Source organism: Caldovatus sediminis (assembly GCF_014644455.1).
Lineage (GTDB): Bacteria > Pseudomonadota > Alphaproteobacteria > Acetobacterales > Acetobacteraceae > Caldovatus > Caldovatus sediminis.
The window spans coordinates 392,218-447,015 of the sequence record NZ_BMKS01000002.1; the positions used below are offsets into that span (position 1 = coordinate 392,218).

A 54,798-nucleotide genomic window follows, 5' to 3' on the forward strand; every position below is an offset into this window, starting at 1 on the left:
GTCGCCTCGTCGAGGATCAGCAGGCGCGGGTTGGTCATCAGCGCGCGGCCGATGGCGAGCATCTGCTGCTCCCCGCCCGAGAGCCGCGCGCCGAGGTTGCGCCGGCGCTCCGCCAGGCGCGGGAAGAGCGCGAAGACGCGCGAGAGGGTCCAGCGCCCGGGGCGGCAGGTGGCGATCAGGTTCTCCTCGACGGTGAGGGTCGGGAAGACCTGGCGCCCCTCCGGCACGAGGCCGATGCCGAGGCGGGCGATGCGGTGCGGCGGCAGGCCGGCGAGGGCGACGCCGTCGAAGACGATCTCGCCCGACCAGGGCCTCAGCAGGCCCATCACGGCGCGGACGGTGGTGGTCTTGCCCATGCCGTTGCGGCCGAGGAGCGTCACCACCTCGCCCGCGGCGATGTCGAAGGTGACGTCGAACAGCGCCTGGCTCTGCCCGTAGCCGGCGGCGAGGCGCGCGACGCGCAGCATCACGCCTCGTCCTCGCCGAGATAGGCGGCGCGGACCTCCGGGTTGGCGCGGATCTCCGGCGGCGCGCCGGTGGCGACGACGCGGCCGTAGACCAGCACCGAGATGCGGTCGGCGAGCGCGAAGACCGCGCGCATGTCGTGCTCGACGAGCAGGATGGCGTAGTCGGCGCGCAGCCGGTCGAGCAGGGCGATCAGCCGCTCCGTCTCCTCGGGGCCGGCGCCGGCCAGCGGCTCGTCGAGCAGGAGCAGGCGCGGGCGGGTGGCGAGGGCGATGGCGAGCTCGAGCTGGCGCTTCTCCCCGTGCGCCAGCGCCCCGGCCGGCACCGCGGCGCGGCCGGCGAGGCCGACCGCCTCCAGCGCCTCCCGCGCCGCCGCGTTCAGCCGGGCTTCCCCGGCGGCGGGGCGGAGGAAGCGGAAGGAGGAGCCGTCGCGCGCCTGCGCCGCGAGGGCGACGTTCTCCAGCGCCGAAAAGCCGGGGAGGACGCAGGTGACTTGGAAGGTGCGCGCGAGCCCCGCGCGCACGCGGCGCGGCATGGACAGGCGCGTGATGTCGAGCCCGTCGAACAGGACGCGGCCGGCGTCGGGCGCCAGCGCGCCGCTCACCTCGTTGATCAGCGTCGTCTTGCCAGCGCCGTTCGGGCCGATGACGGCGTGGATCTCGCCGGGGAGGACGTCGAGCCAGACGTCGTCGGTTACGGTGAGGCCGCCGAAGCGCTTGCTCAGCCCCTCGATGCGCAGCAGTGGCGCGCGCGCGGTCATCGCCGCCGCGGCGCGAGCAGGCCGGCAAGGCCGCCGCGGAAGAACAGGACGGAAAGCACCAGCAGCGGACCGAAGATCATGCGCCAGTGCTCGGTCAGGTGCGACAGCCACTCCTCCAGCAGCACGTAGGCCAGCGCGCCGAGGATCGCGCCGTGCAGGCTGCCGAGACCGCCGAGGATCACCATGAACAGCAGCTCGCCCGAGCGCTGCCAGGAGAGGTAGCTCGGCGCCACGAACTCCGCGGCGTTGGCGAGCAGCACGCCCGACAGGCCGCCGATCGCGCCGGCGATGACGCAGGCGAGCAGCCGGTAGGGATAGGGGTCGAAGCCGACCGCGCGGACCCTGAGCGCGTTCTCGCGCGCCGCGCGCAGCACGCGGCCGAAGCGCGCGGCCAGCGCGGCGCGGCAGAACAGGTAGGCGAGGCCGAGCAGGCCGAGGCAGGCGTAGTGGAAGGCCAGGCGGTCCTCGAGGATGCGGGTGCCGGCGAGCCCGGTGCGCGCGTACAGCGTGTAGCCGTCGTCCCCGCCATAGGCGGCGAGGGAGGAGGCGGTGAAGAACGCCATCTGCCCGAAGGCGAGGGTGATCATGATGAAGTGCACGCCCGAGGTGCGCAGGCTGACCGCCCCCGTGGCGAGCGCGAACAGCGCCGCCGCGGCGACGGCAACGGGCACGACCGCCGTCGCGTCGGTGAGGCCGTTCGCATCCAGCACCACCACCGCGTAGGCGCCGACGCCGAGCGTGGCGGCGTGGCCGAGGCTGACGAGGCCGGCGCCGCCGACGAGGAGCGCCAGGCTCACCGCCGCCATGCCGAGGATCATGGCGCGCGCCAGCAGGGTCAGCATGTAGCCCTCGCCGAAGCCGGCGAAGGGTGCGGCGGCGAGGGCCGCGAACAACACCAGCGGCACGGCGGCCTCGCGCATGCGCCCGACGGGACTCAGCCGGTACGGACGGGAAACAGGCCGGCGGGGCGGAAGGCGAGCACCGCGGCCATCAGGACGTAGACCAGCATCGAGGCGATCGCCGCCCCCGCCTGCCGCGCCGACGAGGGGGCGAGGAAGAGGCGCATCAGGTCCGGCACCACGGCGCGGCCGAGCGCGTCCATCAGCCCGACGAGCAGGGCGGCGACGAAGGCGCCCCGGATCGAGCCGATGCCGCCGATGACGATCACCACGAAGGCGAGGATCAGCGGCGCGTCCCCCATCCCCGGCTCGACCGAGAGGATGGGCGCCGCCATGACGCCGGCGAAGCCCGCCAGCATCGCGCCGAAGCCGAAGACCAGCATGAACAGCCGGCGGATGTCCACGCCGAGGGCGGAGACCATCTCCGGGTTCGTGGCGCCCGCGCGCACCAGCATGCCGGCGCGGGTGCGGTCCACCAGGAACCAGAGCAGCAGCGCGGCCGCGAGGCCGGCGGCGAGGATGGCGAGGCGGTAGATCGGGTACTGGAGGCCCGGCATCACCTCCACGCCGCCCTCGAGCAGCGGCGGGATGGGCATGTGCAGCGGCGCGGCGCCCCACACCAGCTTCACGCCCTGGTTGACGAACAGGATCACGCCGAAGGTCGCCAGCACCTGCGCCAGGTGGTCGCGGTCGTAGAGGTGCCGGAAGACCAGGAACTCGAGCAGCAGCCCCGCCGCGAGCGCGGCCGGCAGGGCGAGCAGCAGGCCGAGCCAGAAGCTGCCCGTCGCCGCCGCGAGCGAGGCGCCGAAATAGGCGCCCAGCATGTACTGCACGCCGTGGGCGAGGTTGATGAAGTCCATCACCCCGAACACCAGCGTCAGCCCGGCGGCGATCAGGAACAGCAGGATGCCGAATTGCAGCCCGTTGAGGGTCTGCACCAGCAGCAGGGACCAGGACATCAGGCCGGGCGCATGCGGCACTCGCCGACATGGGGGTCGGCGTTGTTCTCCAGCACCTTGCGCACGGCCTCGGTCTGGAACTTGCCGTCCGGCCGGCGGGCGACGCGGCAGAGCCAGAAGTCCTGCACCGGATAGTGGTTCGGACCGAAGCGGAAGTTGCCGCGCACCGAGCGGAAGTCGGCGGCCTCCAGCGCGCGGCGCAGCGCCGCCTTGTCGGCGAGGTTGCCGTCCACCTTGCGGATCGCCGAATCGAGCAGCATGGCGCCGTCGTAGGACTGCGCCGCGTAGGTGGCGGGGACGTAGCCGTACTGCGCCTCGAAGTCGCGCACGAAGCGGCGGTTCTGCTCGTTGTCGAGGTTGGGGGCCCAGACCGCGGCGTGCAGGAAGCCGAGCGCCGCCTCGCCCTGCGCCGGCAGCGTCGCCTCGTCCACCGTGAAGGTGGAGAGGAAGGGGATGTTGGCGAGGCCCGCCTGGCGGTACTGGCGCACCAGGTTCACGCCGAGGCCGCCGGGCATGAAGGTGAACAGCGCGTCCGGCCGCACCGCGGCGATCCTCGCGAGCTCCGCGGAGAAGTCGAGCTGCGTGAGGGGGACATAGACCTCGTCCACCACCTCGCCCTGGAAGCGGCTCTTGAAGCCGGCGACGGCGTCGCGCCCGGCCTGGTAGTTGGGGACGAGGATGAAGACGCGCTTGTAGCCCTCGTCCCTGGCCACCTGGCCCATCGTGGCGTGGACCTGGTCGTTGTTGTAGGAGGTGGCGAAGAACAGCGGGTGGCAGCCGCGCCCGGCGAAGGGCGAGGGGCCGGCGTTGGTGGAGATCAGGAAGGTGTTCGACTCCGTCACCGGCCGGAACACCGCCTGGAGGATGTTGGAGAACACCACGCCGACCACGAAGTCCACCTTGTCGCGCTCGATCGCGGCGCGGATCTTCGTGACGGCGACGTCGGGCTTCAGCTCGTCGTCGATCACGACGACCTCGGCGGGGCGGCCGCCGAGCTTGCCGTCCAGGTGGCGCAGGCCCTGCTGGAAGCCGTCCCGGAGCTGGGTGCCGAGGGCCGCCTGCGGGCCGGTCAGCACCGCCACGAACCCGATCCTCACCGCCTGCGCCTGGGCGCGCGCGACACGGGGCGCGGCGAGGCCGAAGGCGGCCGCCGTCGCGAGCAGTTGGCGCCTGTCGAGCCGTGGCGTCGTCATTGGCTGTCCGGCCTCCCTGCCGAAGCGTGATCGCGGTCATTCTAGGCTTGGCGGGTCAGCCGGCAAGCGGCGCCGCCATTGCCGCGGCGCGCGCGACCAGCGCGCTCTCCGGGTCGGAGAGCGGCGCCAGCACGGTGAAGTGGTTCGCGCCCGGCAGCGCCTCCCAGCTCCCGCCCCAGGCGGCGGCGAAGTCGCGGGTCTGGCGGAGGAACTCCGCGCTCTCCGCCCCGCCGACCACGGCGTGCAGCGCGCCGCCGCGCGGCGCGGGGAGCCAGCGCGGCGAGAGGGCGCGCGCCTCGGCGGCATCGAGGCGGAGCGCCCGCGCGATCGTGGTCGGCAGCAGCGGCTCCAGCTCGAACACGCCCGAGATCGGCAGCCCGACCGGCACGAGGTCCGCCGGCAGGGCGGGGTCGAGCGCGCGCCAGTCGGTCGCCATCAGCAGGGCGGCGAGGTGGCCGCCTGCGGAATGCCCGGCCGCCAGCAGGCGCCGCTTGTGCCGCCGGTGCAGGAACGCCGCCGCGGCGCGCATCTGCTCCACGATGCGCCGGACCGTGACCGCGGGGCAGAGATCGTGGGACGGCACCGCCACCGCCACGCCGCGGGCGTTGAGGCCGCGCGCGCAGTGGCTGGCCCAGCTCCGGTCCAGCGCCTGCCAGTAGCCGCCATGGAGGAACAGCGCGATCGGCGCGTCGCGCGCGGCGGCGCCGTCCGGCCAGAACAGATCCAGCCGCTCGCGCTCGCCCGGCCCGTAGGCCAGGTCGAGCTCGGCGGCATCGCGGCGGGCGGCGCGGTAGGCGGCGGCCTCCCGCGCCCAGCCCTCCAGGATCGCCGGATGCTCGGGGACGCGCGCGCGGTTGTTGTATTCGGCCTCGAGGTCCATGGCGGGCGTCATACACGTGACCTCGGGGGCGGGCGCAAGGCGGGACCGGGGCGGGGCGCCGCTCAGCGGTACCAGTTGGGCCGGCGCTTCTCGCGGAAGGCGGCCAGCCCCTCGCGCCCCTCGGCCGAGGCGCGCTGCATCCAGCTCTCGTGCGCCAGCATCGCCATCTCCCGCGGGTCGAGGGTGAGGCCGTTGGCGGCGAGGAAGGAGTGCTTGGTCATCGCGATCGCCCCCGGCCCGGACAGCATCGTCTGGTCGAGGATCTCGGCGAGCCGCGCCTCGATCCGGTCGGCCGGGTGCACCTCGTGGACGAGGCCGATGCGCTGCGCCTCGGCGGCGTCGAAGCGCTCGCCGGTCAGCGCGTAGCGGCGCGTGTGGCGCAGGCCCATCGCGTTCACCATGTGCGTGCTGATCGGCGTCGGCGCGACGCCGACGCGCACCTCGGTGATGCCGAAGATCGCGTCCGTCGTGGCGAGGGCGACGTCCACGCAGCAGACGATGCCGCAGCCGCCGCCGAAGCAGGCGCCGTGGATCAGCGCGAAGGTCGGGCGCGGGAACTCGTTGAGCTTCTGCATCGCCCTCGTGGTGGCCATGGAGGCCTCGAAGGCCCGCTCTGGCGGGTAGGTGGCCGCCCGCGCCAGCCAGTCGAGGTCGGCGCCGGCCTGGAAGTGCCTGCCCGCGCCGCGGATCACGAGGGCGCGCAGCTTCGGTTCCGCCGCGAGCCGGTCGAGGCCCTCGATCAGGGCGGCGAGGAGGTCCTCGTCGTAGGCGTTGCCCTTGTGCGGGCGGTTGAGCGTGGCGGTGGCGATGCCGCGCGCGTCCACGGAGAGCAGGACGGGCGGGGCGGCGGGCGTCTCGGACATGGTTCGCGGTTCCTTCCGGGCGGCGGCTCGCGCATGCGGCGCGGCGCGGTGCGCCCATCCTCGCGCCGGCGCGCGCCGGCGTGAAGCGGGCGCGGAAGCGGTTGACACCGCCGGCCGCCCGCGCGGACCCTGCGCCGGAACGGCGGCGGGCCGCCCCGCCCGTCCGCCGGCGCAGAGGAGCGTCGCCCCATGCAGACACGCCCGACCATCAGCGGCACGCGCCACGCGGTCTCGGCCGGCCATTACCTCGGCGCCGCCGCCGGCTTCGCGGTGCTGGAGGCCGGCGGCAACGCGATCGACGCGGGCTGCGCGGCAGGCATCGCGCTCGGCGTCCTGCTGCCGGACCTGGTGAACGTCGCGGGCGTGGCGCCGATCATGATCCGCAAGGCGGACGGCACGGTGGAGACCATCGCCGGCCTCGGCCACTGGCCGAAGTCGCTGCCCGCCGACCTGTTCATGCGCGAGCACGGCGGCAGGATTCCCCCCGGCGTGCTGCGCACCGTGGTGCCGGCGGCGCCCGACGCCTGGATCACCGCGCTGGAGCGCCACGGCACCATGGGCTTCGGCGAGGTGGCGCAGTACGCGATCCGTTTCGCGCGCGACGGCTTCGCCGTCTTCCCCCTGCTCGCCGAGAACATCGAGAAGCACGAGGCGGAGTACGCGCGCTGGCCCTCCAACGCCGCGATCTTCCTGCCCGGCGGGAGGCGTCCGCGCGTCGGCGAGAAGTTCGTGCAGTCCGACCTCGCGCGCACCCTGCAGTACATGGCGGACGAGGAGCGCAAGGCGGCGGGGAAGGGGCGCCTCGCCGGCCTCGCCGCGGCGCGGGCGGCGTTCTACCAGGGCGACATCGCGCGCGAGATCGTCGCCTTCCAGCGGCGCGAGGGCGGCTACCTCTCGATGGAGGACATGGCGGGCTACCGCTCGCGCCTGGAGCCCGCGGTGCGGCGGCGCTGGCGCGGCCACGAGGTGCTGACCTGTGGCCCCTGGTGCCAGGGCCCGGCGCTGCTCGAGGCGCTGCTGGTGATGGAGCGCGCGGGCCTCGACGGGCTCGCGCACAACTCGGCCGACTACCTGCACCTGCTGACCGAGGCCATCAAGGCGGCGATGGCCGACCGCGAGTACCACTTCGGCGACCCGGCCTTCGTGGACGTGCCGCTCGACGCGCTGCTCTCGGAAGCGCACATCGGCGCGCGCGCGCGGGAGATCGACCCGCGGCGCGCGCATCCCGGCATGCCCGCCCCGCGGCTCGGCGCCGGGACCGCGCCCGTGCCCGCGACCCGCGCGGCGGCGCCGATGGCGGAGGCCGACACCAGCTATGTCTGCGCCGTGGACCGCTGGGGCAACGCGTTCAGCGCCACGCCCTCGGACGGGTCGTGGAGCTCGCCCGTGGTGCCGGGGCTCGGCATCATCCCCTCCAACCGCGGCTCGCAGAGCCGGCCGGACCCGGGGCATCCCTGCGGCGTCGCGCCCGGCAAGCGCCCGCGCCTGACGCCGAACCCGGCCATGGTCGTGACGCGCGAGGGCGGCGTGATGCCCTTCGGCACGCCGGGCGGCGACGTGCAGATCCAGGCCATGCTGCAGGTGATGCTCAACGTGCTGCATTTCGGCATGGAGGTGCAGGCCGCGATCGAGGCGCCGCGCGTGGCGAGCTACTCCTTCCCCTCCTCCTTCGCGCCCTTCGAGTACTTCCCGGCGCGCCTCGCCGCCGAGGCGCGGATCGGGGCGGAGACGCGGGGCGAGCTCGCCGCGCGGGGGCACGCGATGCAGGACTGGCCGGAGTGGACCTGGCTCGCCGGCAGCGTGGAGGTGATCCTGACCGATCCGCAGCAGGGCATGATCCACGCCGGCGCCGATCCGCGGCGCCCGGCCTACGCGATCGCCTCCTGAGCGTGCGGCGGCGCGCGGCGCTGCTGCTGCCGGGTCTGGCCGCGCCGCCGGCCTGGACGGCCGCGGCGCAGCCGCGGCCGGCGGTGGATCTGCTGCTGGTGCTGGCGCTGGACGCCTCGGGCAGCATGGACGCGGACGAGTTCCGCCTGCAGCGGGAGGGGTGCGCGGAGGCGCTGTCGCACCCGGCGATGCTCGCCGCCATCCGGTCGAAGCCGCTCGGTGCGATCGCCGTGTCCGTGGTGGAGTGGGGTTCGCCCGGCGGCGCGGAGACGGTGGTGGGCTGGATGCGCGTGACCGATGCCGTCACAGCGCAGGCGCTGGGGCGCGCTCTGGTCGAGGCGCCGCGATCGCGCCAGAGCTACAACGCGATCGGCGATGCGATCGACCACGCGGCAGCGCTGATCGCGGCGGCCCCGTTCCGTGCCGGGGAGCGGGTGATCGACCTCGCCGGCGACGGGCCGGACCTGCGCTCGCTGCGGCCGGCGGCGGCGGCGCGCGACGCGGCGGTGGCGGCGGGCATCGTGATCAACGCGCTGGCGATCGGGATCGCGCCCGTCACGCGCTTCGGCGTGCCGTTGCGCGAGCACTACGAGCGCGAGGTGATCGGCGGCCCCGGCGCCTTCGTTATCGTCGCGGAGGACCGCCGCGACTTCGCCCGCGCGATGCGGGCCAAGCTGATGCGGGAGATCGCCGGGGCCCGCGCGCCCCTCGGCCCGGGCTGACCGCCCGCCCGGGCCGGCCTCCGCGTCAGTCGGCGCGGATGTTGGCGGCGCGGATGACCTCGCCCCAGCGGCGGCGGTCCTCCGCGATGGTGCGGAGGAACTCCTCGGTCGAGCCGACGATGATCTCCATCGCGTTCTCGGTCATGCGCCGCTGGAACACCGGATCCTCGGCGACCTGGCGCAGCGCCGCGTTCCAACGGGCGACGATCGGGGGCGGGAGGTTGCCGGGGCCCGCGATGCCGAACCAGTTGCGGATCTCGAAGCCGGGCAGGGTGTCGGCGATGCGCGGGAGATCGGGGAACAGCGGGCTGACGCGCGGCGCGCCGAAGGCGAGGGGGCGGAGCCCGCCGCCGCGGATCTGGCCCAGGAACTCCGGCAGGTTCCCGAACATCATGTCGGTGCGGCCGGCGACGATGTCCACGATCGCCGGCGCGCCGCCGCGGTAGGGCACGTGCAGCAGGTCCACCCCCGCCATGCGCTTGAACAGCTCGGCCGCGAGGTGCTGGGAGGAGCCGTTGCCGGCGGAGGCGTAGGTGAGGCGCCCCGGATTCGCCCGCGCGTGCGCGATCAGCTCGGCGACGGTGCGGAATTCGGCGTTCGGGCGCACGACCAGGACGTTGTAGATGTTGGCGACGTTGGCGATGGGCGTGAGGTCGCGGTCCACGTCGAAGGGCATGCGCACGCCCGGCATCTCGGGCAGGATGGTGTGCATCGCCATGGTCGCGAGCGAGACGACGTGCCCGTCCGGCGGCGACTTCGCGACCGAGTCGGCGCCGATCATGCCGGAGGCGCCGGTGCGGTTCTCGACGATCACGCGCTGGCCGAAGATCGGCGTCAGGTGCTCGGCGAGCATGCGCGAGAGCAGGTCACATGTCCCGCCCGGGGCGAAGCCGCAGACGATGCGGACCTCGCGCGAGGGGAAGTCCTGCGCGCGCGCGGGCACGACGACCGCGAGCGCCAGGCAGAGGACGAGGATCAGGCGACGCATGCGTTCCTCCCTGGAACCGTTCAGACGTAGCCGGGGCCCTCGATCGGCGGGTGGGCGGCGAGGAAGGCCTCGTCCACCTCCACGCCGATGCCCGGCGCCTCCAGCGGCCGCACGCAGCCGTCGGCGCCGATGCGCCAGGGCTCGCTGCCGAGGCTGTCGCGGAACAGGTTGCCGCGCGACACGTCGGCCTCGAAGTAGCCGGCGTTCTCGATCGCGGCGAGGAGGTGGATCGAGGCCGCCTGGTTCACCCCCGTCATCGAGGAGTGCGGGTTGATCGGGATCTTGAAGGCGGAGGCCATCGCCGCGATGCGCAGCGCCTCCGTGACGCCGCCGCACTTCGAGAGGTCGGGCTGCCAGATGGTGATGACGCCGTCCTCGAGGACCCGCGTGAACTCGAAGCGCGTGTAGTGGTTCTCGCCGGCGGCAAGGGGGGTGCGGCCGTAGCGCCGCGCCTCCGCGTAGGCGCGGTGGTCGTGGGCGGGGAAGGGCTCCTCCAGCCAGCCGATGCCGATCTCGTCCATCGCCGGCATCACCTGCCGCACCTGGTCCACGCGGTAGCCGGTGTTGGCGTCGGTGAGGATGGCGAGCTCGTGGCCGAAGGCGTTGCGCACCGCCTCCATGCGCGCGATGTCGTCGCGCACCGTGTCGCCGATGCGGAGCTTCACCGCCCTGTAGCCCGCCGCGACCAGCGGCGCCGCCTCGTCGATGAGCTGCGCCGGCGGCTGGTAGCCGAGCGCGACGCCGCCGGCGTAGGCCGGCACGGGGCGCGCCGCGCCGCCGAGCAGCCGGCAGAGCGGCAGGCCCGCCGCCTTCCCCTTGATGTCCCAGAGCGCCATGTCGATGCCGCTCATCGCCATCGCGCAGGCGGCGCCCATGCCGTGGCTGCCGAGCTGGTACTTGTAGATCTTCGCCCAGATCCCGACGGTGTCGTGCGCGTCCATGCCGAGGACGAGCTGGCGCAGCGTCGTCTCGATCAGCCTGGCGACGGCGGTGTGGGCGCGGCCGTGGTGGCTCTCGCCCCAGCCGACGATCCCGTCCTCGGTGACGACCTTGACCATCACCGCGTCGCGCTTGACGGCGCGGCCGATGCCGAGCGTGACGCCGCCCTCCGGCGGCAGGGGGAAGGAGGTTGGGTAGGCCTTGACCTCGACGATCCTCATGGCGCGTGGTCCTCCCTCAGAGGTGCCCGAGGGCGCGGCGGCGGGCGCGCGACGCCTCCCAGCAGTCGGGGTTGACGAAGTTCCGCGGCCGGTCGCCGCGCAGGATGCGCACCACCTCCTCGCAGGCGACGGTGCTCATCGCCGCGACGCTCTCGCGCGTCAGGCCGGCGACGTGCGGGGTGAGCAGGACGTTGGGCAGGGCGCGCAGCGGGTGGTCGGGCGCGAGCGGCTGCTGCCAGAACACGTCGAGCGCCGCGCCGATCCGCCCCTCGCGCAGCGCCGCGAGCAGCGCCGCCTCCTCGATCACCGGGCCGCGCGCGACGTTGAGCAGCCAGGCGCCCGGCTTCATGCGCGCGATCATCGCCGCGGAGGCGAGGCCCCGGGTCTCCGGCGTCAGCGGGCAGGTGAGGGCGATGTAGTCGCTCTCCGCGAACAGGCGCGGCAGCTCGGCGTAGGCGACGAAGGGCGGCAGCGCCTGCGGGTTGCGCCGGTTGCCGAGGACGTTCATGCGGAAGCCGTGCGCCGCGATCTCCGCGAGCCGCGTGCCGATCGCGCCGACCCCGACGATGCCGAGGGTCCTGCCGCGCAGCTCCGTCGCGGCCTCCGACCTCCCGCGCGCGGCGCCCCAGCCATCGGCGAGCAATGCGGCGTGCATCGCCTGCGCGTTGCGCGCGGCGGCGAGCATCTGCGCGACGACGAACTCCGCCACGGCGTCGGCGTTGGCGCCCGGCACGTTCGCCACCACCACGCCCCGCGCCGTGCAGTCCGCGACCGGGATCATGTCCACGCCGACGCCGTGGCGCACCGCCGCGAGCAGCCGCGGGGCGTGGTCGAGCAGGTCGTCGGGCAGCTTCTGGCGCACCACCACCGCGTCCGCCCCGGCGCAGAGCGCGCGCAGGGCTTCCGGGCCGGAGCCCTGCGGCAGCAGCGTCTCGTGCCCGGCCTCGCGCAGGATCGCCTCGCCGGCCGGCTCGATGGGATCGGTGAGCGCGACGCGCATCACGCCACCTTCCAGCGCATGAGCGCCTCGCGGTCCACCTCGATGCCGATGCCGGGGCCGTCGGGGACGCGCACGATGCCGTTCGCCTGTCGGATCGGCTCCCTCGCCAGCTCGTCGCGCAGCGGGTTCGGGGTCTGCTCGAACTCCAGCATCGGGGGGATCGGGCGGAAGGCCGGCGGCGTGTCGGGCATCGCGGCGAGCCACTGGATCGTCGCGGCGAGGCCGATCGCGCTGCCCCAGGCGTGGGGCACGCACTCCACGCCGTGCGCCGAGGCGAGGGCGGCGATCTTGCGGCACTCGCTGAGGCCGCCGGCGGCGCAGACGTCGGGCTGGATGATGTCCATCGCCTTGCGCGCGACGATGTCGCGGAAGCCCCAGCGGGTGAAGTCGTTCTCGCCGCCGGCCACCGCCAGGTCGAGGGCGCGGGTCACCTCGACGTAGCCGTCGTGGTCCTCGGGGCTGATCGGCTCCTCGAACCACAGCAGGTCGAGCGGCTCGAGCATCCGGCCGAGCCGGATCGCCTGCGGCACGGTGAAGCAGTGGTTCGCGTCCACGGCGAGGCCGACCTCCGGCCCGATCGCCTCGCGCACCGCCTGCACGCGCCGCAGGTCGAGCCGCGGATCGCCCAGGCCGATCTTCATCTTGATCGCGCGGAAGCCCTGCGCGGCGTAGCCCCGGGCCTCCTCCACCGCCTCCTCGACCAGGCGGTCCATGTCGGTGAAGTAGAGGCCGGTGGCGTAGGCGATCACCTCCTTGCGGTGGGCGCCGCCGATCAGCTTGTGGATCGGCTTGCCCACGGCCCGCCCCATGACGTCCCAGAGCGCGATGTCGATGCCCGACAGCGCGGTGATCGAGAAGCCCGAGGGGCCGTAGTCCTTGATGCGGTTGTAGAGGTCCTCCCAGACCACCTCGACGTCGAAGGGGTCGCGGCCGAGCACGCGCGGGGCGTACTGCGTCTCGATCAGCGTCTTGTTGACCGCGGCCGGGCCGTAGCACTCGCCCCAGCCGGTGATGCCCGCGTCGGTGGTGATCTCGACGATGCAGGAGGCACGGGTCGTGTAGAGCCAGCCGCGGGCGGAGGTGAACGGCTTCTCCACCTTCGCCTGCAGCAGATGGCAGGCGACCCCCGTCACCTTCATGCGCGCTCCTCCTCCCGGCTGCCTCGCGCCGCGAGGCTGCCACGCGCCTGCGGGGGCGACAAGCGTCCGCGGCCCCTGCTAGCCTTGCCGCGGGACACCGCACCGGAGGGCAATGCGCATGGCGTCCGACCTGGTTGCACCCACCATCGAGCAGATCCGGCGCTGGAGCGGCGTCGAGTGCCCCAACGAGGCGGCGCGGCACGGCCTCTCCGACTTCCCGCCGCTGCTCGCCGAGCTCGAGGCGCTGCGCGGCACGCTGGTGTTCGAGGACGAGCCCTCCTCGTTCGAGGCGGCGCTGCAGGCCGAGAAGGAGCGGACGCCGTGAACGCCCCCGCCGGCACCGCCGGGCTCGCGGCGCTCTCCATGACCGAGGCCGCGGACGCGATCGCGCGCGGCGAGATCACGGCCGCCGCGCTGCTCGAGTCCTGCCTCGCCCGCATCGAGGCGCACGACGGCAGGGTCAACGCCTTCATCCGGCTCGACCGCGACGCCGCGCGGGAGGCGGCGGCCGCGGCCGACAGGGCGCGCGCCGCGGGCAGGCCGCTCGGGCCGCTGCACGGCGTGCCGATGGCGCACAAGGACATGTACTACCGCGCCGGCAAGGTCAGCACCTGCGGATCGCGGATCCGCCGCGACTTCGTGCCGCAGGTGACGGCGACGGTGCTGGAGCGGCTGGACGCCGCCGGCGCGATCGACCTCGGCACGCTGAACATGGCCGAGTTCGCGCAGAACCCGACGGGGCACAACGCGCATTTCGGCCACTGCCACAATCCCTGGAACCTGCCCTACTGCACCGGCGGCTCCTCCTCCGGCTCCGGCGCCGGGGTGGCGGCGCGGTTCTTCACGGCGGCGCTCGGCTCGGACACCGGCGGCTCGATCCGCCTGCCGGCGACGATCTGCGGCGTCACGGGACTGAAGGCGACGCAGACGCGCGTCTCGCGCTTCGGCGCGATGCCGCTCTCCTTCTCGGCCGACAACGTGGGCCCGCTGGTGCGCACGGCGCGCGACGCGGCGCGGTTCCTGCGCGTCGTCGCCGGCCACGACCCGAGGGACCCGACCAGCGCGCGCGAGCCCGTGCCGGACTACGAGGCGGCGCTCACCGGCGACATCCGCGGCCTGCGGATCGCCGTGCCGCAGGAGTGGTTCTTCGACGGCGCCGATTCCGTGGTGGTGGACGCCTTCGAGGCGGCGCTCGGGGTGCTCAAGGCGCGCGGCGCGACGGTGGAGCGCGTCTCCGCCCCCTCGCTCCGCGCCGTCGCCGCCTACGGCGCGCTGCTGAGCCGCGTGGAGGGCGCCGCGATCCACGCGAACTGGATGCGCGAGCGGCCCGGCGACTATTCCATCCACCTCTCCGCGCGCCTCTATGGCGGCTACGCGATCCCGGGGCACCTCTACGTCGAGGCCCTGGCGCGCCGCGGGCCGATCCTGCGCCGGTTCTGCGCCGAGGCGCTCGGCCGCTTCGACCTGGTGGCGACGCCGACGCTGCGCACGCGCGTGCCGACCCTCGCCGAGACCGACATTGATGCCGATCCGCGGAACTGGTCGCGCTTCATGGCGGTTTCCGCGAACACGCGGCCGTTCAACTACCTCGGCCTGCCGGCGATCTCGGTGCCCTGCGGGTTCGACGACCGCGGCCTGCCGATCGGGCTGCAGCTCGCCGGCCGGCCCTTCGCCGAGGCGCGCGTGCTGCGGGCGGCGGACGCGTTCCAGCGCGACACGGACTGGCACCGGCGGATGCCGCCGCTCGGCTGAGGCGGACCCGCCGCGGGCCGGCGACGGGCCGCGGCGGGGGGCCTTGTCGAACCGGCCCGGGCGGCCAATGCTGCGCGGCAATTCCGGGGAGAGAGGGGCGTCATGCTGCTGAATCGCCGAATCTGGATGGCCGGACTCGCTGTCGCGGGCCTCGCGGCGCCGCGCCGCTCGCTCGCGCAGGGCGCGGCGTGGCCGACGCGGCCCGTGCGCATCGTGGTGCCGTTCGGCCTCGGCGGATCGGCGGACGTGGCGGCGCGGTTCCTGGCGGAGCCGCTCGGGCAGGCGCTCGGCCAGCCGGTGGTGGTGGAGAACCGGCCCGGTGCCGGCGCGGTGATCGGCACCGAGGCGGTGGCGAAGTCGCCGCCCGACGGCCACACGCTGCTGATGATGTCGAACACCCATACGGCGAACGAGACGCTGCTGCCGAACCGTCCCTACGCGCTGATGCGCGACCTCACGCCCGTCGCGGCGGTGAACATCGCCTACAACGTGCTGGTCGTGCATCCCTCGCTGCCGGCGCGGGCGGTCGCCGAGCTGATCGCCCATGCGAAGGCCAATCCCGGCAAGCTGGACTACGCCTCCTCCGGTCCCGGCACGCCCTACCACATCGCCGGCGAGGTGTTCCGCGCCATGGCCGGCATCGAGGTGACGCACGTGCCGTTCCGCGGCAGCGACCAGGCGCGGACCGCGGTGATCGGCGGCCAGGTGCCGATCATGTTCGACGCGATCCCGACCATGGCCGAGCACATCCGCGGCGGGCGCGTGCGGGGCCTCGCCACCACCGGGCCGGAGCGCAGCCCGCTGCTGCCCGAACTGCCGACGGTGGCGGAGACCCTGCCCGGCTACGAGTCCTCGCTCTGGCTCGGGCTGATGGCGCCGGCCGGCACGCCGCGGCCGGTCGTGGAGCGGCTGAACGCGGAGGTGAACCGGATCCTCGCCCTGCCGGCGACGCGCGAGGCCCAGGCGCGCCTCGGGGCGCAGCCGATGCCGATGTCCATCGCGGAGTTCGAGGCGTTCCTGCGCCGCGACATCCAGCGCCAGGGCGAATGGATCCGCATGGCGCGCATCCAGGTGGGCTGAGCGACGCATCATGGCGCGCTTCACGCTCAACGGCACGGCGGTCTCGGTCGAGCTGCCGGGAGAGGTTTCGCTGCTGCATGCGCTGCGCGGCCCGCTCGGCCTCAGCGGGCCGCGCTACGGCTGCGGCGCCGAGCAGTGCGGAAGCTGCATGGTGCTGGTGGACGGCGCGCCGCGCTACGCCTGCACCCTCGCGGTCGGCGCCGTCGAGGGGAAGGCGGTGCGCACGGTGGAGGGGCTCGGCACGCCGGACGCGCCGCATCCGCTGCAGGCCGCATTCCTCGCCGAGCAGGCCGGGCAGTGCGGCTTCTGCCTGCCCGGCATCCTGGTGAGCGCGGCGGCGCTGCTGGAGCGCGACCCCGATCCGGACGAGGCGGCGATCCGCGCCGCGCTCGAGCCGCATCTGTGCCGCTGCGGCAGCCACAACCGCATCCTCCGCGCCGTGCGCCGCGCCGCGCGGGCGATGCGCGAGGGGAGGGCGGCGGCATGAGCGGCGGCGCGGACTTCCGCGGCCTGGTGAAGCCGGAGGACGGCAGGCCGCGGCTTCCCGGAAGCCTGCACACGAACCGGCGGCTCTCGCAGTGGATCACCTTCCACGCGGACGGCCGCGTCACCATCCGGCCGGGCAAGGTGGAGCTCGGGCAGGGCATCCTGACGGCGCTGGCGCAGATCGCGGCGGACGAGCTGGACGTCTCGCTGGGGCGCATCCGCGTGCAGCCGGCGGCGACGCCGGACAGCCCGAACGAGGGCGTCACCTCGGGCAGCCTGTCGGTGCAGGACTGCGGCACCGCGCTGCGCCATGCCTGCGCGAACGCGCGCGCCATCCACCTCTCCGTCGCGGCGCAGAAGACGGGGGTGCCGCTGGAGGCGCTGCGGGTGGAGGACGGCGCCTTCCTCGGCCCCGCCGGCCCCGTCGGCTCGTACTGGGCGCAGGCGGACGACGCGCTGCTGGAGTGCGAGGCCTCGCCGGAGGCGCGGCCGAAGCCGCCCGCGGCGCGGCGCGTCGCCGGCACCTCGGCGCCGCGGCTCGATCTGCCGGACAAGGTGTTCGGCGCCGCGCGCTTCGTCCACGACCTGCGCCTGCCGGGCATGCTGCACGCGCGGGTGGTGCGGCCGCCGGCGCGCGGGGCGCGGCTCGCCGAACTGCGCGAGGGACCGCCGCTGCCCGGCGGGGCGCGCGTGGTCCGCGACGGATCCTTCCTCGCCGTCCTCGCCGAGGCCGAGCACGACGCCGAGGCCGCCGCGGCGCGCATCGCCGGCCGGGCGCGGTGGGAGGAGGCCGACACGCTGCCCGACGAGGGCGCGCTCGCCGACTGGCTGCGCGAGGCGCCGCACGAGCATTCGGTCGTCGTCGAGCGCGTCGCGAACGGGGCCGCCCAGGCGGCGCACACGGTGCGCGGCGCGTTCTTCCGCCCGCCGGTGGCGCATGCCTCGGTCGGCACCTCCTGCGCCGTGGCGCGCTGGAGCGGGGAGACGGTGGAGGTCTGGACCCACAGCCAGGGCGTCTACAACCTGCGCACCGACCTCGCGAAGGTGCTGCGCGTCGCGCCGGAGCGGATCATCGTCCGCCATGCGGAGGGGGCCGGCTGCTACGGGCACAACGGCGCCGACGACGTGGCGCTGGACGCCGCGCTGGTCGCGCGCGCCGTGCCGGGCCGGCCGGTGCGCGTGCTGTGGAGCCGGGCGGAGGAACTCGGCTGGTCGCCCTTCTCCCCCGCCATGCTGGTCGAGGTGGAGGCGTCGGCCGACGCCGCCGGGAACCTGGCGTCCTGGCGCTGCGGGATCATCGGCAACGGCCACTCCTCGCGCCCCGGCCGGCTGCAGGAACCGACCCTGCTCTCCGGCGCCTATGTCGAGGGCGGGGTGCCGGTGCCGCCCTCGATCAACCCGCCGCTCGCCGGCGGCGGCGGGGCGGAGCGGAACGCGGTGCCGCTCTACCGCGTGCCGGACCTGCGCGTCGCCGCGCGCCGCCTGACGGAGATGCCGCTGCGCACCTCGGCGCTGCGCGGCCTCGGCGCGCCGGTGAACGTCTGGGCGATCGAGTCCACCATGGACGAGCTGGCCGCGCGCGCGGGCGCGGACCCGGTCGAATACCGGCTGCGCCACCTCGACGACCCGCGCGCGGCGGAGGTGGTGCGCGCCGCCGCGGAGATGGCGGGCTGGGCCGGCCGCGCGCGCCGCGAGGGCGCTGGCATGGGCGTCGGCTTCGCGCGCTACAAGAACGCCGCCGCCTGGTGCGCGGTGGTGGCGGAGGTCGCCGCGGAGGCGACGGTGCGCGCCACCCGCCTCTGGATCGCCGCCGATGTGGGGGAGGCGATCAATCCCGACGGCGTCGCCAACCAGGTCGAGGGCGGCGCGCTCCACGGCGTCTCCATGGCGCTGAAGGAGGCGGTGCGCTTCGACCGCCGCCGCGTCACCAGCGATTCCTGGGAGACCTATCCGATCCTGCGCTTCTCCGAGGTGCCGGCGGTCGAGGTCCGGCTCCTGCAGCGGCCCGACGAGCCGCCGCTCGGCGCCGGGGAATGCGCGCTGGCGCCGACCGTCGCCGCCCTCGCCGGCGCGATCCGCGATGCGCTCGGCGTGCGCGTGCGGGCGATGCCCTTCACGGCGGAGAACATCGCCGCGGCGATGGACGCGGGATGAACGAGGTCGCGCTCTCGCTCGCCTGCGTGGCGACCGACCGCACGCGGCCGATCCTCGACGGTCGCGTCGCGGTGCCGGGCGTGCGCTTCACCGCCCTGCCCGGCGAGCCGGAGGACATCTTCCGCCGCGCGCTGCGCGACCGCGCCTTCGAGGTGACGGAGCTGTCCATGGGCAGCCACATCGTCACCACCGCGCGCGGCGACGCGCCCTATGTCGGCGTGCCGGTCTTCCTCTCGCGCGCCTTCCGCCACTCCGCGATCTACGTCCGCACCGACCGCGGGATCCGCACGCCGGCGGACCTCGCCGGCCGCGCCATCGGCCTGCCGGAGTACCAGCAGACGGCGGCGCTCTGGGTGCGCGGCATCCTGCGCGAGCACTACGGCGTGGACACGCGCGGCATCGCGTGGCGCACGGGGGGCGAGCGCGTCGCGATCACCCTGCCGCCGGGCCTCGACGTGCGCCCGCTCGGCGAGCCGCTGGAGGCGGCGCTGGCGGCGGGCCGCCTCGATGCGCTGATCGCGCCGCGCCCGCCGGCCTGCCTGGCCGAGCGCGGCGCGCCGGTCGCCCGCCTGTTCCCGGACTACCGCGCGGAGGAGGAGGCCTGGTTCAAGGCGAGCGGCTTCTTCCCGATCATGCACTGCCTCGCCGTGCGGCGCGACGTCGCCGAGCGGCATCCCTGGCTCCCGGTCGAGCTGTTCCGCGCCTTCGCCCGCGCCAAGGCCCTCTCGCTCGCCGAGCTCGCCATGGTGAACGTGCTGCGCGTCTCGCTGCCCTGGATCGCCGCCGAGGCGGCGGCGCAGAGCGCGTTCATGGGCGGCAACCCCTGGCCCTACGGCTTCGCGCGCAACCGCGCGGAGGTCGCGGCGATGATCCGCTTCGCGGTGCACGACGGCCTCGCGGCGCGGGAGATCGAGCCCGAGGCGCTGTTCCACCCGAGCACGCTGGATCTGCCGGACGAACCATGAGCGGCGATCCCGTTCTCGTCGTCGGCGGGGGCATCGGCGGCCTCGGCGCCGCGCTCGCGCTGGCGCGGGCCGGCCAGCCCGTGCATCTCGTCGAGAAGGCGCGGCGGTTCGGCGAGGTCGGGGCGGGCATCCAGCTCGGCCCCAACGTCTTCGCGATGTTCGACCGGCTCGGCGTGCGCGCCGCGGTCGAGGAGACGGCGGTGCGGCCGGAGGCGCTGGTCATGCGCTGCGCGCTGCGCGGCCACGAGATCGTGCGCATCCCGCTCGGCGAGCGGTTCGCCGCCCGCTTCGGCCAGCCCTACGCCGTGACGCACCGCGCCGACCTCCACGCGGCGCTGCTCGCGGCCTGCCGCGCGCAGCCGGGCATCGTCCTCGAGACGGGCCGCGCCGCGGCGGGCTTCGCGCAGGACGCGGACGGCGTGACCCTGCGGCTGGAGGGAGGCGCCGCGCTGCGCGGCCGGGCGCTCGTCGGCGCCGACGGGCTGTGGAGCCGCATCCGCGCGCAGGTGATGGGCGACGGCGCGCCCGACGTCTCGGGCCACATCGCCTACCGCGCCGTGCTGCCGATGGATCGGGTGCCGCCCGGCATCGCCCGGCGCGAGGTCGTGCTCTGGGCCGGGCCGCGCATCCATCTCGTGCATTATCCGCTGCGCCGGGGCGGGCTGATGAACCTCGTCGCGGTCTTCCACTCCGACCACTACTCGGAGGGGTGGGACCAGCAGGGCGATCCGGCCCTCCTCTGGCGCCACTTCGAGGGCACGCGGCCCGAGGTGCGGGCGATGCTGCGGCGGATCGAGACCTGGCGCTACTGGGTCCTCTGCGACCGCGAGCCGCGGCGCGGCTGGACGAAGGGGCGCGTCACGCTGCTCGGCGACGCGGCGCACCCGATGCTGCAGTATCTTGCCCAGGGCGCGGCGATGTCGCTGGAGGACGCGGTCTGCCTCGCCGACCAGTTCCGCGCGCACGGGGGGGATGCCGCGGCGGCCTTCGCCGCGTACGAGGAGGCGCGCGTGCTGCGCACCGCGCGCGTGCAGCTCACGGCGCGCTTCTACGGCGAGATCTACCACGCCGCCGGCGTCAAGGCGGAGCTGCGCGACCAGATGCTCGGCGGCGGCGGCGAGGGCGCGTGGGACGGCATGGCCTGGCTCTACGACCGGCCGCGCTGGCCCGGTGCGATCTGAGGAGGTGACGATGGCGAACCTGACCCGGCGCGGCGCGGCCGCCGCGCTTCTTGGTGCCTGGCCCTGCGCGGCGGCGCGCGCGCAACCGGGGGCGGCGGCGTCCTGGCCGAACGGGCCGGTGCGCATCGTCGTCCCCTTCGCGCCGGGCGGCTCGACCGACGCCGTGGCGCGGCTGGTCTCGCCCGGGCTGCAGCAGCGCCTCGGCGTGCCCATCGTGGTGGAGAACCGCTCGGGCGCCGCGGGCTCGATCGGCACGGGCGTGGTGGCGAAGGCGCCGCCGGACGGGCAGACCTGGCTCATCACCTTCGACAGCCACGCGGTGATGCCGGCGCTGCTGCCCAGCCTGCCCTTCGACCTGACGCGCGACCTCGATCCGGTGATGCTGATCGGCGGCGCGCCCTACGCGCTGGCCTGCAAGCCGGACAAGCCCTATCGCAGCCTCGCCGACGTCGTCGCCGCGGCGAAGGCGCGGCCGGACCGGGTGAGCTTCGGCTCCACCGGCAACGGCACAATCGGCCACCTGACGATGATCCTGCTGCAGGAGCGCGCCGGGATCCGCATGCCGCACCTGCCCTACCGCAGCGGCGGCCTCGCGGTGAACGACGCGGTGGCCGGGCATGTGGACATGATGATCGGCAGCGCCGCGCTGCTGATGCCGCAGATCGCCGCGGGGACGCTGCGCCCCCTGGTGCAGTTCGGCCCCGAGCGCCTGCCCGCGCTGCGCGAGGTGGCGACGGCGGAGGAGAGCGGGTTCCCGGGCCTGCAGGCGGAGGCCTGGTGGGGCGTCTTCGCGCCGCACGGCACGCCGGCGCCGATCGTGGCGCGGATGAACGCGGCGCTGCGCGAGGCGCTGTCGGAGGAACGCGCGCGCCGGCAGATGACCGAGACGCAGCAGGCGCGGCTGGTGCTGTCGGACCCGGAAGCCCTGCGCCGGTTCCTCGACCAGCAGATCGCGACCTGGTCGCGGGTGGTGCGCGAGCACCGGATCGCCGCCGACTGAGCGCCCCGCGGCGGGCTTCCGCGCCCGCCGCGGATCAGGCCGGCGCGATGCCGAGCCGCGCGTCGCGCCGGCGGAGCCAGTGCAGGAAGGGCAGGGTCGCCAGCACCATCCAGGCCTTGCCCAGCACCTGCCCGGCGAGGAACTCCAGGCTGCCGAAGGCGAGCCAGAGGAAGACGACGCTGTCCACCACCAGGCCGACCAGGCTGCTCGCCACCACCGCGGCGATCAGGCCGCGGCGCTGCAGGGGCGTGTAGACGGCGAGGTCGGCGCCCTCGCTGAGCAGGAAGGCGGCAGCGGAGGCGATCACCAGCGCCGGCGGCGCGAGCAGCGCCGAGAGCGCGGCACCGGCGAGGATCGCCCCGACGGCCCAGCCCACGCCGAGCCGGCGCTGCACCAGGTCGCGCAGGACGAGGCCGAGGCCGATCATCAGCACGCCGGAGGGCGCCATCAGCCCGCCCGGCGCCACCGGGATCAGGCACGGGCCGCCGGCCAGGCAGACCGTGCCGGCATGCTCGATCAGCCAGTTGGCGGCCGGGATGCAGAGGGCGAAGGCGGCGAGGAAGAGGAGGCCCTCGGCGCGGCGCCGGCGGTGCGTGTTCCTCATCGGGCAGGATGTCCGGTTCGTTGCGTCACGTAGGCCTCATGGCCGCGGCGGCGCAGCTCGCAGGCCGGGCAGGCGCCGCACCCGTAGCCCCAGGGATGGCGGTGCGCGCGGTCGCCGAGGTAGCAGCTGTGGGTGTGCTCCAGGATCATCTCCACCAGCGCCGCGCCGCCGAGCGCCTCGGCGAGGCTCCAGGTCGCCGCCTTGTCGCGCCACATCAGCGGCGTGTGCAGGACGAAGCGGCGTTCCATGCCGAGGTTGAGCGCCACCTGCATCGCCTTGATCGTGTCGTCGCGGCAATCGGGATAGCCGGAATAGTCGGTCTCGCACATGCCGGCGACGATGTGGCGGAGGCCACGGCGATAGGCGAGCGCGGCGGCGAAGGCGAGGAAGACCAGGTTGCGGCCCGGGACGAAGGTGTTCGGCAGCCCGTCCGCGCGCAGCGCGATCTCCGCCTCGCGCGTCAGCGCGGTCTCGGAGATGGCGCCGAGCGCGTCCAGCCGCAGCCCGTGGTCCTCGCCGAGCCGTGCCGCCCAGGCGGGAAACCGCGCCGACAGCGCCGCGCGGAAGGCGGCGCGGCAGGCGAGTTCCACGGCATGGCGCTGGCCGTAGTCGAAGCCGACCGTCTCCACCCGCGCGAAGCGATCCAGCGCCCAGGCGAGGCAGGTGGCGCTGTCCTGGCCGCCGCTGAACAGCACGAGGGCGCCCTCGGCGATCATGCGGCCTCCTCGAGCAGGCGCTCGGCCGCCCAGCGCGCGGCTTCGGCGACCACCGGGTCGGCGTCCTCCGCCAGCGCCTGCGCAACGGGCCGGAGCGCGGGGTCGCCGGAGTTGCCGATCGCGACCGCCACGTTGCGGACGAAGCGGTTCCGCCCGATGCGCTTGATCGGGCTGCCGGAGAACAGGGCGCGGAACGCCGCGTCGTCCAGCGCCGCGAGCTCGGCGAGGCGCGGCGCGGTCAGCGCGGCGCGCGGCAGGAAGGCGGGCTCGGCGTGCGCGCGGGCGAACTTGTTCCAGGGGCAGACGGCGAGGCAGTCGTCGCAGCCGTAGATGCGGTTGCCCATCGCGGGGCGCAGGTCGTGCGGGATCGGGCCGTGGTGCTCGATCGTCAGGTAGCTGACGCAGCGGCGCGCATCGAGCAGGTAGGGCGCGGGGAAGGCGCCGGTCGGACAGATGTCGAGGCAACGGCGGCAGGAGCCGCAATGGTCCTGCTCCGGCGCGTCCGGCGGCAGCCGGAGGGTGGTGTAGATCTCGCCCAGGAACAGCCAGGACCCGTGCGCGCGCGAGACCAGGTTGGTGTGCTTCCCCTGCCACCCGATCCCGGCGCGGTGCGCGAGCGGCTTCTCCATCACCGGCGCGGTGTCCACGAAGACCTTGAGGTCCGTGCCCGGCCAGCGCTCCACCATCCAGCGAGCGAGCGCCTTCAGGCGCTTCTTCACCACGTCGTGGTAGTCGCGGTTGCGCGCATAGGCGCTGATCGTCGCGCGGTCGCGCAGCGGCAGCGTCGCCAGCGGATCGTCGGCCGGCGCGTAGGAGACGCCGAGCGCGACCACGCTCGCCGCCTCCGGCCAGAGCGCGCGCGGGTCGGCGCGCTGCGCGACGCGCTCCGCCATCCAGGCCATGCCGCCGTGCATGCCCGCGGCGAGGAAGGACTCGAGCCGCGCGCGGACCTCTTCCGGCAGCCTCGCCTCGGCGAAGCCGACCGCGTCGAAGCCGAGGCGGCGGGCCTCGGCGCGGATCGCCTCGCGCGGGTCGTCCGGTCGCTCAGCCGCGGCCACGGTAGGGCTGCACCTCCTGCGGCGGGATCCACACGCCCGCGGGCGGCTCGCCGGACTGGAAGAAGACGTCGATCGGCATGCCGCCGCGCGGGTACCAGTAGCCGCCGATGCGCAGCCAGTGCGGCGCGAGGGTCGCGAGCAGCCGCCTGGCGATGTCCAGCGTGCAGGCCTCGTGGAACGCGCCGTGGTTGCGGAAGGCGGAGAGGTAGAGCTTCAGCGACTTGCTCTCGACGATCCAGGCGTCGGGCACGTAGTCGATGACCAGGTGGGCGAAGTCCGGCTGGCCCGTGATCGGGCAGAGCGAGGTGAACTCCGGCGCGGTGAAGCGGATGCAGTAGCGCAGGTCCGGGTGCGGGTTGGCGATGCGCTCCAGCACCGCCGCCTCGGGGCTCTCCGGCAGGCGGGTCGGGCGGCCGAGCTGGGTGAGCTCCGTGTGGTCGGGGGCGCCGCTCATGCCGCCTGCTCCTCTTCCGCCGTGGTCCGGTCCGGCGCCGCCGCCCAGCCCGCCTCGGCCGCCGCCGCGGCCTCCTCGAAGCGGCCGGCGAGGATGCCGGCGCGCAGCTCGCGCATGAGGTCCTGGTAGTACTGGAGGTTGTGCCAGGTCAGCAGCATGGGCCCGAGCATCTCCTGCGCCTTGAACAGGTGATGCAGATAGGCGCGCGAATGATTCCTGCACGCCGGGCAGGGGCAGTCCGGATCGAGCGGGCCCGGGTCTTCGGCGTGGCAGGCGTTGCGCAGGTTCAGCACCCCGCGGCGCGTGTAGGCGCGACCCGTCCGGCCGGAACGGGTCGGGATGACGCAGTCGAACATGTCCACCCCGCGCCGGACGGCGCCGACCAGGTCCGCCGGGGTGCCGACGCCCATCAGGTAGCGCGGCCGGTCCGCCGGCAGCAGCGGCAGCGTGCCGTCGAGCACCGCGAACATCGCCGCCTGCCCCTCGCCCACGGCGAGGCCGCCGATGGCGTAGCCCTCGAAGCCGATCGCGGTCAGCGCGGCGACGCTCTCCGCGCGCAGCTCGGGATAGACGCCGCCCTGGACGATGCCGAACAGGCCGTGGCCCGGCCGCGGCAGGAAGGCGGCGCGGCAGCGCGCCGCCCAGCGCATCGAGAGGCGCATGGACGCCGCCGCCTCGGCCTCCGTCGCCGGGAAGGGCGTGCACTCGTCGAGGCACATGGCGATGTCGGCGCCGAGCAGGCGCTGGATCTCGACGCTGCGCTCCGGGGTCAGGCGGTGGCGCGTGCCGTCCAGGTGGCTGCGGAAGGTGACGCCGCCCTCGTCCATCTCGCGCAGCTCGGACAGGCTCATCACCTGGTAGCCGCCCGAGTCGGTCAGGATCGGCCCGCGCCAGTCCATGAAGCGGTGCAGCCCGCCGAGCCGCGCGACGCGCTCGGCGCCGGGGCGCAGCATCAGGTGATAGGTGTTGCCGAGCACCATGCGCGCCCCGGTCGCGCGCACCGCGTCCGCGGTCATCGCCTTCACCGTGCCGGCGGTGCCGACCGGCATGAAGACCGGGGTCGGCACCTCGCCATGCGCGGTGTGCAGCACGCCGGCGCGCGCGGCGCCGTCGGCCGCGACCGGGGTCCAGCGCAGCGGGGTCACGGCGCCTCGCTCCGGTGCAGCAGCGTGGCGTCGCCATAGCTGTAGAAGCGGTATTCCCGCGCGATGGCGTGGGCGTAGGCGGCGCGCATGCGCTCGGTGCCGGCGAAGGCGCAGACCAGCATGAACAGCGTCGAGCGCGGCAGGTGGAAGTTCGTCAGCAGCAGGTCGGCCGTGCGGAAGCGGTGGCCGGGCAGGAGGTAGAGGTCGGTGAGGCCGCGGAACGGCCGCACCGCGCCGCTCTCCGCGGCCGCCGTCTCCAGGAGGCGCAGCGCGGTGGTGCCGACCGCGACGATCCGCCCGCCGGCACGCCGCGCGGCGGCGATCGTCTCCGCCGCCTCCGCCGTCACCTCGCCCCATTCGGCGTGCAGCCGGTGGGCGCGAGGGTCCTCCGTGCGCACCGGCAGGAAGGTGCCGGCGCCGACGTGCAGCGTCACCGTCGCGCGCCGCACGCCGCGCGCCTCCAGCGCGGCGAGCAGCGCCTCGGTGAAGTGCAGGCTCGCCGTGGGGGCGGCGACGGCGCCGGGGACGCGGGCGAACACGGTCTGGTAGTCCGCGGCATCCTCCGGGCGCGGGCCGTCCGGCCGCTGGATGTAGGGCGGCAGCGGCACCTCGCCGGCGCGTTCCAGCGCCGCGGCGAGCGCCGCCGGATCGGGGCCGAAATCCAGGCGCACCGCGCCCTCCCCGAGCCGCTCGACCACCCGCGCGGCGCAGTCGGGCGCCCCCTCGATCGCCACCAGATCCCCCGGGCGGAGCCGGCGTGCATTGCGCACCAGCGCGTGCCAGAGACCGCCCCCCTCGGCGCGGTTCAGCAGCAGCTCCACGCGCGCCGCGCCGCGCCGGCCGCGCAGCCTCGCCGGGATCACGCGCGTGTCGTTGACCACGAGCAGGTCGCCGGGCGCGAGCAGCGCCGGCAGGTCGCGGACGATGCGGTCCCCGAACGGTCCCCGCGGCGGCACCACCAGGAGGCGCGCGGAGTCGCGCGGCCGCGCCGGCGCCTGGGCGATCAGGCGCTCGGGGAGGGCGAAGTCGAAATCCGCCGTCCGCAGCGGCGGAGCTGTGGATAAGTCGAGCACGATGGGCGGGCGGTAGCCGGAAGGGGCCGCGATGGCAACCGGCGCTCCGCCCCCGCGGGGCGCCTCCGTCGCCAAGCGGAACGAGGCGCCGCCGGTCACTCCCGCCCGTAGGCCGCCCGCGCCTGCTCCGGGCTGACCAGCCCGGCCTCGACGTCGCGCGCGACGCGGCCCGGCTCGCGCATGCGCGGGTCGCCGTAGCCGCCTCCGCCGGGCATCTCGACGACCAGCCGGTCGCCGGCGGGGATGATCTGGAAGCCCTTGGGCCGCAGCTCGGCGCCCGAGGCGAGCCTGACGCGGCCGGGCGCGCCCGGCAGGCCGCCCTCGCGGCCGCGGGCGGGGAAGCGCACGCGCTCGAAGGTCGGGAAGATGCCGAAGGCGCCGCCGTGGCGGTGGCCGACCTCCATGATCTGGCCGAGTCCGCCGCGCCGCCGGCCGGGGCCGCCGGAATCGGGGCGCAGTTCCTTCTTCCAGACGACGAGGGGGGCGATGGTCTCGGTGATCTCGCAGGGCACGTTGCGCACGCCCGAGGGGAAGGGCGTCGCGGAAAGCCCGTCCTGCTCGGGCCGCGCGCCCGCGCCGCCGGAATGGAAGCTGACGATCATGAAGGCGCGCGAGCGGTCGTCCACGCCGGTGATGCCGAGGCCGGCGCCGAGGCGCAGGTTCCAGAGGTTCGAGGTGCCCTCCGCCGGCACGCGCCCGGGCAGCGCCTGGTGCAGCGCGCCGAAGACGACGTCGGGCAGCATGTGGCCCATGGTCGAGCGGCCGTTGACCGCGCAGGGGAAGGGGGCGTTGAGGATGCTGCCCTCCGGCGCCGTGACCCGCACCGCCTCCAGCGTGCCGTGGTTGTTCGGGATCTGCGGCGCGACGACGCACTTCACGCCGAAGGCGGTGTACGCCTCCGTGTAGCAGAGCGGGCAGTTGATGCCGGAGGCGGAGACGCCGGAGGTGCCGGCGTAGTCCACCGCCACGTGGTCCTCGGCGATGGTGACGGCGGCGTGCAGGTCTATCGGCGCCTCGACGCCGTCGATGCGCATGTGGCTGCGCCAGGTGCCCTTCGGCAGCGCCCCGATCGCCGCCGCCATGCCGGCGCGCGAGCGGGAGACGATGTGCTCGCCGAGGGCGTCGAGGTCGGCGAGGCCGTACTCCTCCATCATGTCGGACAGGCGCCGCGCCCCCGTCTCGTTGCAGGCCATGAGGGCGAAGACGTCGCCCTCCACCTGCACCGGCTCGCGGACATTGGCGCGGATCATGCGGAGCAGGCCCTCGTCCAGCCTGCCCTCGCGCGCCAGCGGCAGGAGGGGGATGAACAGCCCCTCGTGGAACACCTGGCGGCCGTCTGAGGAGGCGCCGAGGCCGCCGATGTCCACCACGTGCGTCGTGCAGGAGAACAGCGCCACCAGCCTCCCGCGGTGGAAGGCGGGCGAGGTGATGACGATGTCGTAGAGGTGCCCGGTGCCCTTCCAGGGGTCGTTGGTGATGTAGTGGTCGCCCGGCCGCATGGCGTGCGGCGGGAACTCGCGCAGGAAGTGGACGACGCTGCGCGCCATCGAGTTCACGTGCCCCGGCGTGCCGGTCACCGCCTGCGCCAGCATCCGGCCCTCGAGGTCGAACACGCCGGCGGAGATGTCGCCGGCCTCGCGCGCGCTGGTGGAGAAGGCGGTGCGGACCAGGGTGCGCGCCTGCTCCTCGACGACGGAGAGCAGGCGGTTCCACATCACCTGGTGGCGGATCTCGGCGGCGGTGGCGCTCATGCCTCGCGCTCCAGGACGATCTGGTGGAGGGCGTTCACGCGCGCGGACCAGCCGCGCGGGACGACGGTGGTGGTCTGGTCCTCGACGATCAGCGCCGGGCCCTCGATCCGCGCGCCGGGCGGCAGGGCGGCGCGCTCGAACAGCGCGGCCTCCTCGCGCGCCGCCGCCGCCGGGTCGAAGACGGCGCGGCGGCCCGCCGGCGGCGGCGGCGGCGCGCCGGGCGGCTCCGGCGCCCGGGGCGGGAGGGGGCGCTCGGTCGCGAGGGCGAGCGCCCAGGTCAGGGTCTCGACCTCGAGGCGGGGGATGGTGCGCCCGAACAGCGCAGTATAGGCGGCCTCGAAGCGCGCGCGGAGGTCGCCGGCGTCGCCGGGGGCGAAGTCGCGCGAGGGGAGGGGCACCGCGATCTCGTGGCCCTGGCCGCGGTAGCGCATGAAGGCGGTGCGGACCTCGTTGAGCGGCTCCCCGGGCGCCGCGCCGAGCCGGACGACCGCCTCGGCCTCGGCGCGCATGCCGGCGAACAGCGCGTTGAGCATCGCCGCGTCGAAGGCGTCGAGGCGCATGTGGCGCGTGCGCACGACCTCGTAGGCGATCGGCGCGCGCAGGAAGCCGTACGCCGAGCCGACGCCGGCGCCGACCGGCACCACGACGCGGCGCATGCCGAGCTTCTGCGCGAGACGGGCGGCATGCAGCGGCGCCGCCCCGCCGAAGGCGATCAGCGTCCGCTCGGCCGTGTCCTTGCCGTGCTCGACGGCGTGCACGCGCGCGGCGCTCGCCATGGTCTCGTCCACGATCTCGGCCACGCCGGCGGCGGCGGCGACGGCGTCGGCGCCGAGCGCCGCGCCGACATCGCGCTCCAGCGCCGCCTGGGCGCGGTCGAGGAGCAGCGGGATGGTGCCGCCGGCGAAGCGCGCGGGATCGAGGCGGCCGAGCGCGGCGTCCGCGTCCGTGACCGTCGGCGCCGCGCCGCCGCGGCCGTAGCAGGCCGGGCCGGGGACGCTGCCGGCGCTGTCCGGCCCGACCTGGATGCGGCCGAGCGCGTCCACCCGCGCGATCGAGCCGCCGCCGGCGCCGATCTCCACCAGCTCGATCACCGGGATGCGCACCGGCAGGCCGCTGCCCTGGACGAAGCGGTAGGCGCGGGCGACCTCGAAGCTGCGGGCGCGCTGGAAATCGTAGTCGTCGATCAGCGTGAGCTTCGCCGTCGTGCCGCCCATGTCGAAGGCGACGACGCGCCGGAGGCCGTTCTCCGCCGCCACCGCCTGCGCCAGGATCGCGCCGCCGGCCGGTCCGCTCTCGACCAGGCGCACCGGGAAGCGGCGCGCGGTCTCCACCGTCGTCACGCCGCCCGAGGACATCATCAGCAGCAGCGGCGCGGCGATGCCCGCCTCGCGCAGCCCGTCCTCCAGCCGGCCGAGGTAGCCGCCCATCAGCGGCAGCACGTAGGCGTTGGCGACGGTGGTGGAGGCGCGTTCGTACTCCCGGATCTCCGGCGCGACCTCGCAGGAGAGGGAGAGGGCGACGCCCGGCAGCTCCTCGGCGAGGATCGCGGCGGCGCGGCGCTCATGCGCGTCGTTGGTGAAGCTGTGCAGGAAGCAGATGGCGACCGCTTCGATCCGCTCCGCCCGCAGCATGGCGGCGGTGGCGCGCAGTGCCGCCTCGTCGAGCGGCCGCAGCACCTCGCCATCCGCCGCGATCCGCTCCGGAACCCCGAGGCGGAGCCGGCGCGGGACCAGCGGCTCCGGCCGCTCCATGTGGAGGTCGTACTGCTCGAAGCGGTGCTCGTAGGCGATCTCCAGGCTGTCGCGGAAGCCCTCGGTCGTCACCAGGGCGGTGCGCGCGCCCTTCCGCTCGATCAGCGCGTTGGTGGCGAGCGTCGTGCCGTGCACCACGAGCGACACCGCCCCGGGCGGGCAGCGCGCCGCGGCGAGGATGGCGCGCGCGCCCTCCAGCACCGCCCGCTCCGGCGCCTCCGGCGTCGTCAGCAGCTTGTGCGAGTGGGCGCCGCGCGGGGTCTCGAGGACGAGATCGGTGAAGGTGCCGCCGACATCGACGGCCAGTCGGATGCTGTCAGCCACGTCTCACTCGGAATCGATGCGGATGTTGCCGGTGCGCACCACGCGGCCCCAGGTCTCGGTGTCGGCGCGCAGGAAGGCGCGGTACTCGTCGAGCGGCATGGTCGCCGGGTGCAGGCCCGCCTCGTCGAAGCGGCGATGCGTCTCCGGCTGCGCCATCACCCGCAGGATCCGCGCATGCAGGAAGGCGACGAGATCGTCCGGCGTGCCGGGCGGGGCGGCGACGCCGTACCAAATTCTCGCTGGCATAGCCCGGCACCGCCTCCGCCACCGCGGGCGTGTCGGGGAGCAGCGGCCAGCGGTCCGGAGAGGTGACGGCGAGGGCGCGGGCGCCGCCCTGCTGGATCAGGCCGAGCGTCGCCGGATCGCCGAAATAGACGTCCACCACCTTCGCGGCGAGGTCGTTCAGCGCCGGGCCGGTGCCGCGGTAGGGCACGTGGACGAGGCGCAGCCCCGCCATCTGGTTGAGCAGCTCCCCGGTCAGGTGCTTCGCCGTGCCGACGCCGCCCGAGGCGTAGCGGAACTCCCGCCCGCCGCGCGCCATGGCGAGGAACGCGTGCAGGTCGCGCGGCGGCGCGGCTGCTGCCGCCGCGGCGAGAAGGGACAGGCGGCGTCGGGCGATCGGCATGGCGCCTCTCCCGGTTTCCGGTGCGTCCGAAGGCTAGCACGTCGGCCCGGCGCGGGAAGCCGTCCCTCGGGCCTTTTCGGCACCAGGCCGGGGGCGCGGCACCGCGCGCGGCGCGGCGACCGGCCGCGCCTTTCCGCTCCCCGCCCGCTTGTCGCGGCCGGCGACGCGGGGCAGGGTAGCGCGGCATGTCCGGCCGCGGCCCATCGCCGGCCCGCGCGCGCCGGCACGAACGGAGGAACACACCCACCATGAGCCGCATCGCCGTCCTCGGCGCCGGCACGATGGGCCACGCGCTCGCGCTGGTCTTCGCCCTCGGCGGGCATCGCGTGCGCCTGACGGACAGCAATCCCGAGACGCTCGCGCGGGCGCAGGGGCTGATGGAGAAGGCGCTCGCCTCGCTCGTCGCGGGCGGCGAGGCGCCGGCGGAGTGGACCTCCGCGCATCTCGCACAGGCCGTCACGCGCCATGACTCGCTCGCCGAATGCGTGGACGGCGCGGAGCTGATCGTCGAGGCGATCGTCGAGAACCCGGAAGCGAAGCGCGCGCTCTTCGCCGAGCTCGACAGGGTGGCGCCGGCGGAGGCGATCATCGCCTCCAACACCTCCTACCTCGACATCTTCCCGATGGTGCCGGAGCGCCGGCAGCCCCGGACGCTGATCGCGCACTGGTACACGCCGCCCTACCTCTGCGACCTGGTGGACATCGTCGGCGGCCCGCGGACCGACCCGGCGACGGTGGAGACGGTGCGCGCGATGTGCGCGGCGATGGGCAAGCAGCCGATCGTCATGCGCCGCTTCGTTCCCGGCTACATCGCCAACCGCATCCAGTCGGCGATCGGGCTCGAGGTGCAGAAGCTGCTGGACGAGGGCATCGCCACCGCCCAGGAGATCGACGCCGCGATCATCCACGGCATCGCGCTGCGCCTGCCGATCCTCGGCGTCTTCGCCAAGGCGGACTTCACGGGGCTGCCGATGATGCAGCACGCGCTGCGCAACAGGATGTACGAGCCGCCGCCGGTGCGCGGCCGGAGCGAGACGCTCGACCGGCTGATCGCCGAGGGCAGGACCGGCGTGATGTCCGGCGCCGGCTTCTACGACTGGGGCGGCAGGGACCCCGCCGCGCTGTTCGAGGAGCGGGACCGGCGGCTCATCGCGCTGAAGCAGGCGCTGCGGCGGATCGGGACGATGGCGGGAATGGAGCGGAGCGGCGAATGATCACCTACGACCTCAAGGGCAGGACCGCGCTGGTCACCGGCGGCGCCTCCGGCATCGGCCTCGCCACGGCGGAGCTGCTGGCGGCGAGCGGCTGCAAGGTCGCGATCAACCACCTCGCCGACGACCCGCGCGGGCCGGAGCAGGTCGGGCGGCTGCGCGGCCTCGGGCGCGACGTGATCGGCGCGCCGGGCAATGTCGGCGACGCCGCGGACTGCGTGCGCATGGTGGAGCGGGCCGTCGCGGAGCTCGGCCGGCTCGACTACCTGGTGAACAACGCCGGCACGCCAGGAACGCGCACCGTCATCCGCCCCGACGAGTTCGACCGGCTGACCGAGGAGCTGTGGAACACGGTGCTGCAGGTCAACCTGCTCGGCGTGTTCCGCTGCACCAAGGCCGCGGCGCCGGCGCTGCGCGCGGCAAGAGGCGCGGTGGTCAACGTCGCCTCGATCGCCGGCCTCGACAGCCCCGGCTCCTCGATGGCCTATGGCGCGACCAAGGCGGGCGTGATCAGCCTGACCAAGAACCTCGCGCGCGGCCTGGCGCCGGAGGTGCGGGTCAACGCGGTGGCGCCGGGCGCGGTGGATTCCTCCTGGATGGTCGAGTGGACCGAGGAGCGGCGCCGGGCGAGCGCCGAGAAGGCCCTGCTCAAGCGCCGCTGCCGGCCGGAGGACCTGGCGGAGGTGATGGTCTTCCTGCTCGCCGGCGCGGCGATGGTCACGGGCCAGACGGTCGTGGTGGACGGCGGGCTGACGCTGGAGAGCCGCTGAGGCGGGGAGGGACCGATGGCGCGCATTGACGCCGAGCGCTTCCTCAGGGACCTGCACGAGCTGCGCAGGATCGGCGCCTACAAGACGGGCGTGCACCGCCCGACCTACTCGCCGCAGGACATGGAGGCGCGCCGCTGGCTGATGGACCGGCTGGCGGAATGCGGGCTGGAGCCGAGCATGGACGGCATCGGCAACGTCTACGGCCGACACAAGGGGGCCGGCCCGCACCTGCTCGTCGGCAGCCACATCGAGAGCCAGAACCACGCCGGCTGGCTCGACGGCGCCCTCGGCGTCGTGGCGGGCGTGGCGCTGGCGCGCGCCGGGCTGCCGGTGGACGTCTGCGCCTTCGCCGACGAGGAGGGGCACTTCGAGGGCGGCTTCCTCGGCAGCCGCTCGATCATCGGCGAACTGTCGGAGGAGGAGATAGACCGCAGCCGCAGCCGCAACGACGGCACGCCGCTGCGCGAGGCGCTCGCCGCGGCGGGCCTCGCGGGCAGGCCGCGGATGCAGCTCGAGGCCGGGCGCCACAAGGGCTTCCTCGAGATGCACATCGAGCAAGGAACGCAGCTCGATAAGGCGGGGCTGCGCCTCGGCGTGGTGACCGGGATCGTCGCCATCTGGCAGTGGCGGATCGTGTTCGAGGGCCAGCAGGACCACGCCGGCGGCACGACCATGGCGGAGCGGAAGGACGCCGGCCTCTCGGCGGTCCGCCTGCTCGCCGCCATCGACCGCGAATTCCCGCGCGTCTGCGGCGAGCGCAGCACCTGGACGACGGGACGCATCACCCTCGACCCCGGCGGGCCGAGCATCATCCCGGGCCGCGCCGAGGTCCTGTTCCAGTTCCGCGACGTCTCGGTGCCGGTGCTGGAGCGGATGGAGGAGACGCTGCGCGCGCTGGTGCGCGAGAGCAACCGCCGCGAGCGCTGCGCCGCCACGCTCGCCCAGATCAGCCGCGCCACGCCCGCGCTCTGCGACGAGGCGATGCAGGCGGCGCTCGCCGCCGCCGCCGAGCAGCACGCGCCGGGCCTCTGGCAGCGCATGCCGAGCGGCGCCGGGCACGACGCGCAGTACATCGCGCGGCGCATGCCGGCGGCGATGCTGTTCGTGCCCTCGATCGGCGGCATCAGCCACCACTGGGCCGAGGACACCAGGGAGGAGGACCTGGTCCTCGGCTGCCAGGTGCTGGCGGACGGGGCGGAGCGCTACCTGCGCGGCTAGACCGGGGATCCGATCCGCTCGCCGACGCGCGCAACCCGCCCTCGACCGCGCGGCGGTTCCGGCCGCTGCGCCTGATCGGCGGCCTGGACGCCGCCTCCCCGGGCAGGCCCGCGAGGTGCCGGCACCGCGCGTTCAGCCGGCCGCCGACCGGCGAGGCGGTCCAGCGGCGCGCGTGCGATGCCGTGGCCGCCCGCGCGGCGTCGGACGCGGCCGTCCGGCGCCGAGGCCTCGGAAGCGATGGGGCTCGCCGGCAGCGCGCCCGCCCGCCGCGCCGCTCACGGCGACAGCACCCGGATCGGCGTTCCGGCGAGGTAGGCCAGCACGTTCTCGACCGCGGCCTCGTAGTACGTGCGGTAGTTCTGCTCGGTCACGTAGCCGAGATGCGGCGTCAGCACCGTGTTCGGCGCGGAGAGGATGGGGTGGCCGGCGGGCAGCGGCTCGGTGTCGAACACGTCGAGCCCCGCACCGGCGATGCGCTTCTCCTTGAGCGCGGCGATCAGCGCCTCCTGGTCCACGATCGGGCCGCGGCTCGTGTTGACGAGGAAGGCGGTCGGCTTCATCAGCGCGAGCTCCGCCGCGCCGATCAGGCCGCGGCTGCGCTCGCTGAGCACGAGGTGGATCGTGACCACGTCCGCCTCGCGCAGCAGCGTCTCCTTGTCCACGCGCGTGGCGCCGGCCTTCGCCGCGGCCTCGTCGGTCAGGTTCTGGCTCCAGCCGATCACGCGCATGCCGAGGGCGGCGCCGACCTTCGCGACCCTGCTGCCGAGGTTGCCGAGGCCGATGCAGCCCAGCGTCTTGCCCTCGAGGCCGATGCCGATTCCGGTCTGCCAGCGCCCCTCGCGCAGGCTCCGCTGCTGGCCCGGAATGTCGCGCGCGAGCGAGAGGATCAGCCCCCAGGTCAGGTCTACCGTCGGATTGCCCGCGCTCGGCGTGCCGCAGACGGTGATGCCGCGCTCCTGGCACGCCGCGACGTCGATCGAGCGGTTGCGCATGCCGGTGGTGATCAGCAGGCGGAGGTTCGGCAGGCGCTCGACGACGGCGCGAGGGAAGGGGGTGCGCTCGCGCATCGCGAGGATCGCGTCGAAGGGGGCGAGGCGCTCGACCACCGCGTCGGGCCCGCCGAGATGCTCGCGGAAGACCTCGACCCTCAGCCCCGCCGGCAGCCGGTCCCAGGGGCCGAGCGAGAGCGCCACCCCCTGGTAGTCGTCGAGGATCGCAAGCCGCGTCAAGGTGTTGGCCATGCCGTCCCTCTCCCCGTCACGCCCGCGCCGCCTCCTCCCCGTCCCCGCCCAGCGCCCGCAGGGCGTTGAGGATGACGGCGACGTCGATCACCTCCTGCACCACAGCACCTTGCACGGGAGAAAGCCAGCCCGCCGCCGCGACGAGCATCCCGGCCGTGGAGAGGCCGATGCCGGCCACCACGCTCTGCAGCGCGATGGCGCGGGCGCGCCGGGCGATGCGCATCGCCGCCGGAACGCGGTCGAGCCGGTCCACCAGCACCACGGCATCCGCCGCCTCGCTGCTCGCCGCCGCCCCCCGGGCGCCCATGGCGATGCCGATGTCGGCGGCGGCCAGCGCCGGCGCGTCGTTCACCCCGTCGCCGACCATCATCACCGGCCCCTGCGGCTTCTCGGCGCGCACGGCCGCGACCTTCTCCTGCGGCGAGCATTCCGCCAGCACGGCGTCCACGCCGACCGCGCCCGCGGTCGCCTCCGCCACCGCCCGCTGGTCGCCGGTGACCAGGACGACGCGGCGGATGCCGGCGCGGCGGGCGGCCCGCAGCACGGCGGTGGCGTCGGCGCGCAGCGTGTCCTCGAACACCAGGACGCCGGCCGGCGCGCCGTCCAGCGCGACGTGCACGAGCGCTGCGCCGGGCGGCGCGCCGGGCACCGCCGGCAGCGCGGCGCCGCCGGCCTCCGCCGCGACGAAGCCGCGCGCGCCGAGGGCGACGCGCCGGCCGCCGACCTCGCCAGCGAGGCCGACGCCCGGCGCCTCGCGCACCGCGCGCGGCGTCTCCAGCGCCAGGCCGCGGGCGCGCGCCTCCGCCACCAGGGCCGCGGCCAGGACGTGGCCGGACGCCTGGTCGAGCGAGGCGGCGAGGCGCAGCAATTCGGCGCCCTCGACCGCCCCCAGCGGCAGGATGGCGGAGAGCCGCGCCCGGCCCTCGGTGAGCGTGCCGGTCTTGTCGAGCAGCAGCACGCGCGCGCGCGCCATCGTCTCGAGCGCGCCGCCGCTCTTGACCAGCACGCCGGCGCGCGCCGAGCGCGAGAGGCCGGCGATGATCGCGACCGGCACGGCGAGGATCAGCGGGCAGGGCGTCGCGACGACCAGCACCGCCAGCGCGCGGCGCGGATCCTGCGCGAGCCACCAAGCCGCGCCGGCGAGCAGCAGCGTGAGCGCGAGGAAGACGAGCGACCACCGGTCGGCGAGCCGGGCCATCGGCGCCTTGCTGCGCTGCGCCGTCTCGACCAGGCGGACGATGCCGGCATAGGTGCTCTCCGCCGCGCGGCGCGTGGCGATGAGATCGAAGGCCTCGCCGGCGTTGACGGTGCCCGAGAGCACCGCCTCGCCCGCGGCGTGGCGCACCGGCAGCGCCTCGCCGGTGAGCGCGGACTCGTCGAGCACGGCCGTCGCCCCGGGGGCGACGTCCCCGTCCACGGGCAGCACCTCGCCGCGGCGGATCAAGAGGCGGTCGCCGGGCCGGATCTCGTCGAGCGGCACCTCCTCCAGCCCCGCCGGGCCGTGGCGCGTGGCGCTCCGCGGCAGGCGGGCGAGGAGGGCCGTCATCTCGCGGCGCGCGCGGCGCTGCGCGAAGGCCTCGAGGAACTCGCCGCCGGCGAACATCAGCGCGATCACCGCGCCGGCGAGCAGCTCGCCCAGCGCCAGCGCGCCGCCCATCGACAGCGCCGCCACCAGGTCGAGGCCGAATTCGCCGCGCCGGAAGCTGCGCGCGATGTCCAGCAGCAGGGCGGCGAGCACGACCGCGGTGGCGAACGCGAGCGCCCACTCCGCCGCCCTCGGCGCGCCCAGCGCCATCCCGCCCAGGCCGGCCGCGAGGCCGAGCGCCGCGACCGCGAGCAGCAGGCTCCGGTGCGGCTTCTCGACTGCGGACACCGCGGCCGTTCGCTCAGCCCGCGGGGGCGACGAGCAGCGCCTGCAGCGCCTCGCGCAGCCGCGCGGGCATCGGCGTCGTGCGGTCCTGCGCGTCGCGGCGGACATAGACGTGCACGAAGTGGCCCTCCGCGCTCGCCCGGTGCTCGTCGTTGCGGAACACGCCGATCTCGTAGCGGACGGAGCTGGTGCCGATGCGCGCGCAGCGCAGCCCGACCGTCACGCGGTCGGGATAGGTGATCGGCGCGAAGTAGCGGCACTGCGTCTCGACGACGAGTCCGATCGCGGGGCTCCGCGCGATGTCGAGCGCCCCGCACTCCAGCAGGAAGTCGGCGACCGCGGTGTCGAAGAAGGAGTAGTACTGGACGTTGTTGACGTGCCCATAGACGTCGTTGTCCATCCAGCGCGTCGTGATGGCGGTGAACCACCGGTAGTCGTCGCGCGTGCCGATGCGCTTCTCCGACGCCATCGCCTGCGGTGCTCCTGCCTGGCTGCGGACCTCGGGCGCCGGTTAGCGCGCCAGCGCCTCCTCGACCAGGGCGTCGTCCACGCACAGATCGTAGGCGGGCGCGGAGGCGATGACGCCGCAGGAGAGCATGGCGTCGCGCAGCCGCTCGAAGGCCTCGCGCGGGAAGCGCGGCGTCGGCGGCCAGAGCCCCAGCCCCTGGTAGCGGGCGAGCGAGGCGCGCAGCGCCTCCGGCGGGACGTCGGGGAACCAGGGGGCGATGGTCGCCGCGATCTCGGCCGGGGGCGCCGCCGCGATCCAGGCGAGCGTCGCCGCCATCGCCCGGATCACCGCCTCGAACTCGGCGCGCCTGGCGGCGATGTTGGTCTCCGTCGAGTAGAGCGAGGTGTAGGCGGTCGGCCCGCGATCGGCCTGCGCGTGCCACACCGCGCCGCCGCGCGCCTCGAGCAGCGTCGCGTGCGGCTCGAACATCTGCGCGACGTCGAGGGCGCCATCGGCCACGGCGGCGGCGTTTTCCGCCATGCTGCGGTCGCCGACGCGCCGCGGCATCGCCGCCGGATCAATGCCGAGCCGGCGCAGGTCGTCCTGCAGGCACCACCAGGGGGTCGGCACCTCGGAGACGGTGCCGAAGCGCAGCCCCGGCAGGTCCTGCAGCCGGAAGCCGGCGGGCCGCGGCCCGCGCCCGACGAGCAGGAAGGGATCGCGCATCACCACGGCGCAGAAGCTGCGCAGCGGCGAGCGCGGGTCGGCCGCGCGCTCGCGGATCACCCGCATCGGGCCCGACCAGGCGAGGTCCGCCTCGCCGGAGAGCAGGTTGGCCGCGGCCCTCGCCGGGTCCCCGGCGGTCTCCAGCCGCAGCGCGATCCCCTCGCGCGCCATGTCGCCGCGGGCGATCGCGGCGTAGAAAGGCGCGTAGAAGACCGCCCGGAAGGGCTCGTTCAGGACGACGGTGGTCGGCATCGCGCGGTTTCTCCTGCGCCCGAGTCGCGAGTCGTTGCATCGGCGGAAGGTCCACGAAATTCGCGGCTTTCGCGGAACGAGGCTTCGCCGCCGGCCCCGGCCCCGCTATAGCTTCTCCCACGCGTGCGCGTCCGGCCAGGGGGGGAGCCCGAAGCGGGGTGTCGCCGCTTCCCTCTCCCGCCACGGGAACCCCCGACCCGCCATGTCCGCCGCGTCCCGCTCCGCCAATGCCCCGCCCCGGCTCGAGCCGTTCCGCCTCCGCGGCGCGAATTTCAACCTGCTGGTCCTGCGGCTGCTCGACCCGCGGCCGGAGGTGGTCGTGCCCGCGATCGGCGACCAGTTCCGGCGCGCGCCGGGGTTCCTGCGCTTCGCGCCGATCGTGATCGGGCTCGCCGATCTCGAGGGGGTGGCGCCCGGCGAGGTGGATTTCGCGGGCCTCGCGCAGGGCCTGCGCGGCCTGGAGATCGTGCCGATCGGCACCACGGGCGGCACGCCGGAGCTGCGCAACGCCGCGCTCGCCGCCGGCCTGCCGCCGCTCCGCCAGGTCGGCAGGGAGGGGCCGGACGAGCCGGCGCCGCCGCCCGCCGCGGCCGAGGCGCCGCCGCCGCCGGGGCCCGTCGCCGTCGCGCCGGCGGCCGCCGCCCGCCCGGCCCTGGTGGTGGACCAGCCGGTGCGCGCCGGCCAGCGCATCTGGGCCCAGGGCGGCGACCTGATCGTGACCGCGACGGTCAACGCCGGCGCGGAGGTGATCGCCGACGGCAACATCCATGTCTATGGCGCGCTCCGCGGCCGGGCGATGGCGGGCGGCGCGCAGAACACCGAGGCGCGGATCTTCACCATGAATTTCGATCCGGAGCTCATTTCCATCGCCGGCTACTACGCGGTCCGCGACGGGCTCGCCGCGGCGCCGCTCGGCCGCGCCGTGCAGGTGCGGCTCGAGGGCGAGCGCATGCGGTTCGATCCGCTCGGCTAGGGGCAGCGGGCACAGGGGACATCAGGGGGACAAGATCATGGCGGAAGTGATCGTCGTCACTTCGGGCAAGGGGGGCGTCGGCAAGACCACGACGAGCGCCGCCTTCGGCACCGGCCTCGCCCAGCGCGGCAAGCGCACGGTGGTGATCGACTTCGATGTGGGCCTCCGGAACCTCGACCTGATCATGGGGGTCGAGCGCCGCGTGGTGTTCGACATCGTCAACGTCATCCAGGGCGAGGCGAAGCTCAACCAGGCGCTGATCCGCGACAAGCGGGTGGACACGCTGGCCATCCTCCCGGCGAGCCAGACCCGCGACAAGGACGCGCTCACCAAGGACGGGGTGCGCCAGATCATCGAGGAGCTGTCGCGCGACTTCGACTACATCCTCTGCGACAGTCCCGCCGGCATCGAGAAGGGCGCCATGCTCGCCCTCTACTTCGCCGACCAGGCGCTGATCGTGACCAACCCCGAGGTCTCCAGCGTGCGCGATTCGGACCGCATCCTCGGCGTGCTGCAGTCGCGCTCGCGCCGGGCGGAGGAGAAGCTCGGCCGGGTGAAGGAGCACCTGCTCGTCACCCGCTACGACCCGGCGCGGGTCGAGCGCGGCGAGATGCTGAAGCTCGAGGACGTGCAGGAGATCCTCGCCATCCCGCTGCTCGGCGTGGTGCCGGAGAGCGAGAGCGTGCTGCGCGCCTCCAACACCGGCACGCCCGTCATCCTCGACGCCGAGAGCATCGCCGGCCAGGCCTACAAGGACGCGGTGGACCGCTTCCTCGGCGAGGACGTGCCGCACCGCTTCCTGGAGCCGGAGCGCAAGGGCCTGTTCCGGCGCCTGTTCGGCGGGAGGGCCGCGTGATGCGCCTGCTCGACCTGTTCCGCGCGCGCAAGCCGGCGCAGGCGAGCGCCTCGGCGGCGAAGGAGCGCCTGCAGATCGTGCTGGCGCACGAGCGCATCGGCCGCACGCGCGAGGACTTCCTGCCCAAGCTCCAGCAGGAGCTGGTGGCCGTCGTCGCGCGCTACGTCGCGATAGACCCGGCCAAGGTGGCGGTGAACCTCGAGCGCGGCGGCGACATGTCCACGCTCGAGATCGAGATCGAGCTGCCGGGGCCGCAGGCGATGCGGCTGCAGGCGGCGGCCTCGCGCTAGGTCGCGGCCTTCCCGGCCAGCGCCGCCTCGACCAGGGCGGTCTCGGTGCAGGCCTCGAAGCCCGGCGCGCGGCGGATCGCGCCGGCGGAGAGCATGGCCGCCCGCAGCCGCTCGAACGCCTCGCGCGGGTAGCGCGGATCGGCGGACCAGATGCCGAGCGCCCTGTAGCGCGCGACGCAGCGCGCGAGCAGCGCCGGCGCCAGGTCCGGGAAGAAGCCCGCGATGGCCGCGGCGACCTCCTCGGCGCCGGCCCGCGCCAGCCAGCGCTGCGTCGCCGCCATGCCGCGGATGAGGCCAATGAGGGCGGGGCGCCGCTCGGCGATGCGGGCGGCGGTGGCGACGAAGGTGGTGTAGGCGGTCGGCCCGCGCGCGGCGGCCGCGTGCCAGACGTGGCCGGTGCCCGCCGCCTCCAGCGTGCTGACGAAGGGCTCGAGGAGCTGCGCGACGTCGAGCCGGCCCTCCGCCACGGCGGCGGCGTTCTCCGCCATGGTCCGGTCGGTCACGCGGCGGACGGACGCCGGATCGAGCCCGGCCCTGCGGATGTCCTCCTGCAGGGTCCACCACGGCGTCGGCACCTCGCTCACCGTGCCGAGGGTCAAGGAGGCGAGGTCGGGCAGGCGGAAGCCCGGGTTGGGCGCGCGCCCGACGAGGAGGAACGGATCGCCCATCACCACCGCGCCGAAATTGCGCAGCGGGCAGGCCGGGTCGCGGTCATGCGCGAGCAGCACCCGCATCGGCCCGCCCCAGGCGAGGTCCGCCGCGCCGGACCGCGCCGCCTCCGCCGCGCGGTGCGGCACCGAGCCGTCGAGCAGCCGCACCTCCACCCCCTCCGCGGCATAGGCGCCGCGGGCGAGCGCCGCGTAGAAGGGCGCGTAGAACACGGCCCGGAAGGGCTCCTGCAGGGTGAGGGTCTCCATCGCGGCGCTCCCTCGATGGCTGGCGGGGCCGCGACGATGGCGTAACCTGCCCCTGCCGCCAACCTCGCGGGAGGAGTCTTCCCCATGCTCCGCCGCCGCCCCTTGCTGCTCGCCGCCGCCGCCGGGCCGCTCGCACGCCCCGCCCGCGGGCAGGAACGCTACCCGAGCCGCCCCGTCCGCCTGATCATCCCGGTCGGCGTCGGCGGCGTGACCGACGTGGTCGGCCGCATCTACGCCGAGCACATGCAGGGGACGCTCGGCCGCCCGGTGGTGGTGGAGAACATCCCCGGCGCCGGCAGCCGCGTCGGCGCCGCCGCGTTCCACCGCGCCCCGGCCGACGGCTACACGATCATGATCGGCACCAACAACCACCCGGTCATGCGCGCCATAGACCCGAACTTCCCGCTCGACCCGGTGACGGACTTCCTCCCCTTCGCGCTGGTGGGACGGCAGCCCTTCGTGCTCGCCGTGCATCCCGACGTGCCCGCGCAGGACGTGGCCTCGTTGCTCGCCTGGCTGCGCGAGAAGGGCGAGGCGGCGAACTTCGGCGCCGCCAATCCCGGCGCCACCAACCATCTCGCCGGCGAGCTGTTCCGCAAGCTGAGCGGGGCCACCTACACCTTCATCCCCTACCGGACCGCGGCGAACGCGGTGCAGGACCTGGTCGCGGGCCGGATGCAGCTCACCATCGACAGCCCGACCATGCTCGCGCCGCTGATGCGCGACGGGCGGGTGAGGGGCCTCGCGGTCAGCTCCGCGGTGCCCTCCGACCTCGTTCCCGGCCTGCCGAGCATCCAGGGCGCCGGCATCGGCGGCTACGAGGTAACGGCCTGGCAGGTGCTGTTCGCCAGGCCCGGCACGCCGCCCGAGATCGTCGCGAGGCTGGAGGAGGCGGCAGGCAGGGCCGCCGCCGACCCCGAGCTGCGCCGCCGCCTGGCGAACGCGAGCGTGGAGACCTGGCCCGATCCTTCGGCGGCCGCCGCCGCCGCGCATGTCCGCGCCGAGGTGGAGCGCTGGGTGCCGCTGGTCACGGCGATGAATCTGAGGCCGAACTGATGCGCCCGGCGCTCCGCGCCCACCGTCCGCTCATCATGGGCCGCAAGGGCGCCGTGGCGAGCAACCACCCGGTCGCCACCCAGGCGGGCCTCGACGTGCTGAAGTCCGGCGGCAACGCGGCGGACGCGGCGCTTGCCGTCGCGCTGACGCTCGGCGTGGTGGAGCCGCACATGTCCGGCCTCGGCGGCGACGCGTTCTACCATGTGTGGGACGCGCGGCGGGGCGAGGGCGTGGTGTTCAACGGCACCGGCGCCGCGCCGCGCGCCGCGACCGCGGAGCGCTACCGGGAGGCCGGCGGCATCCCCAACCACGGCCCGCTCAGCGTCTCCGTCCCGGGCTGCGTCGCGGGCCTCGGCGCCATGCACGCGGCCTTCGGCTCGCGGCCCTGGGCCTCGCTGTTCGGCGCGGCCATCGAGGCGGCGCGCGACGGCTTCGCCGCCACCCACGCCTACCGCCACTTCGCCGGCGAGAACCGCCACCGCCTCCTGCCCGATCCCGACAGCCGCACGGCTTTCCTCCGGGATGGCGAGCCGCCGCCGCTCGGCGCCCTCGTCCTCCAGCCGGCGCTCGCCGCGACGCTGAAGGCGCTGGCCCAGGACGGGCCGGACGCCTTCTACCGCGGCCCGCTCGCCGCGCGCCTCGTCGCCGGCATGGCGGCGCGCGACGTGCCCATCGGCGCGGAGGACCTCGCCGGCACGGAGGCCGAGCGCCAGGCGCCGATCGCGGTGCCCTACCGCGGCTACACGGTGGCGCAGACGCCGCCGAACTCGACCGGCTTCACCCTGCTCCAGATGCTGCGCATCGTCGCGCGCTTCGACCTCGCTGCCCTCGGCTGGAACACGCCGGCGCTGGTCCACCTGCTGGTGGAGGCGAAGAAGCGGGCGTTCCTCGACCGCGAGGCGCATGGCGCCGATCCGCGCGGACGGGACATCCCGCTCGACCGCCTGCTGTCGGAGGCGCACGCCGCCGCCCACGCCGCGGCGATCGATCCGCGCCGCGCCGCGCGGCTGCCGGTGCGGCCCGAATGCGGGGGCGACACCACCTACTTCTGCGTCGTGGACGCCGCCGGCAATGCCGTCTCGGCGATCCAGAGCCTGAACTCCGCCTTCGGCTCCGGCGTCACCGCCGGCGAGACCGGCGTGCTGCTCAACAACCGCATGGCCTATTGGCACCTGGAGCCGCCGGGCCACGCCAACGAACTCCGGCCCGGCCGGCGCGTGCGCCACACCATGAACGCGCCGATGCTGCTGCGGGACGGCAGGCCCTGGTGCGTGCTCGGCACGCCCGGCGCGGACCACCAGGTGCAGGTCAACCTCCAGGCGATCGTCGCCATGGTGGATTTCGGCCTCGACCCGCAGCAGGCGCTGGAGGCGCCGCGCTGGACCAGCAGCCAGCCGGGCCAGGAGGCCAACTGGCCGCATGGCGGCGAGGACCTACTGACCCTGGAGGCCGGCTTCGGCGTCGACACCGCCGCCGCGCTCGAGGCGCTCGGCCACCGCGTCAGGGTCGTCCCCGACCTCGAGGGCCCGTGCAGCCTGGAGGCGATCCGCATCCTGGACAACGGCGTCCGCATGGCGGCCTCCGACCCGCGGCGCGACGGCTGGGCGGGGGCGTTCTGATGCGCCGCCCTCGCCGCCGGTTGCGGCGCGCGGCCCCGCCCGCCTAGGCTCTCGTCCGTCATGGCCCGCTTCCTCCTCCGCCGCCTGGTGGTCGCGCTCCTGGTCGCGGCCACGGTGATGACGGTGAGCTTCCTGCTCACGCGGCTGTCGGGCGACCTCGCCATCTCGATCGCGGGGCCGAACGCGACGCAGGAGGACGTAGATCTCATCCGCCGCGCCTACGGCCTCGACCGGCCTCTGTGGGTGCAGTATCTCGACTGGATGGGGCGTGCGCTGACCGGGGACTTCGGCGAGAGCTACTTCTTCAAGGACCGCGTCTCCAACCTCATCGCCGAGCGGCTGCCGGTCACCGTGAGCCTCGGCCTGGTCGGCCTCGGCATCGCCCTCGCCGTCGGCCCCCCGCTCGGCATCGTCGCCGCGGTGCGCGAGAACACCTGGGTGGACCGCGCCGTCATGCTGGTCGCCCTGATCGGCCAGGCGATGCCGAGCTTCTGGCTCGGCCTGATCCTGATGATCGTGCTCGGCCTCAACCTCGGCTGGCTGCCGATCTCCGGCACCGGGTCGTGGGAGCACTACGTCATGCCCGGGATCGTGCTCTCCTTCTCCGCCATCCCCTCGCTGATGCGCCTGACGCGCAGCGGGATGATCGACGCGCTGGCCTCGGACTACATACGGACGGCGCGCGCGAAGGGCCTCTCGCGCCTCTCCATCCTGGTCAAGCACGGCTTCCGCAACGCGGCCATCCCGGTGGTCTCGATCGCGGCGGTCCAGCTCGGCTTCATGCTCGGCGGCTCGATCGTGATCGAGACGGTCTTCGCCCTGCACGGCGTCGGCTTCCTGGCCTGGGAAAGCATCAGCAAGAACGACTTCCCGGTGGTGCAGGCGGTGGTCCTCGTCCTGGCGCTGATCTATGTCGGCCTGACGCTGCTCGCCGACTTGCTGAACGCCGTGCTCGACCCGAGGCTGCGCACGGCATGAGCGAGGCGGTCCTCCCCGGCGTCACGGTTCCGGAGCGGCGCCGCGGACGCCTGCTGCGCGATTCGGGCTTGGTGCTCGGGGGCCTGATCGTCGGCTTCGTGACGCTGGTCGCGGTCCTCGGGCCCTGGCTCGCCCCCTACGACCCCTTCGCGATCGACCTGACGCGACGCCTCGTCCCGCCCGCCTGGATGGAGGGCGGGACGCCGGAGAACCTGCTCGGCACCGACCAGCTCGGGCGCGACTACCTCTCGCGGCTGATCTACGGGGCGCGGATCTCGATGGTGATCGGCGTCCTCACGGTCGTCACCTCCGGCCTGATCGGCACGACGATGGGCGTTCTCGGCGGCTATTTCGGCGGGCGGGTGGACGACGTGGTGGTGTTCGCCATCACCGCGCGGCTCTCCATCCCCGTGGTCCTCGTGGCCCTCGCCGTCGTCGGGCTGATGGGATCGAGCTTCACCCTCGTCATCCTCGTCCTCGGCCTGCTGCTCTGGGACCGTTTCGCCGTGGTGGCGCGCTCTACCACCATGCAGATCCGCAACCTCGACTACGTCGCCGCCGCCTGGTGCGCCGGCTGCTCGCGCGCTTCGATCCTCTTGCGCGAGATCCTGCCGAACATCGCGAGCCACCTTGCCGTGGTCGCGACCCTGGAGATGGCGCTGGCGATCCTGCTCGAGGCCGCGCTCTCCTTCCTCGGTCTCGGCGTGCCGGCGCCGCTCCCCTCCTGGGGGCTGATGATCGCCGAGGCGAAGGAGTACATGTTCTTCTCGCCATGGGTCATCATGATCCCCGGCATCGCGCTGTTCGTGCTCGTGCTCGGCATCAACCTGCTGGGCGACGCGCTGCGCGACATGCTGGGCACGGACCTCAGCCGGTGAGCGCGCTGCTCGAGGTCGCCGGCCTGCACGTCCGCTTCGGCGAGGTCGCCGCGGTGCGCGGCGCCTCGCTCGTCGTCGCGCGGGGCGAGACACACTGCCTGGTGGGCGAGTCCGGCTGCGGCAAGTCGGTGACCGCGCTCGCCGTCATGGGGCTGCTCGCCCGCGGCGCGCGGCGCGCGGCGGAGCGCCTAGCCTTCGCCGGACAGGACCTGCGCGACCTCTCGGACCGCGCGATGTCGCGGCTGCGCGGCGACCGGATGGCGATGATCTTCCAGGAGCCGATGACCAGCCTGAACCCCTCCTACACCATCGGCAGCCAGATGACGGAGGTGCTCCGCCGCCACCGCCCCGGCGCGACGCGCGCCCAGGCCGTGGACCGCGCGGTGGAGCTGCTCGGGCGGGTCGGCATCACCGCGCCGGGCATGCGGCTCGGCCAGTACCCGCACCAGCTCTCCGGCGGCCTGCGCCAGCGCGTCATGATCGCCATGGCACTGATGTGCGAGCCGGAGCTGCTGATCGCCGACGAGCCGACCACCGCGCTCGACGTCACCGTGCAGGCGCAGATCCTGCGGCTGCTGGCGGGGCTGCAGCGCGACCTCGGCCTCGCCATCCTGCTCATCACCCACGACCTCGGCATCGTGGCGCGCGTCGCGCACCGCGTCTCGGTGATGTATGCGGGGGAGGTGGTGGAGAGCGCGCCGACCGCCGCGCTCTTCGCCGCGCCGCGCCATCCCTACACGCGCGGCCTGCTCTCCTGCGTGCCGGTGCCGGGCAAGGTGCGGCGCGACCAGCCGCTCGGCAGCATCCCCGGCGTGGTGCCGCGCATCCCGCCCGGCTTCGCGGGCTGCGCCTTCCGCGACCGCTGCGCCCATGCCCGCGCCGAGTGCTCGGGCGACGTGCCGCGCCGCGCCGCGGGACCGGAGCACGAATTCCTCTGCACCCTCGCGCCCGACTGGGCGCGCGCCGAGCCGGTCGCGGCATGAGCGGGGCCGCCGCGCCTCCCGCGATCGAGGTGAGGGACCTCCGCCGCGTCTTCCGCGTGCGCCAGGGCCTGTTCGCGCCGCCGCGCGAGGTGGTGGCGGTGGACGGGGTCTCCTTCCGCGTGCCGGCGGGCAGCGTGCTCGGCGTGGTCGGCGAATCCGGCTGCGGCAAGTCCACCCTGGCGCGGCTGATCCTCGGCCTGCTGCCGCCGAGCGCTGGCGAGGTGCTGGTGGAGGGCCGGCGCCTCGCGGAGATGGACCGCCGCGCGCGCGCGCGCCTGATCCAGCCCGTCTTCCAGGACCCCTTCGCCTCGCTCAATCCGCGCCGGCGCGTGCGCGACATCGTCGCCATGCCGCTCGTCGCCCAGGGCGACATGCCGCGCGCGGAGATCGAGCGCCGCGTCGCCGAGGTGCTCGAGCGCGTCGGCCTCTCCCGCGAGCAGGGCGACCGCTTCCCCGCGCAGCTCTCCGGCGGCCAGCGCCAGCGCGTCGCCATCGCGCGCGCCCTGGTGCTGCGCCCGCGCGTCGTCGTGTGCGACGAGCCGACGAGCGCGCTCGACGTCTCGGTGCAGGCGCAGATCCTGAACCTGCTCGCCGAGCTCCGCCGCGACCTCGGCCTCACCTACCTCTTCATCAGCCACAACCTCGCCGTGGTCGAGCACGTCGCGACCGAGGTCGCGGTGATGTATCTCGGCCGCATCGTCGAGCGGGCGGAGGCCGAGGCGCTCTTCGCCGCCCCGCGCCACCCCTACACGCGCGCGCTGCTCGCCAGCGTGCTGACGCCGGAGCCTGGGCTCGGCGTGCCCGATGTCGGCCTGGGCGACGTCATGCCCGATCCCGCGAACATCCCGCCGGGCTGCCGCTTCCACCCGCGCTGCCCGCTCGCCTTCGCGCGCTGCCCGGCCGAGGCGCCGGTCCCCGTCGCCACGGCGGCGGGGATCGTCGAATGCCACCTGGAGAACACGGCGGCCGCCCGGGCGGCCGCCTGAGGCGCGCCTACTTCCACTTCGCCAGGTAGAAGCGCGGCAGCTCATCCGGATACGGCGTGAAGTCGAGCTGGCGCGAGAAGGCGTAGGCGTTGACGTAGGTGTGCAGCGGGATCCAGTAGGCCTGCTCGGTGATGCGCCGGATCGCGGCGGAGTAGGCGCGGCGGCGCGTCTCCTCGTCGTTGCTCGAACCGCCTTCCTCGACCAGCTTCGTCACCTCCGGGTCGCGCGCGTAGTCGTTGCCGCCGCCGCCGAAGTAGTTCGGTAGGATCGCGGAGACGTCGTTGATCGAGTAGCTGCCCCAGCTTCCCATGTTCAGCGCCAGCTCCCCGCGCAGCGCGCGCTGGATCTGCGCCGCCACCTGTAGCAGGTTCAGGCGGGCGCGGATGCCCACCGCCTGCAGGTAGTTCTGCACCGCCTCCGACCACTGCCGCGGCTGCACGTAGCTCGTCAGCTCGACGTCGAAGCCGTTGGGGAAGCCGGCCTCCGAGAGGAGCCGGCGCGCCTTGTCGGGGTTGTAGTCGTACTTGACCGCCGCTTCGCCGTCGCAACCGAACTGGCTCGGGAAGCAGGGCGCGTCCGGTACGCGGGAGCCGCCGCGCACGAGGCGGTCGGCGAGCGCCTGGCGGTCGATGGCGTGGAAGAGCGCCTGCCGCACCTTCAGGTTCGTCATCGGGTTGCCAGCGCCGCTGCGCCCCGCGGCGTCGGGCTGAAGGTAGCCGACGCGCATCGATTCCTTCTGCACCGCCTGCAGCGTCGGCAGGCGGTTCACGTTCTCCATCTGGTCGGGGTTGATGTTCCAGATCCAGTCCACTCGGCCGGAGAGGAGTTCGGTCAACTCGGTGGCGGCGTCCGAGAGGTAGCGCGCGGTGATCCGCCGGATCGCCGGCCGGCCCTTGGGGCCGCCCTCGTAGTAGTCGTCGAAGCGCTCGTACTCCACCCCCACCGAGACGTCCACCTTGGCGAAGCGGTAGGGGCCGGTGCCGACCGGGGCGCGCGCGAAGCCCTCCGGCCCGACGCGCTCGCGGTAGGCCTTGGGCCAGATCGGCGTGATGAGCGCGAGGTAGTCGAGCGCGGCCGGCATCGGATGCTTCATGTGCAGCCGGACGGTGTTCGGCCCCGTCTTCTCCGCGCCCTGCATCCAGGCGTAGTTGCTCGGCGTCGCGACGCGGCTTGCCGGGTCGGCGACGGTGTTGATCGTGTAGACGACGTCGTCGGGCCCGAAGGGGCTGCCGTCGTGGAACTTTACGCCCTGGCGCAGCGTGAACTCGAGCGTCTTGCCGTCCACCCAGCGCCATTCGGTGGCCAGGGCGGGGACGATCCGGAAGCTCTCGGGGTCGCGGTGCACCAGCCCGTCGAAGGCCTGGTGGCCGATGATGACGCCGGTCCGCTGGCTGTTGTAGTAGGGGTCCACGTTCGGCACCGCGTCGCGGAAGCCGACGCGCAGCGTGTTCGCGCTGCGCTGCGCCGTCGCCTCCCGCGGCGCCGCGATGGCCGGCAGGGCGAGGCCCCCGGCCGCCCCGAGCAGCCCCTTGCCGATGCTGCGCCGCCGCATGGTCATGTCCGTCTCCCTCTCTCCCGTGCCGCGAGCCTAGGCAATCGCGGCCATCGCCGGCAAGCGTCGTCGCCGCCTCAGCCGAAGCGCTCCCCGAGGAAGCGGAGCAGGTCGGCGGCGCAGCGCTCCGGCGCCATGTCGCAGATGTTGTGCGGCATGTGCTCGTAGGCGATGATGCGCAGGTCCCTGACGTTCCGCCGGTACGGCTCGTAGCCGTCGGTGCCGCCGACCGTCTCCTCGCCGGGATAGACGACGAGCGTCGGGCAACGGATGCGCGTGAGGTCCTCCGCCCACGAGCGGCTCGCCATGTGCCGGATGAAGCGCGCGACGAACGCGGGATCGCACTCCGCCGTCTGCTTCAGGAACCACTGCACCAGGCCCGGGTCGGTGGTCTTGAGGTCGAAGCGCATGTGGATGGTGCGCGCGAGGAAGGGCGTGTAGCCCTCCTTCTCCATCTGCGGCAGCCAGTCCAGCGCCGCGGGGTCCAGGCCGGGCGTCGAGCCGTAGGTGGCGAGGCTCAGCGCGCGGTCCGGGTGGTGGATCGCGATCTGCTGCGCGACGTAGCCGCCGGCCGAGTTGCCGACGATGTGCGCCTTCGCGATGCCGAGGTGGTCGAGCAGCGCGATCGCGTCTGCGGTCAGCAGCTCGAGCGAGAATGGCTCGTCCGGCCGCGGCGTGTCCGACCCGCCGTGGCCGCGCAGGTCCATCCGCACTACGGGATGCCGGCGCGCGAGCAGCGGCACCATGGCGTAGAACCGCCGCGAATTGCCCATCGCCGAGTGGAGCAGCAGGATCGGCGGCGGATTGCGCCACGGGTCGGTGAAGTCGTCCACGTAGTAGGCGATGCGCTTGCCGTCGGCTGCGGCGAAGTGGTGCTGGTTGGTCACGCGCATGCCTTTTCCCTACTGCGGCTCGATGCCGGCGCGGCGGACGATCTCGGCCAGGCGCTCGCGCTCCGAGGCGATGAAGCGCCCGAACTCGGCGCCGCTGACGGCGCCCGGCTCGAAGCCCATCTCGGCGAAGCGCTCGCGGAAGGCGGCGGAGCGGATGGTCGGCACGGCGGCCGCCTCGGCGCGCCTGAGCACCGCCTCCGGCGTGCCCGCGGGCGCGACGATGCCCCACCACGCGCCCATGGCGAAGCCCGGGAGGTCCGCGGCCTCGGCCACGGTCGGCACGTCGGGCGCCGCGGCGAGGCGCCGCTCGCCGGAGACGCCGAGCGGCCGCAGCCGGCCCTCGCGCAGGTGCGGCAGGGCCGGGCCGGCGGAGGCGAAGGCCGCCTGCACCCGCCCCGCGATCAGGTCCACCAGCATGTCCGCGTCGCCGCGATAGGGCACGTGGGTGAAGCGGACCCCGGTCATCGCCTGGAACAGCTCCATCGTCAGGTGCGGCCCGGCGCCGACGCCCGAGGAGGCGAAGCTGACCGAGCCCGGCCGGTGCCTAGCGAGCGCGATGAACGCCTTCGCGTCCGTCGCCGGCACGCCCGGATGCACGACCAGGAAGTAGGGCGCCGAGGCGGCGAGGGCGATCGGCGCGAAGTCGCGCACGGGGTCGTAGCCGAGGTTGCGGCGGATCGCCGGCGCCAGCACGTGCGCGCTCGCCATCGCGAACAGGGTGTAGCCGTCCGGCAGGGCGCGCGCCGCCGCCTCCGCCGCGATCGAACCGGCCGCGCCCGAGCGGTTCTCCACCACGACGGTCTGGCCGAGCGCGTCGCTCATGCCCTGCGCCACCGCGCGCGCCACGAGGTCGTTGGCGCCGCCGGCCGGGTAGCCGACCAGCATCCGCACGCTGCGGGTGGGCCATTCGCCTGCCGGTTGCTGCGCCGCCGCGCCCACGGGCGCGGCCAGCGCCCCGGCCGTCCCGAGCAGCGCGGCGCGGCGTGAAAGCCGGTGCGGATGGTGCATGGCGGCCTCCTCCCCGGTCGGCGGACCGCGACGAGCCTATTCCTCGCCCCCGGCGGCAACAAGCCGGACGGCGCGGATCGCCGGCCGCGTTCCGTGCATGGCGCCGCGGATCCGCCGATGCGAAGCCGAGGCTGTGCTCGGCGGGAATTGAGGCGCACGCTTCCCGATCGGATGCGCCCGTCTGGCACGACCGTCGCCGGCGAGGAGCGAGGCGCGTGCGGCCGGGACGGCGGTGCCCATGCTTGACAGGCGCCACCTCCGCCCCTGTCATCCCGCCCGCCCGACAAGCCGCCGGAGGAGCACCGTGGGGGACACGACGACGCAGCAGACCGAACCGCCCGTCCTCGTCGCCCGCGAGGGACCCGTGGTGCGCGCCACGCTCAACCGCCCGGCGCAGCGCAACGCGATGAACACGGCGCTGGTAGAGGCGCTCGACGCGCTCATCGCCTCGCTGCGCGAGGACCGCAGCGCGCGGGTGCTCGTCCTCTCGGGTGCGGGAGGCAATTTCTGCGCGGGCCTCGACCTCGTGGAGCTCGGCAGCGGTGCGCTGACTCCCGAGCAGCGCCTCGCCGCGAGCCAGGAGCGCAACCGCCGCACGGCGGAGCGCTTCCTCGCCATCAGCGCGCTGCCGCAGGTGGTGATCGCGCAGATCGAGGGCGCGGCGCATGCCGGCGGGCTCGGCTTCGTCTGCTGCGCCGACATCGCCCTCGCCGCCGGCAACGCCCGCTTCGCCGCGCCGGAGGCGCGCCGCGGCCTGGTGCCGGCGCAGATCCTCCCCTGGCTGGTCCGGCGGATGGGGCGCGCCCATGCGACGCGCCTGGTGCTGCAGGGTGCCGTGATCGGCGCGGCCGAGGCGGAACGGATCGGCCTCGTGCACCAGGTCGCGCCGGACGCCGCGGCGCTCCGCGCGCTGGTGGACGCGACGGTGCGCGACGTGCTGCAGAACGCGCCCGGCGCGCTCGCCGAGACCAAGGCGCTGATCGCCGCGCTCGGCCCGCTGGCACCGGAGGGCTACGCCGAGGCGGGCGCCGCCGCCTTCGCGCGCTGCGCCGCGGGGCCGGAGGCCGCCGAGGGCATCGCCGCCTTCCGCGAGAAGCGCCCGCCGCGCTGGGCCGCCGCCGCAACAGGTTGACCGGCCCGCCGGGCCGGTCCGTAATGCGGCGGCGATGAGCCCGCCCATCCTGCACGCCGAGGGCCTGCGCTACGCCTATCGCGGCGTGCCCGCCGTGCAGGAGGTCTCGCTCAGCGTCGGCGAGGGGGAGATCGTCGCGCTCCTCGGCGCGAACGGCGCCGGCAAGTCCACCACGGTGAACATGCTGGCGGGCGTCCTGCGCCCCGCCGCCGGCCGCGTCCTCTGGCGGGGCGAGGACATCGCGGGCCTGCCCGCCCATCGCGTGCTCGAGCGCGGCATCGCGCTCGTTCCCGAGGGGCGGCTGATCTTCCCGCAGATGACGGTGCTGGAGAACCTCCAGGTCGCCGGCGCGGCGCCCCGCGCGGCGGCGGAGTTCCCGCGGCGGCTGGAGGAGATCTTCGGCATCTTCCCCCGGCTCGCGGAGCGCCGCGCCCAGCCCGCCGGCTCGCTCTCGGGCGGCGAGCAGCAGATGCTCGCCATCGCCCGCGGCCTGGTCGCCCGGCCGGAGCTGCTGATCCTCGACGAGCCCTCGCTCGGCCTCGCGCCGATGCTCGTGCGCGCGGTGTTCGATCTGGTGCGCGACCTCAACGCGCGCGGCATCACCGTGCTGCTGGTCGAGCAGAACTTGCACCAGTCCCTGCGCGTCGCCGGCCGCGGCTACGTGCTGGAGAAGGGGCGCGTCGCGCTCTCCGGCACCGGTGCGGCGCTGCTCGAGGACCCCTATGTGCGCCAGACCTATCTCGGGATGTGAGGAAACGCCGCGATGATGAGAGCCACCCGCCGCACCGTGCTCGCCATCGGCCTCGCCGCGCCCTTCGTCGCGCGCGCGCAGGCGCAGCCGCGCGCCGTCCCGCTCGGCGGCTCGATCCCGATGACCGGCGCCGCCGCGGAGACCGGCCTGAACGTGCTGCACGGCTACCAGGCGGCGGTGAAGCGCATCGAGGAGATGGGCGGCATCCAGGCGGGCGGCCAGACCTACCGCTTCGAGCTGCGCCTGGTGGACGACGCCTCCGACCCCTCGCGCGCGGTGACGCTGATCCAGCGCCAGGTGGACGAGCAGGTGCCGCTGTTCCTCGGCTCCTTCGGCTCGAACATCGTGCTGCCGACCTGCGCCATCACCGAGCGCGCGCGGCGCCCGATGGTCCAGGCCGGCGGCGGCTCCGACCAGATCTTCACCCAGGGCCGGCGCTACGTCTTCGGCGTCTTCCCGCGCGCGACCCGGCAGTTCGAGACGACGACGAACTTCTTCAAAAGCCTCGACCCGAAGCCGCAGACCTTCGCCATCCTCTACACCAACGACCCCTTCAGCCGCTTCTCCGCCGAGGGCGCGCGGACCTCGCTCACCGGCGCCGGCTTCCAGGTGACCGATTTCGTGCAGCTCCCCGCGGTGGTGACCGACGTCACCACCGTGCTCGCCCGGATCCGCGAGACGCGGCCGGACGTGCTGATCGCCACCACGCACGACGAGCACTCTCTGCTCATCACGCGCCAGATGATCAGCAGCGACACCAACGTGAAGCTCGCCTATTTCGGCCTCGGGCCGCAGACCGCCGCCTACCGGCAGGCGATCGGGCGCTATGCGGACTCGATCCTCACGGCGTCCTACTGGGCGTCGAACGCCCCCTACCAGTGCCCCTACTTCGGCAGCGCCAAGGGGTTCGAGGAGTACTACAACCGCAACTTCCAGCGCCCGCTCGCCTACCACATGGCCTCCGGCGCGGCCTGCATCCTCGCCTTCGCCGAGGCGCTGAAGGCCGCCGGCGGGCCGGACGCGGCGAAGATGCGCGACGCGCTCGCCGCCATGGACTTCCTGTGCTTCTACGGCCGGATCAAGTTCACGCCGCAGGGCGATGGCGACGCCGAGCTGATGGGCCCGCTCGTCGCCCAGGTGCAGGGCGGCAGGCTGG

General features: G+C 74.6%; 53 protein-coding genes and 1 pseudogene (2 of these 54 cut by a window edge). 25 read left to right on the forward strand and 29 right to left on the reverse strand.

What is annotated here, in order from left to right; translation table 11 throughout:
- The 7 genes in view from IEX99_RS04610 to IEX99_RS04640 are tightly spaced (at most 55 nt apart) and all read right to left on the reverse strand, a layout consistent with a single transcriptional unit that may run on beyond the window.
- On the reverse strand, positions 1-467 hold the 5' portion of the coding sequence (locus tag IEX99_RS04610; RefSeq protein WP_188898823.1) for an ABC transporter ATP-binding protein. 220 nt of this gene lie to the left of the window's left edge; 467 of the gene's 687 nt are visible here — the first part of the coding sequence; its start codon is at positions 465-467; its stop codon lies beyond the left edge, outside the window.
- A complete protein-coding gene (locus IEX99_RS04615) occupies positions 467-1,225 on the reverse strand; it encodes an ABC transporter ATP-binding protein (RefSeq protein ID WP_188898824.1) in 759 nt (252 codons plus the stop codon). Before IEX99_RS04615 ends, IEX99_RS04610 begins: the two co-directional genes overlap by 1 nt.
- On the reverse strand, positions 1,222-2,145 hold the full coding sequence (locus IEX99_RS04620; RefSeq protein ID WP_188898825.1) for a branched-chain amino acid ABC transporter permease: 924 nt from the start codon (positions 2,143-2,145) through the stop codon (positions 1,222-1,224). The genes IEX99_RS04615 and IEX99_RS04620 overlap by 4 nt, the downstream gene beginning before the upstream one ends.
- A 14-nt stretch (positions 2,146-2,159) precedes the next feature.
- Complete coding sequence (locus tag IEX99_RS04625) at positions 2,160-3,083, reverse strand: branched-chain amino acid ABC transporter permease (protein ID WP_188898826.1); 924 nt, start codon at positions 3,081-3,083, stop codon at positions 2,160-2,162.
- Positions 3,083-4,276: an ABC transporter substrate-binding protein gene (locus IEX99_RS04630; RefSeq protein WP_188898827.1), complete on the reverse strand. Its 1,194-nt coding sequence runs from the start codon at positions 4,274-4,276 to the stop codon at positions 3,083-3,085. The genes IEX99_RS04625 and IEX99_RS04630 overlap by 1 nt, the downstream gene beginning before the upstream one ends.
- A 55-nt stretch (positions 4,277-4,331) precedes the next feature.
- Positions 4,332-5,168: an alpha/beta hydrolase gene (locus tag IEX99_RS04635; RefSeq protein ID WP_188898828.1), complete on the reverse strand. Its 837-nt coding sequence runs from the start codon at positions 5,166-5,168 to the stop codon at positions 4,332-4,334.
- 50 nt (positions 5,169-5,218) lie between these two features.
- Entirely contained in the window at positions 5,219-6,019 is an 801-nt protein-coding gene (locus IEX99_RS04640) for an enoyl-CoA hydratase-related protein (protein ID WP_188898829.1), read from the reverse strand.
- Positions 6,020-6,208: 189 nt separating this feature from the next.
- On the opposite strand from IEX99_RS04640, the gene IEX99_RS04645 reads away from it, so the two are divergent.
- Positions 6,209-7,906 (forward strand): gamma-glutamyltransferase family protein, encoded by a 1,698-nt coding sequence (locus IEX99_RS04645; RefSeq protein WP_188898830.1) that lies wholly within the window; start codon positions 6,209-6,211, stop codon positions 7,904-7,906.
- A gap of 2 nt (positions 7,907-7,908) precedes the next feature.
- Entirely contained in the window at positions 7,909-8,628 is a 720-nt protein-coding gene (locus tag IEX99_RS04650) for a DUF1194 domain-containing protein (protein ID WP_229677804.1), read from the forward strand.
- A 25-nt stretch (positions 8,629-8,653) separates the two neighbouring features.
- Here the strand turns inward: IEX99_RS04650 and IEX99_RS04655 are convergent, their stop codons facing one another.
- From IEX99_RS04655 to IEX99_RS04670, 4 genes are read right to left on the reverse strand one after another with little or no spacing between them, the layout of a single operon-like run.
- Positions 8,654-9,616: a Bug family tripartite tricarboxylate transporter substrate binding protein gene (locus tag IEX99_RS04655; RefSeq protein WP_188898831.1), complete on the reverse strand. Its 963-nt coding sequence runs from the start codon at positions 9,614-9,616 to the stop codon at positions 8,654-8,656.
- Positions 9,617-9,636: 20 nt separating this feature from the next.
- Entirely contained in the window at positions 9,637-10,776 is a 1,140-nt protein-coding gene (locus IEX99_RS04660) for a mandelate racemase/muconate lactonizing enzyme family protein (RefSeq protein ID WP_188898832.1), read from the reverse strand.
- A 16-nt stretch (positions 10,777-10,792) separates the two neighbouring features.
- Positions 10,793-11,776, reverse strand: a complete 984-nt coding sequence (locus tag IEX99_RS04665) for a hydroxyacid dehydrogenase (protein ID WP_188898833.1) — start codon at positions 11,774-11,776, stop codon at positions 10,793-10,795.
- The gene (locus tag IEX99_RS04670) at positions 11,776-12,915 is read right to left on the reverse strand and encodes a mandelate racemase/muconate lactonizing enzyme family protein (RefSeq protein ID WP_188898834.1); all 1,140 of its coding nucleotides are present in this window, start codon (positions 12,913-12,915) and stop codon (positions 11,776-11,778) included. The genes IEX99_RS04665 and IEX99_RS04670 overlap by 1 nt, the downstream gene beginning before the upstream one ends.
- A 118-nt stretch (positions 12,916-13,033) precedes the next feature.
- Here IEX99_RS04670 and IEX99_RS04675 point away from each other — a divergent pair, with 118 nt between their 5' ends.
- The 8 genes from IEX99_RS04675 to IEX99_RS04710 all read left to right on the forward strand — a co-directional run bounded on the left by IEX99_RS04675 (position 13,034) and on the right by IEX99_RS04710 (position 21,533).
- Complete coding sequence (locus tag IEX99_RS04675; protein ID WP_188898835.1) at positions 13,034-13,240, forward strand: hypothetical protein; 207 nt, start codon at positions 13,034-13,036, stop codon at positions 13,238-13,240.
- Positions 13,237-14,667 carry an amidase gene (locus IEX99_RS04680; protein ID WP_229677805.1) on the forward strand — a complete coding sequence of 477 codons (1,431 nt, stop codon included), beginning with the start codon at positions 13,237-13,239 and terminating at the stop codon, positions 14,665-14,667. Before IEX99_RS04675 ends, IEX99_RS04680 begins: the two co-directional genes overlap by 4 nt.
- Before the next feature lie 126 nt (positions 14,668-14,793).
- Positions 14,794-15,747, forward strand: a complete 954-nt coding sequence (locus IEX99_RS04685; RefSeq protein ID WP_229677806.1) for a tripartite tricarboxylate transporter substrate binding protein — start codon at positions 14,794-14,796, stop codon at positions 15,745-15,747.
- A 10-nt stretch (positions 15,748-15,757) separates the two neighbouring features.
- A complete protein-coding gene (locus tag IEX99_RS04690; RefSeq protein WP_188898837.1) occupies positions 15,758-16,234 on the forward strand; it encodes a (2Fe-2S)-binding protein in 477 nt (158 codons plus the stop codon).
- Entirely contained in the window at positions 16,231-18,387 is a 2,157-nt protein-coding gene (locus IEX99_RS04695) for a xanthine dehydrogenase family protein molybdopterin-binding subunit (RefSeq protein ID WP_188898838.1), read from the forward strand. Before IEX99_RS04690 ends, IEX99_RS04695 begins: the two co-directional genes overlap by 4 nt.
- The gene (locus tag IEX99_RS04700) at positions 18,384-19,352 is read left to right on the forward strand and encodes a type 2 periplasmic-binding domain-containing protein (RefSeq protein WP_188898839.1); all 969 of its coding nucleotides are present in this window, start codon (positions 18,384-18,386) and stop codon (positions 19,350-19,352) included. The genes IEX99_RS04695 and IEX99_RS04700 overlap by 4 nt, the downstream gene beginning before the upstream one ends.
- On the forward strand, positions 19,349-20,533 hold the full coding sequence (locus tag IEX99_RS04705; protein ID WP_188898840.1) for a 3-hydroxybenzoate 6-monooxygenase: 1,185 nt from the start codon (positions 19,349-19,351) through the stop codon (positions 20,531-20,533). Before IEX99_RS04700 ends, IEX99_RS04705 begins: the two co-directional genes overlap by 4 nt.
- A 10-nt stretch (positions 20,534-20,543) precedes the next feature.
- The gene (locus IEX99_RS04710) at positions 20,544-21,533 is read left to right on the forward strand and encodes a tripartite tricarboxylate transporter substrate binding protein (protein WP_188898841.1); all 990 of its coding nucleotides are present in this window, start codon (positions 20,544-20,546) and stop codon (positions 21,531-21,533) included.
- 34 nt (positions 21,534-21,567) lie between these two features.
- Here the strand turns inward: IEX99_RS04710 and IEX99_RS04715 are convergent, their stop codons facing one another.
- The 10 genes and pseudogenes from IEX99_RS04715 to IEX99_RS22790 form a co-directional block, all read right to left on the reverse strand.
- Positions 21,568-22,137 (reverse strand): VUT family protein, encoded by a 570-nt coding sequence (locus IEX99_RS04715; protein ID WP_188898842.1) that lies wholly within the window; start codon positions 22,135-22,137, stop codon positions 21,568-21,570.
- Positions 22,134-22,853, reverse strand: a complete 720-nt coding sequence (gene queC, locus IEX99_RS04720) for a 7-cyano-7-deazaguanine synthase QueC (RefSeq protein ID WP_188898843.1) — start codon at positions 22,851-22,853, stop codon at positions 22,134-22,136. The genes IEX99_RS04715 and queC overlap by 4 nt, the downstream gene beginning before the upstream one ends.
- A complete protein-coding gene (gene queG / locus IEX99_RS04725) occupies positions 22,850-23,911 on the reverse strand; it encodes a tRNA epoxyqueuosine(34) reductase QueG (RefSeq protein WP_188898844.1) in 1,062 nt (353 codons plus the stop codon). The genes queC and queG overlap by 4 nt, the downstream gene beginning before the upstream one ends.
- Positions 23,898-24,365, reverse strand: a complete 468-nt coding sequence (gene queF, locus IEX99_RS04730; protein ID WP_188898845.1) for a preQ(1) synthase — start codon at positions 24,363-24,365, stop codon at positions 23,898-23,900. The genes queG and queF overlap by 14 nt, the downstream gene beginning before the upstream one ends.
- Entirely contained in the window at positions 24,362-25,510 is a 1,149-nt protein-coding gene (tgt, locus tag IEX99_RS04735) for a tRNA guanosine(34) transglycosylase Tgt (protein ID WP_188898846.1), read from the reverse strand. Before tgt ends, queF begins: the two co-directional genes overlap by 4 nt.
- Positions 25,507-26,556 carry a tRNA preQ1(34) S-adenosylmethionine ribosyltransferase-isomerase QueA gene (queA, locus tag IEX99_RS04740; protein ID WP_188898975.1) on the reverse strand — a complete coding sequence of 350 codons (1,050 nt, stop codon included), beginning with the start codon at positions 26,554-26,556 and terminating at the stop codon, positions 25,507-25,509. Before queA ends, tgt begins: the two co-directional genes overlap by 4 nt.
- A 122-nt stretch (positions 26,557-26,678) precedes the next feature.
- Positions 26,679-28,334 carry a hydantoinase B/oxoprolinase family protein gene (locus IEX99_RS04745; RefSeq protein WP_229677807.1) on the reverse strand — a complete coding sequence of 552 codons (1,656 nt, stop codon included), beginning with the start codon at positions 28,332-28,334 and terminating at the stop codon, positions 26,679-26,681.
- Positions 28,331-30,409, reverse strand: a complete 2,079-nt coding sequence (locus IEX99_RS04750; protein WP_188898847.1) for a hydantoinase/oxoprolinase family protein — start codon at positions 30,407-30,409, stop codon at positions 28,331-28,333. Before IEX99_RS04750 ends, IEX99_RS04745 begins: the two co-directional genes overlap by 4 nt.
- Before the next feature lie 3 nt (positions 30,410-30,412).
- Positions 30,413-30,655 carry a type 2 periplasmic-binding domain-containing protein gene (locus IEX99_RS04755; protein ID WP_188898848.1) on the reverse strand — a complete coding sequence of 81 codons (243 nt, stop codon included), beginning with the start codon at positions 30,653-30,655 and terminating at the stop codon, positions 30,413-30,415.
- A 22-nt stretch (positions 30,656-30,677) separates the two neighbouring features.
- Positions 30,678-31,034, reverse strand: a pseudogene (locus IEX99_RS22790) (Bug family tripartite tricarboxylate transporter substrate binding protein); the annotation flags it as partial.
- Positions 31,035-31,282: 248 nt separating this feature from the next.
- On the opposite strand from IEX99_RS22790, the gene IEX99_RS04765 reads away from it, so the two are divergent.
- From IEX99_RS04765 to IEX99_RS04775, 3 genes are read left to right on the forward strand one after another with little or no spacing between them, the layout of a single operon-like run.
- Complete coding sequence (locus IEX99_RS04765; protein ID WP_188898849.1) at positions 31,283-32,248, forward strand: 3-hydroxyacyl-CoA dehydrogenase family protein; 966 nt, start codon at positions 31,283-31,285, stop codon at positions 32,246-32,248.
- Positions 32,245-33,015: an SDR family NAD(P)-dependent oxidoreductase gene (locus tag IEX99_RS04770; protein WP_188898850.1), complete on the forward strand. Its 771-nt coding sequence runs from the start codon at positions 32,245-32,247 to the stop codon at positions 33,013-33,015. Before IEX99_RS04765 ends, IEX99_RS04770 begins: the two co-directional genes overlap by 4 nt.
- Before the next feature lie 15 nt (positions 33,016-33,030).
- Positions 33,031-34,233, forward strand: a complete 1,203-nt coding sequence (locus IEX99_RS04775; RefSeq protein WP_188898851.1) for a Zn-dependent hydrolase — start codon at positions 33,031-33,033, stop codon at positions 34,231-34,233.
- Between the two features lie 275 nt (positions 34,234-34,508).
- On the opposite strand, the gene IEX99_RS04780 is transcribed toward IEX99_RS04775, so the two are convergent.
- Genes IEX99_RS04780 through IEX99_RS04795 form a run of 4 tightly spaced genes read right to left on the reverse strand, consistent with a single transcriptional unit; the run spans position 34,509 to position 38,770 of the window.
- On the reverse strand, positions 34,509-35,474 hold the full coding sequence (locus tag IEX99_RS04780) for a D-2-hydroxyacid dehydrogenase family protein (RefSeq protein WP_188898852.1): 966 nt from the start codon (positions 35,472-35,474) through the stop codon (positions 34,509-34,511).
- A 16-nt stretch (positions 35,475-35,490) separates the two neighbouring features.
- The gene (locus tag IEX99_RS04785; protein WP_229677808.1) at positions 35,491-37,347 is read right to left on the reverse strand and encodes a heavy metal translocating P-type ATPase; all 1,857 of its coding nucleotides are present in this window, start codon (positions 37,345-37,347) and stop codon (positions 35,491-35,493) included.
- A 13-nt stretch (positions 37,348-37,360) separates the two neighbouring features.
- A complete protein-coding gene (locus IEX99_RS04790; protein WP_188898853.1) occupies positions 37,361-37,813 on the reverse strand; it encodes an acyl-CoA thioesterase in 453 nt (150 codons plus the stop codon).
- Positions 37,814-37,855: 42 nt separating this feature from the next.
- Positions 37,856-38,770: an ABC transporter substrate-binding protein gene (locus IEX99_RS04795; RefSeq protein ID WP_188898854.1), complete on the reverse strand. Its 915-nt coding sequence runs from the start codon at positions 38,768-38,770 to the stop codon at positions 37,856-37,858.
- Between the two features lie 202 nt (positions 38,771-38,972).
- Here IEX99_RS04795 and minC point away from each other — a divergent pair, with 202 nt between their 5' ends.
- Genes minC through minE form a run of 3 tightly spaced genes read left to right on the forward strand, consistent with a single transcriptional unit; the run spans position 38,973 to position 40,889 of the window.
- On the forward strand, positions 38,973-39,743 hold the full coding sequence (gene minC / locus IEX99_RS04800) for a septum site-determining protein MinC (RefSeq protein ID WP_188898855.1): 771 nt from the start codon (positions 38,973-38,975) through the stop codon (positions 39,741-39,743).
- A gap of 37 nt (positions 39,744-39,780) precedes the next feature.
- Entirely contained in the window at positions 39,781-40,599 is an 819-nt protein-coding gene (minD, locus tag IEX99_RS04805) for a septum site-determining protein MinD (RefSeq protein WP_188898856.1), read from the forward strand.
- A complete protein-coding gene (gene minE / locus IEX99_RS04810; protein ID WP_188898857.1) occupies positions 40,599-40,889 on the forward strand; it encodes a cell division topological specificity factor MinE in 291 nt (96 codons plus the stop codon). The genes minD and minE overlap by 1 nt, the downstream gene beginning before the upstream one ends.
- Here minE and IEX99_RS04815 read toward each other — a convergent pair.
- On the reverse strand, positions 40,886-41,806 hold the full coding sequence (locus IEX99_RS04815) for an ABC transporter substrate-binding protein (protein ID WP_188898858.1): 921 nt from the start codon (positions 41,804-41,806) through the stop codon (positions 40,886-40,888). The genes minE and IEX99_RS04815 overlap by 4 nt on opposite strands.
- Positions 41,807-41,890: 84 nt before the next feature.
- On the opposite strand from IEX99_RS04815, the gene IEX99_RS04820 reads away from it, so the two are divergent.
- From IEX99_RS04820 to IEX99_RS04845, 6 genes are read left to right on the forward strand one after another with little or no spacing between them, the layout of a single operon-like run.
- Positions 41,891-42,862, forward strand: coding sequence for a Bug family tripartite tricarboxylate transporter substrate binding protein (locus IEX99_RS04820; RefSeq protein ID WP_188898859.1), 972 nt, complete (start codon positions 41,891-41,893; stop codon positions 42,860-42,862).
- Entirely contained in the window at positions 42,862-44,481 is a 1,620-nt protein-coding gene (gene ggt, locus IEX99_RS04825) for a gamma-glutamyltransferase (RefSeq protein ID WP_188898860.1), read from the forward strand. Before IEX99_RS04820 ends, ggt begins: the two co-directional genes overlap by 1 nt.
- A 60-nt stretch (positions 44,482-44,541) precedes the next feature.
- On the forward strand, positions 44,542-45,459 hold the full coding sequence (locus tag IEX99_RS04830) for an ABC transporter permease (RefSeq protein ID WP_188898861.1): 918 nt from the start codon (positions 44,542-44,544) through the stop codon (positions 45,457-45,459).
- Entirely contained in the window at positions 45,456-46,337 is an 882-nt protein-coding gene (locus tag IEX99_RS04835; protein ID WP_188898862.1) for an ABC transporter permease, read from the forward strand. Before IEX99_RS04830 ends, IEX99_RS04835 begins: the two co-directional genes overlap by 4 nt.
- On the forward strand, positions 46,334-47,320 hold the full coding sequence (locus IEX99_RS04840) for an ABC transporter ATP-binding protein (protein ID WP_229677809.1): 987 nt from the start codon (positions 46,334-46,336) through the stop codon (positions 47,318-47,320). Before IEX99_RS04835 ends, IEX99_RS04840 begins: the two co-directional genes overlap by 4 nt.
- Complete coding sequence (locus tag IEX99_RS04845; protein ID WP_188898864.1) at positions 47,317-48,306, forward strand: ABC transporter ATP-binding protein; 990 nt, start codon at positions 47,317-47,319, stop codon at positions 48,304-48,306. Before IEX99_RS04840 ends, IEX99_RS04845 begins: the two co-directional genes overlap by 4 nt.
- Before the next feature lie 7 nt (positions 48,307-48,313).
- Here IEX99_RS04845 and IEX99_RS04850 read toward each other — a convergent pair whose 3' ends face one another.
- From IEX99_RS04850 to IEX99_RS04860, 3 genes are all read right to left on the reverse strand, one after another.
- A complete protein-coding gene (locus IEX99_RS04850) occupies positions 48,314-49,864 on the reverse strand; it encodes an ABC transporter substrate-binding protein (RefSeq protein ID WP_188898865.1) in 1,551 nt (516 codons plus the stop codon).
- A gap of 71 nt (positions 49,865-49,935) precedes the next feature.
- Positions 49,936-50,751 carry an alpha/beta fold hydrolase gene (locus IEX99_RS04855; RefSeq protein WP_188898866.1) on the reverse strand — a complete coding sequence of 272 codons (816 nt, stop codon included), beginning with the start codon at positions 50,749-50,751 and terminating at the stop codon, positions 49,936-49,938.
- Positions 50,752-50,760: 9 nt separating this feature from the next.
- Positions 50,761-51,759, reverse strand: a complete 999-nt coding sequence (locus IEX99_RS04860) for a Bug family tripartite tricarboxylate transporter substrate binding protein (RefSeq protein WP_188898867.1) — start codon at positions 51,757-51,759, stop codon at positions 50,761-50,763.
- 304 nt (positions 51,760-52,063) lie between these two features.
- Here IEX99_RS04860 and IEX99_RS04865 point away from each other — a divergent pair, with 304 nt between their 5' ends.
- The 3 genes in view from IEX99_RS04865 to IEX99_RS04875 are tightly spaced (at most 34 nt apart) and all read left to right on the forward strand, a layout consistent with a single transcriptional unit that may run on beyond the window.
- Entirely contained in the window at positions 52,064-52,891 is an 828-nt protein-coding gene (locus tag IEX99_RS04865) for an enoyl-CoA hydratase/isomerase family protein (RefSeq protein WP_188898868.1), read from the forward strand.
- Positions 52,892-52,925: 34 nt separating this feature from the next.
- On the forward strand, positions 52,926-53,642 hold the full coding sequence (locus IEX99_RS04870) for an ABC transporter ATP-binding protein (protein ID WP_188898869.1): 717 nt from the start codon (positions 52,926-52,928) through the stop codon (positions 53,640-53,642).
- Positions 53,643-53,654: 12 nt separating this feature from the next.
- On the forward strand, positions 53,655-54,798 hold the 5' portion of the coding sequence (locus IEX99_RS04875) for an amino acid ABC transporter substrate-binding protein (protein ID WP_188898870.1). The gene runs 74 nt beyond the window's last position; 1,144 of the gene's 1,218 nt are visible here — the first part of the coding sequence; the start codon lies at positions 53,655-53,657; its stop codon lies off the right edge, out of view.

Coding starts and splice junctions, on each gene's coding strand:
- IEX99_RS04780 (WP_188898852.1), bottom strand. CDS start 35,474: ATGGCCAACACCTTGACGCGGCTTGCGATCCTCGACGACTACCAGGGG.
- IEX99_RS04630 (WP_188898827.1), bottom strand. CDS start 4,276: ATGACGACGCCACGGCTCGACAGGCGCCAACTGCTCGCGACGGCGGCC.
- IEX99_RS04795 (WP_188898854.1), bottom strand. CDS start 38,770: ATGCCGACCACCGTCGTCCTGAACGAGCCCTTCCGGGCGGTCTTCTAC.
- IEX99_RS04775 (WP_188898851.1), top strand. CDS start 33,031: ATGGCGCGCATTGACGCCGAGCGCTTCCTCAGGGACCTGCACGAGCTG.
- queC (WP_188898843.1), bottom strand. CDS start 22,853: ATGATCGCCGAGGGCGCCCTCGTGCTGTTCAGCGGCGGCCAGGACAGC.
- IEX99_RS04635 (WP_188898828.1), bottom strand. CDS start 5,168: ATGACGCCCGCCATGGACCTCGAGGCCGAATACAACAACCGCGCGCGC.
- minD (WP_188898856.1), top strand. CDS start 39,781: ATGGCGGAAGTGATCGTCGTCACTTCGGGCAAGGGGGGCGTCGGCAAG.
- IEX99_RS04675 (WP_188898835.1), top strand. CDS start 13,034: ATGGCGTCCGACCTGGTTGCACCCACCATCGAGCAGATCCGGCGCTGG.
- IEX99_RS04850 (WP_188898865.1), bottom strand. CDS start 49,864: ATGACCATGCGGCGGCGCAGCATCGGCAAGGGGCTGCTCGGGGCGGCC.
- minE (WP_188898857.1), top strand. CDS start 40,599: ATGCGCCTGCTCGACCTGTTCCGCGCGCGCAAGCCGGCGCAGGCGAGC.
- IEX99_RS04855 (WP_188898866.1), bottom strand. CDS start 50,751: ATGCGCGTGACCAACCAGCACCACTTCGCCGCAGCCGACGGCAAGCGC.
- IEX99_RS04705 (WP_188898840.1), top strand. CDS start 19,349: ATGAGCGGCGATCCCGTTCTCGTCGTCGGCGGGGGCATCGGCGGCCTC.
- IEX99_RS04770 (WP_188898850.1), top strand. CDS start 32,245: ATGATCACCTACGACCTCAAGGGCAGGACCGCGCTGGTCACCGGCGGC.
- IEX99_RS04620 (WP_188898825.1), bottom strand. CDS start 2,145: ATGCGCGAGGCCGCCGTGCCGCTGGTGTTGTTCGCGGCCCTCGCCGCC.
- IEX99_RS04755 (WP_188898848.1), bottom strand. CDS start 30,655: ATGCCAGCGAGAATTTGGTACGGCGTCGCCGCCCCGCCCGGCACGCCG.
- IEX99_RS04670 (WP_188898834.1), bottom strand. CDS start 12,915: ATGAAGGTGACGGGGGTCGCCTGCCATCTGCTGCAGGCGAAGGTGGAG.
- ggt (WP_188898860.1), top strand. CDS start 42,862: ATGCGCCCGGCGCTCCGCGCCCACCGTCCGCTCATCATGGGCCGCAAG.
- IEX99_RS04835 (WP_188898862.1), top strand. CDS start 45,456: ATGAGCGAGGCGGTCCTCCCCGGCGTCACGGTTCCGGAGCGGCGCCGC.
- IEX99_RS04845 (WP_188898864.1), top strand. CDS start 47,317: ATGAGCGGGGCCGCCGCGCCTCCCGCGATCGAGGTGAGGGACCTCCGC.
- IEX99_RS04745 (WP_229677807.1), bottom strand. CDS start 28,334: ATGAGCGCCACCGCCGCCGAGATCCGCCACCAGGTGATGTGGAACCGC.
- IEX99_RS04700 (WP_188898839.1), top strand. CDS start 18,384: ATGAACGAGGTCGCGCTCTCGCTCGCCTGCGTGGCGACCGACCGCACG.
- IEX99_RS04660 (WP_188898832.1), bottom strand. CDS start 10,776: ATGAGGATCGTCGAGGTCAAGGCCTACCCAACCTCCTTCCCCCTGCCG.
- IEX99_RS04765 (WP_188898849.1), top strand. CDS start 31,283: ATGAGCCGCATCGCCGTCCTCGGCGCCGGCACGATGGGCCACGCGCTC.
- IEX99_RS04645 (WP_188898830.1), top strand. CDS start 6,209: ATGCAGACACGCCCGACCATCAGCGGCACGCGCCACGCGGTCTCGGCC.
- IEX99_RS04690 (WP_188898837.1), top strand. CDS start 15,758: ATGGCGCGCTTCACGCTCAACGGCACGGCGGTCTCGGTCGAGCTGCCG.
- IEX99_RS04815 (WP_188898858.1), bottom strand. CDS start 41,806: ATGGAGACCCTCACCCTGCAGGAGCCCTTCCGGGCCGTGTTCTACGCG.
- IEX99_RS04640 (WP_188898829.1), bottom strand. CDS start 6,019: ATGTCCGAGACGCCCGCCGCCCCGCCCGTCCTGCTCTCCGTGGACGCG.
- IEX99_RS04665 (WP_188898833.1), bottom strand. CDS start 11,776: ATGCGCGTCGCGCTCACCGATCCCATCGAGCCGGCCGGCGAGGCGATC.
- IEX99_RS04615 (WP_188898824.1), bottom strand. CDS start 1,225: ATGACCGCGCGCGCGCCACTGCTGCGCATCGAGGGGCTGAGCAAGCGC.
- IEX99_RS04870 (WP_188898869.1), top strand. CDS start 52,926: ATGAGCCCGCCCATCCTGCACGCCGAGGGCCTGCGCTACGCCTATCGC.
- IEX99_RS04715 (WP_188898842.1), bottom strand. CDS start 22,137: ATGAGGAACACGCACCGCCGGCGCCGCGCCGAGGGCCTCCTCTTCCTC.
- IEX99_RS04655 (WP_188898831.1), bottom strand. CDS start 9,616: ATGCGTCGCCTGATCCTCGTCCTCTGCCTGGCGCTCGCGGTCGTCGTG.
- IEX99_RS04685 (WP_229677806.1), top strand. CDS start 14,794: ATGGCCGGACTCGCTGTCGCGGGCCTCGCGGCGCCGCGCCGCTCGCTC.
- minC (WP_188898855.1), top strand. CDS start 38,973: ATGTCCGCCGCGTCCCGCTCCGCCAATGCCCCGCCCCGGCTCGAGCCG.
- IEX99_RS04830 (WP_188898861.1), top strand. CDS start 44,542: ATGGCCCGCTTCCTCCTCCGCCGCCTGGTGGTCGCGCTCCTGGTCGCG.
- IEX99_RS04790 (WP_188898853.1), bottom strand. CDS start 37,813: ATGGCGTCGGAGAAGCGCATCGGCACGCGCGACGACTACCGGTGGTTC.
- IEX99_RS04820 (WP_188898859.1), top strand. CDS start 41,891: ATGCTCCGCCGCCGCCCCTTGCTGCTCGCCGCCGCCGCCGGGCCGCTC.
- IEX99_RS04860 (WP_188898867.1), bottom strand. CDS start 51,759: ATGCACCATCCGCACCGGCTTTCACGCCGCGCCGCGCTGCTCGGGACG.
- IEX99_RS04695 (WP_188898838.1), top strand. CDS start 16,231: ATGAGCGGCGGCGCGGACTTCCGCGGCCTGGTGAAGCCGGAGGACGGC.
- queF (WP_188898845.1), bottom strand. CDS start 24,365: ATGAGCGGCGCCCCCGACCACACGGAGCTCACCCAGCTCGGCCGCCCG.
- IEX99_RS04625 (WP_188898826.1), bottom strand. CDS start 3,083: ATGTCCTGGTCCCTGCTGCTGGTGCAGACCCTCAACGGGCTGCAATTC.
- IEX99_RS04710 (WP_188898841.1), top strand. CDS start 20,544: ATGGCGAACCTGACCCGGCGCGGCGCGGCCGCCGCGCTTCTTGGTGCC.